The 56,939-nt window shown below is 43.9% G+C and carries 61 protein-coding genes and 1 tRNA gene (1 of these 62 running past the window's edge); 37 read left to right on the top strand and 25 right to left on the bottom strand.

Annotated features, from left to right (window positions below; all coding sequences use genetic code 11):
* The 3 genes in view from CUN85_RS04850 to CUN85_RS04840 are tightly spaced (at most 15 nt apart) and all read right to left on the bottom strand, a layout consistent with a single transcriptional unit that may run on beyond the window.
* Positions 1-394 carry the 5' portion of an ABC transporter ATP-binding protein gene (locus tag CUN85_RS04850; protein ID WP_135389209.1) on the bottom strand. The gene continues 293 nt to the left of window position 1, outside the view, so the window shows 394 of its 687 coding nt (coding positions 1-394); the start codon lies at positions 392-394; its stop codon lies off the left edge, out of view.
* A 15-nt stretch (positions 395-409) separates the two neighbouring features.
* Positions 410-1,672: a COG1361 S-layer family protein gene (locus tag CUN85_RS04845; protein WP_135389208.1), complete on the bottom strand. Its 1,263-nt coding sequence runs from the start codon at positions 1,670-1,672 to the stop codon at positions 410-412.
* Entirely contained in the window at positions 1,669-2,304 is a 636-nt protein-coding gene (locus CUN85_RS04840; protein ID WP_235856200.1) for a YIP1 family protein, read from the bottom strand. Before CUN85_RS04840 ends, CUN85_RS04845 begins: the two co-directional genes overlap by 4 nt.
* A 210-nt stretch (positions 2,305-2,514) precedes the next feature.
* Here CUN85_RS04840 and CUN85_RS04835 point away from each other — a divergent pair, with 210 nt between their 5' ends.
* The 9 genes from CUN85_RS04835 to CUN85_RS04795 all read left to right on the top strand — a co-directional run bounded on the left by CUN85_RS04835 (position 2,515) and on the right by CUN85_RS04795 (position 11,255).
* Positions 2,515-3,216, top strand: coding sequence for an ABC transporter ATP-binding protein (locus CUN85_RS04835; RefSeq protein WP_135389206.1), 702 nt, complete (start codon positions 2,515-2,517; stop codon positions 3,214-3,216).
* A 10-nt stretch (positions 3,217-3,226) separates the two neighbouring features.
* Positions 3,227-4,468 carry a COG1361 S-layer family protein gene (locus CUN85_RS04830; protein WP_135389205.1) on the top strand — a complete coding sequence of 414 codons (1,242 nt, stop codon included), beginning with the start codon at positions 3,227-3,229 and terminating at the stop codon, positions 4,466-4,468.
* A 12-nt stretch (positions 4,469-4,480) separates the two neighbouring features.
* Positions 4,481-5,695: an ABC transporter permease gene (locus CUN85_RS04825; protein WP_135389204.1), complete on the top strand. Its 1,215-nt coding sequence runs from the start codon at positions 4,481-4,483 to the stop codon at positions 5,693-5,695.
* Between the two features lie 8 nt (positions 5,696-5,703).
* The gene (locus CUN85_RS04820) at positions 5,704-6,918 is read left to right on the top strand and encodes an ABC transporter permease (protein WP_135389203.1); all 1,215 of its coding nucleotides are present in this window, start codon (positions 5,704-5,706) and stop codon (positions 6,916-6,918) included.
* 135 nt (positions 6,919-7,053) lie between these two features.
* Complete coding sequence (locus tag CUN85_RS04815) at positions 7,054-7,764, top strand: ABC transporter ATP-binding protein (protein ID WP_135389202.1); 711 nt, start codon at positions 7,054-7,056, stop codon at positions 7,762-7,764.
* A 10-nt stretch (positions 7,765-7,774) separates the two neighbouring features.
* A complete protein-coding gene (locus tag CUN85_RS04810) occupies positions 7,775-9,010 on the top strand; it encodes a COG1361 S-layer family protein (RefSeq protein ID WP_135389201.1) in 1,236 nt (411 codons plus the stop codon).
* Positions 9,011-9,027: 17 nt separating this feature from the next.
* Positions 9,028-10,242 carry an ABC transporter permease gene (locus tag CUN85_RS04805; protein ID WP_135389200.1) on the top strand — a complete coding sequence of 405 codons (1,215 nt, stop codon included), beginning with the start codon at positions 9,028-9,030 and terminating at the stop codon, positions 10,240-10,242.
* Positions 10,243-10,269: 27 nt separating this feature from the next.
* Positions 10,270-10,506, top strand: a complete 237-nt coding sequence (locus CUN85_RS04800; RefSeq protein WP_135389199.1) for a PLDc N-terminal domain-containing protein — start codon at positions 10,270-10,272, stop codon at positions 10,504-10,506.
* 95 nt (positions 10,507-10,601) lie between these two features.
* Complete coding sequence (locus CUN85_RS04795) at positions 10,602-11,255, top strand: sensor domain-containing protein (protein WP_167848793.1); 654 nt, start codon at positions 10,602-10,604, stop codon at positions 11,253-11,255.
* 42 nt (positions 11,256-11,297) lie between these two features.
* Here CUN85_RS04795 and CUN85_RS04790 read toward each other — a convergent pair whose 3' ends face one another.
* Complete coding sequence (locus CUN85_RS04790; protein WP_135389370.1) at positions 11,298-11,585, bottom strand: MarR family transcriptional regulator; 288 nt, start codon at positions 11,583-11,585, stop codon at positions 11,298-11,300.
* A 152-nt stretch (positions 11,586-11,737) separates the two neighbouring features.
* Between CUN85_RS04790 and CUN85_RS04785 the strand changes: the two genes are divergently transcribed.
* The 3 genes from CUN85_RS04785 to CUN85_RS04775 are packed head-to-tail and all read left to right on the top strand — an operon-like array spanning position 11,738 to position 14,420.
* Complete coding sequence (locus tag CUN85_RS04785; protein ID WP_135389197.1) at positions 11,738-12,250, top strand: response regulator transcription factor; 513 nt, start codon at positions 11,738-11,740, stop codon at positions 12,248-12,250.
* A gap of 37 nt (positions 12,251-12,287) precedes the next feature.
* On the top strand, positions 12,288-14,057 hold the full coding sequence (locus CUN85_RS04780) for a sensor histidine kinase (protein ID WP_135389196.1): 1,770 nt from the start codon (positions 12,288-12,290) through the stop codon (positions 14,055-14,057).
* Positions 14,058-14,084: 27 nt separating this feature from the next.
* On the top strand, positions 14,085-14,420 hold the full coding sequence (locus CUN85_RS04775; RefSeq protein WP_135389195.1) for a YbjQ family protein: 336 nt from the start codon (positions 14,085-14,087) through the stop codon (positions 14,418-14,420).
* Here CUN85_RS04775 and CUN85_RS04770 read toward each other — a convergent pair.
* The 11 genes from CUN85_RS04770 to priS all read right to left on the bottom strand — a co-directional run bounded on the left by CUN85_RS04770 (position 14,417) and on the right by priS (position 23,616).
* Positions 14,417-16,021 carry a PAS domain-containing sensor histidine kinase gene (locus tag CUN85_RS04770; protein ID WP_135389194.1) on the bottom strand — a complete coding sequence of 535 codons (1,605 nt, stop codon included), beginning with the start codon at positions 16,019-16,021 and terminating at the stop codon, positions 14,417-14,419. The two genes, CUN85_RS04775 and CUN85_RS04770, sit on opposite strands and share 4 nt — an antisense overlap.
* A gap of 1,558 nt (positions 16,022-17,579) precedes the next feature.
* Positions 17,580-17,840, bottom strand: coding sequence for a hypothetical protein (locus tag CUN85_RS04760; RefSeq protein ID WP_135389193.1), 261 nt, complete (start codon positions 17,838-17,840; stop codon positions 17,580-17,582).
* 217 nt (positions 17,841-18,057) lie between these two features.
* Positions 18,058-18,175 (bottom strand) — tRNA-Ser (locus CUN85_RS12945).
* Positions 18,176-18,219: 44 nt separating this feature from the next.
* Entirely contained in the window at positions 18,220-19,443 is a 1,224-nt protein-coding gene (locus CUN85_RS04755; RefSeq protein WP_135389192.1) for a TIGR00375 family protein, read from the bottom strand.
* 13 nt (positions 19,444-19,456) lie between these two features.
* Positions 19,457-20,227, bottom strand: a complete 771-nt coding sequence (locus CUN85_RS04750) for a proteasome assembly chaperone family protein (RefSeq protein WP_135389191.1) — start codon at positions 20,225-20,227, stop codon at positions 19,457-19,459.
* Between the two features lie 3 nt (positions 20,228-20,230).
* Entirely contained in the window at positions 20,231-20,389 is a 159-nt protein-coding gene (locus tag CUN85_RS04745; protein WP_135389190.1) for an RNA-protein complex protein Nop10, read from the bottom strand.
* Between the two features lie 7 nt (positions 20,390-20,396).
* Positions 20,397-21,194, bottom strand: coding sequence for a translation initiation factor IF-2 subunit alpha (locus tag CUN85_RS04740; RefSeq protein ID WP_135389189.1), 798 nt, complete (start codon positions 21,192-21,194; stop codon positions 20,397-20,399).
* Between the two features lie 11 nt (positions 21,195-21,205).
* Positions 21,206-21,382, bottom strand: a complete 177-nt coding sequence (locus CUN85_RS04735) for a 30S ribosomal protein S27e (protein WP_135389188.1) — start codon at positions 21,380-21,382, stop codon at positions 21,206-21,208.
* Between the two features lie 5 nt (positions 21,383-21,387).
* Positions 21,388-21,666, bottom strand: coding sequence for a 50S ribosomal protein L44e (locus CUN85_RS04730; protein WP_135389187.1), 279 nt, complete (start codon positions 21,664-21,666; stop codon positions 21,388-21,390).
* A 26-nt stretch (positions 21,667-21,692) separates the two neighbouring features.
* Positions 21,693-22,400, bottom strand: coding sequence for a hypothetical protein (locus tag CUN85_RS04725; RefSeq protein ID WP_135389186.1), 708 nt, complete (start codon positions 22,398-22,400; stop codon positions 21,693-21,695).
* On the bottom strand, positions 22,387-23,616 hold the full coding sequence (priS, locus tag CUN85_RS04720) for a DNA primase catalytic subunit PriS (protein WP_135389185.1): 1,230 nt from the start codon (positions 23,614-23,616) through the stop codon (positions 22,387-22,389). Before priS ends, CUN85_RS04725 begins: the two co-directional genes overlap by 14 nt.
* 98 nt (positions 23,617-23,714) lie before the next feature.
* On the opposite strand from priS, the gene rqcH reads away from it, so the two are divergent.
* From rqcH to CUN85_RS04705, 3 genes are all read left to right on the top strand, one after another.
* On the top strand, positions 23,715-25,706 hold the full coding sequence (gene rqcH / locus CUN85_RS04715; RefSeq protein ID WP_135389184.1) for a ribosome rescue protein RqcH: 1,992 nt from the start codon (positions 23,715-23,717) through the stop codon (positions 25,704-25,706).
* Positions 25,707-25,813: 107 nt separating this feature from the next.
* Positions 25,814-26,854, top strand: coding sequence for an mRNA surveillance protein pelota (locus CUN85_RS04710; protein ID WP_135389183.1), 1,041 nt, complete (start codon positions 25,814-25,816; stop codon positions 26,852-26,854).
* A gap of 595 nt (positions 26,855-27,449) precedes the next feature.
* On the top strand, positions 27,450-28,010 hold the full coding sequence (locus CUN85_RS04705; RefSeq protein WP_135389182.1) for an acetate uptake transporter: 561 nt from the start codon (positions 27,450-27,452) through the stop codon (positions 28,008-28,010).
* Between the two features lie 54 nt (positions 28,011-28,064).
* Here CUN85_RS04705 and CUN85_RS04700 read toward each other — a convergent pair whose 3' ends face one another.
* Positions 28,065-28,964 (bottom strand): DNA integrity scanning protein DisA nucleotide-binding domain protein, encoded by a 900-nt coding sequence (locus tag CUN85_RS04700; protein ID WP_135389181.1) that lies wholly within the window; start codon positions 28,962-28,964, stop codon positions 28,065-28,067.
* 124 nt (positions 28,965-29,088) lie between these two features.
* Between CUN85_RS04700 and thpR the strand changes: the two genes are divergently transcribed.
* Entirely contained in the window at positions 29,089-29,631 is a 543-nt protein-coding gene (gene thpR, locus CUN85_RS04695; RefSeq protein ID WP_135389180.1) for an RNA 2',3'-cyclic phosphodiesterase, read from the top strand.
* 43 nt (positions 29,632-29,674) lie between these two features.
* On the opposite strand, the gene CUN85_RS04690 is transcribed toward thpR, so the two are convergent.
* Positions 29,675-30,697: an FAD:protein FMN transferase gene (locus tag CUN85_RS04690; RefSeq protein ID WP_135389179.1), complete on the bottom strand. Its 1,023-nt coding sequence runs from the start codon at positions 30,695-30,697 to the stop codon at positions 29,675-29,677.
* Between the two features lie 104 nt (positions 30,698-30,801).
* Here CUN85_RS04690 and CUN85_RS04685 point away from each other — a divergent pair, with 104 nt between their 5' ends.
* The 11 genes from CUN85_RS04685 (at position 30,802) to CUN85_RS04635 (ending at position 39,603) form a co-directional block, all read left to right on the top strand.
* Entirely contained in the window at positions 30,802-31,221 is a 420-nt protein-coding gene (locus tag CUN85_RS04685; RefSeq protein ID WP_135389178.1) for a hypothetical protein, read from the top strand.
* A gap of 2 nt (positions 31,222-31,223) precedes the next feature.
* Positions 31,224-32,708, top strand: a complete 1,485-nt coding sequence (mmcA, locus tag CUN85_RS04680; protein ID WP_135389177.1) for a methanogenesis multiheme c-type cytochrome — start codon at positions 31,224-31,226, stop codon at positions 32,706-32,708.
* A 10-nt stretch (positions 32,709-32,718) separates the two neighbouring features.
* Positions 32,719-34,065 carry an Rnf electron transport complex subunit RnfC gene (gene rnfC, locus CUN85_RS04675; RefSeq protein ID WP_135389176.1) on the top strand — a complete coding sequence of 449 codons (1,347 nt, stop codon included), beginning with the start codon at positions 32,719-32,721 and terminating at the stop codon, positions 34,063-34,065.
* A 1-nt stretch (position 34,066) separates the two neighbouring features.
* On the top strand, positions 34,067-35,083 hold the full coding sequence (rnfD, locus tag CUN85_RS04670) for an Rnf electron transport complex subunit RnfD (protein ID WP_135389175.1): 1,017 nt from the start codon (positions 34,067-34,069) through the stop codon (positions 35,081-35,083).
* Complete coding sequence (gene rnfG, locus CUN85_RS04665; protein ID WP_135389174.1) at positions 35,076-35,648, top strand: Rnf electron transport complex subunit RnfG; 573 nt, start codon at positions 35,076-35,078, stop codon at positions 35,646-35,648. Before rnfD ends, rnfG begins: the two co-directional genes overlap by 8 nt.
* 9 nt (positions 35,649-35,657) lie before the next feature.
* Positions 35,658-36,272: an Rnf electron transport complex subunit RnfE gene (rnfE, locus tag CUN85_RS04660; protein ID WP_135389173.1), complete on the top strand. Its 615-nt coding sequence runs from the start codon at positions 35,658-35,660 to the stop codon at positions 36,270-36,272.
* A gap of 1 nt (position 36,273) precedes the next feature.
* On the top strand, positions 36,274-36,861 hold the full coding sequence (gene rnfA, locus CUN85_RS04655; RefSeq protein WP_135389172.1) for an Rnf electron transport complex subunit RnfA: 588 nt from the start codon (positions 36,274-36,276) through the stop codon (positions 36,859-36,861).
* Positions 36,858-37,658 (top strand): Rnf electron transport complex subunit RnfB, encoded by an 801-nt coding sequence (gene rnfB / locus CUN85_RS04650; RefSeq protein WP_135389171.1) that lies wholly within the window; start codon positions 36,858-36,860, stop codon positions 37,656-37,658. Before rnfA ends, rnfB begins: the two co-directional genes overlap by 4 nt.
* 4 nt (positions 37,659-37,662) lie before the next feature.
* Positions 37,663-37,995, top strand: a complete 333-nt coding sequence (locus CUN85_RS04645; protein ID WP_135389170.1) for a DUF4870 domain-containing protein — start codon at positions 37,663-37,665, stop codon at positions 37,993-37,995.
* 133 nt (positions 37,996-38,128) lie between these two features.
* Positions 38,129-39,088 carry a replication factor C small subunit gene (locus CUN85_RS04640; RefSeq protein WP_135389169.1) on the top strand — a complete coding sequence of 320 codons (960 nt, stop codon included), beginning with the start codon at positions 38,129-38,131 and terminating at the stop codon, positions 39,086-39,088.
* Positions 39,088-39,603, top strand: a complete 516-nt coding sequence (locus tag CUN85_RS04635) for a COG2426 family protein (RefSeq protein WP_135389168.1) — start codon at positions 39,088-39,090, stop codon at positions 39,601-39,603. The genes CUN85_RS04640 and CUN85_RS04635 overlap by 1 nt, the downstream gene beginning before the upstream one ends.
* A 190-nt stretch (positions 39,604-39,793) precedes the next feature.
* On the opposite strand, the gene CUN85_RS04630 is transcribed toward CUN85_RS04635, so the two are convergent.
* Both CUN85_RS04630 and CUN85_RS04625 read right to left on the bottom strand, forming a co-directional pair.
* The gene (locus CUN85_RS04630) at positions 39,794-40,006 is read right to left on the bottom strand and encodes a histone family protein (RefSeq protein ID WP_135389167.1); all 213 of its coding nucleotides are present in this window, start codon (positions 40,004-40,006) and stop codon (positions 39,794-39,796) included.
* Between the two features lie 205 nt (positions 40,007-40,211).
* Positions 40,212-40,646: a flavodoxin domain-containing protein gene (locus CUN85_RS04625; RefSeq protein WP_135389166.1), complete on the bottom strand. Its 435-nt coding sequence runs from the start codon at positions 40,644-40,646 to the stop codon at positions 40,212-40,214.
* 196 nt (positions 40,647-40,842) lie between these two features.
* Between CUN85_RS04625 and CUN85_RS04620 the strand changes: the two genes are divergently transcribed.
* The 3 genes from CUN85_RS04620 (at position 40,843) to CUN85_RS04610 (ending at position 43,733) form a co-directional block, all read left to right on the top strand.
* The gene (locus CUN85_RS04620) at positions 40,843-42,156 is read left to right on the top strand and encodes a Single-stranded DNA binding protein (protein ID WP_135389165.1); all 1,314 of its coding nucleotides are present in this window, start codon (positions 40,843-40,845) and stop codon (positions 42,154-42,156) included.
* Positions 42,146-43,030: an RPA family protein gene (locus CUN85_RS04615; protein ID WP_135389164.1), complete on the top strand. Its 885-nt coding sequence runs from the start codon at positions 42,146-42,148 to the stop codon at positions 43,028-43,030. Before CUN85_RS04620 ends, CUN85_RS04615 begins: the two co-directional genes overlap by 11 nt.
* Positions 43,031-43,145: 115 nt before the next feature.
* Positions 43,146-43,733, top strand: a complete 588-nt coding sequence (locus tag CUN85_RS04610; protein WP_135389163.1) for a hypothetical protein — start codon at positions 43,146-43,148, stop codon at positions 43,731-43,733.
* A 186-nt stretch (positions 43,734-43,919) separates the two neighbouring features.
* Here CUN85_RS04610 and CUN85_RS04605 read toward each other — a convergent pair whose 3' ends face one another.
* Positions 43,920-44,843, bottom strand: a complete 924-nt coding sequence (locus tag CUN85_RS04605) for an aldolase (RefSeq protein WP_135389162.1) — start codon at positions 44,841-44,843, stop codon at positions 43,920-43,922.
* A 324-nt stretch (positions 44,844-45,167) separates the two neighbouring features.
* On the opposite strand from CUN85_RS04605, the gene CUN85_RS04600 reads away from it, so the two are divergent.
* From CUN85_RS04600 to CUN85_RS04585, 4 genes are all read left to right on the top strand, one after another.
* The gene (locus CUN85_RS04600) at positions 45,168-47,402 is read left to right on the top strand and encodes an amino acid permease (RefSeq protein ID WP_135389161.1); all 2,235 of its coding nucleotides are present in this window, start codon (positions 45,168-45,170) and stop codon (positions 47,400-47,402) included.
* A gap of 142 nt (positions 47,403-47,544) precedes the next feature.
* Positions 47,545-48,474, top strand: coding sequence for a replication factor A (locus CUN85_RS04595; protein ID WP_135389160.1), 930 nt, complete (start codon positions 47,545-47,547; stop codon positions 48,472-48,474).
* The gene (locus tag CUN85_RS04590; RefSeq protein WP_135389159.1) at positions 48,475-49,041 is read left to right on the top strand and encodes an RPA family protein; all 567 of its coding nucleotides are present in this window, start codon (positions 48,475-48,477) and stop codon (positions 49,039-49,041) included.
* Between the two features lie 117 nt (positions 49,042-49,158).
* Complete coding sequence (locus CUN85_RS04585) at positions 49,159-49,392, top strand: hypothetical protein (RefSeq protein WP_135389158.1); 234 nt, start codon at positions 49,159-49,161, stop codon at positions 49,390-49,392.
* A gap of 14 nt (positions 49,393-49,406) precedes the next feature.
* Here the strand turns inward: CUN85_RS04585 and CUN85_RS04580 are convergent, their stop codons facing one another.
* From CUN85_RS04580 to CUN85_RS04565, 4 genes are all read right to left on the bottom strand, one after another.
* On the bottom strand, positions 49,407-49,934 hold the full coding sequence (locus tag CUN85_RS04580; protein ID WP_135389157.1) for a YfcE family phosphodiesterase: 528 nt from the start codon (positions 49,932-49,934) through the stop codon (positions 49,407-49,409).
* A gap of 42 nt (positions 49,935-49,976) precedes the next feature.
* Positions 49,977-50,765, bottom strand: coding sequence for a DUF7839 domain-containing protein (locus CUN85_RS04575; protein WP_135389156.1), 789 nt, complete (start codon positions 50,763-50,765; stop codon positions 49,977-49,979).
* Complete coding sequence (locus CUN85_RS04570) at positions 50,762-51,274, bottom strand: ArsR family transcriptional regulator (RefSeq protein ID WP_135389155.1); 513 nt, start codon at positions 51,272-51,274, stop codon at positions 50,762-50,764. The genes CUN85_RS04575 and CUN85_RS04570 overlap by 4 nt, the downstream gene beginning before the upstream one ends.
* A gap of 152 nt (positions 51,275-51,426) precedes the next feature.
* Entirely contained in the window at positions 51,427-52,452 is a 1,026-nt protein-coding gene (locus CUN85_RS04565) for a deoxyhypusine synthase (protein WP_135389154.1), read from the bottom strand.
* Positions 52,453-52,779: 327 nt separating this feature from the next.
* Between CUN85_RS04565 and CUN85_RS04560 the strand changes: the two genes are divergently transcribed.
* Positions 52,780-53,397: a hypothetical protein gene (locus tag CUN85_RS04560; protein WP_135389153.1), complete on the top strand. Its 618-nt coding sequence runs from the start codon at positions 52,780-52,782 to the stop codon at positions 53,395-53,397.
* Positions 53,398-53,427: 30 nt separating this feature from the next.
* On the top strand, positions 53,428-54,219 hold the full coding sequence (locus CUN85_RS04555) for a nitrilase-related carbon-nitrogen hydrolase (protein ID WP_135389152.1): 792 nt from the start codon (positions 53,428-53,430) through the stop codon (positions 54,217-54,219).
* Positions 54,220-54,234: 15 nt separating this feature from the next.
* Here the strand turns inward: CUN85_RS04555 and CUN85_RS04550 are convergent, their stop codons facing one another.
* Complete coding sequence (locus CUN85_RS04550) at positions 54,235-55,923, bottom strand: sensor histidine kinase (RefSeq protein ID WP_167848791.1); 1,689 nt, start codon at positions 55,921-55,923, stop codon at positions 54,235-54,237.
* Positions 55,924-56,249: 326 nt separating this feature from the next.
* Between CUN85_RS04550 and CUN85_RS04545 the strand changes: the two genes are divergently transcribed.
* Positions 56,250-56,939, top strand: a 690-nt coding sequence (locus CUN85_RS04545; protein ID WP_235856216.1) for a transposase, incomplete at its 3' end; no start/stop codon positions are given.

Here is a 56,939-nt window from a genome sequence, read left to right as displayed (position 1 = left end):
TTCTGAAAAGCTCCAGCGCCTTCTTCCTGCGCATCTTGGGTGATGTGCCATTGAAGATCATGGGCATTTCTACATTTTCAAGGGCTGTCAGTGTCTGGATAAGGTTGAACTGCTGGAATATAAAACCGATGTTATTCCTTCTGATCAATGTCAGTCCGTTATCATCAAGTCTGGAGATATCTGTTCCGTTGATCATGACCTTTCCGCCTGTGGGCAGGTCAAGGCAGCCTATCATGTTGAGAAGTGTACTCTTTCCTGAACCTGAGGAGCCCATTATCGTGACAAAATCACCTTTTTCTATAGAGATATCCACTTTGTCCAGGGCATATATTCTGTTCTTCCCAAGGGTGTAGATCTTTGTCACGTCTCTGAGTTCTACGATAGGTTTTGGCATGTCAGCACCGACAATTTATTCAATGTAAGGTTCAACATCTTCTTCCTGCACGCCGTCTTCCTGTTGTTTACGTTTTTTCCATGAATACGTTATCAGTGCGACAATTGCGATTGCAAATACTCCGGCAACTGCTCCCGGGGCAACCGGGCTTTTGTTATCTGAATTGCTGCTGACAAAGCCTGAGCTATCTATTTCGATGTTCTCTACAATAGAAATATAGTCATTGTCCGGATCCCTGAACTCTATAAGAACGGGTATGCTGGAAATATTGCCGGATAACATCTGTGCGGAAAGTTCGAAACTGCTGAAGTCATCAGCTTCAAGCGTGCCTATGAAGTATTTTGCATAAGGCTGAACAGGTTTTATAAATTCAGACCCTCGGACAGATACGATAACATTCTTTGCGTCAGTGGTCCCGAAATTGTTTAGGTCGCCTGAGAATGTGTATGTGTTACCTGTTCTTTCAGTCTCAAGGGATGTGAGTATTAGGGAGTGCTGGTCTATAATCCTCACATCTCTAGTCGTTTCCCCTGCATTGTGAAAATTATCTCCGTTGAAATAGGACACTGCAAAGGATACGTTACTTCTTTCTAGGTCACACTGCATGGTATTCAGGGTAAAGGTTGCAGTTGATCTGTTGCCTGCCGGGATTGCACCGATGAAGAATTCAGATGGTGTGAATATCATTCCTTCCCCTGCCGGACTCACAATGACACTGGTTACATCGTTAGGCCTCCGGTTAATAACCTCAACCCCTACGGAAGATACCTCGTTCATCAGGGTGGATGGAAGGCTGGACACTATCAGTTTCAGGTCTCTGTCATCGACCTTCACAGGGATCCGGTAATTGAGGTCGTACATGTTACTCCCGCCGACAAGTTGCAGGTTCAGAAAATGTGTCCCAATGGAAGCACTATCTTTGGCCTTTACATTGAAAGACAGTTTAATTGTGTCCTGCGGCCCAAGCAAACCTATGTTATGGTAGCCATTGTCCAGTATTTCAAAATCATTGTTCCCGCCTATGGTTGCACTGGCAATGTATGCATTCATGCTCAGTGTTTCATCATCCTCTGTGATATATACACCGCCACTGGCCATGTTCTGCAGGACCACTGTAATTGTGCCAGTGTCACCGGGCATGAAGGCTTCCGGCTCGGTCTCATAGTTGAGTGTAACCGTTGGCCGTACTTCGCTGGTGGCGGCAAGGGTAAAAGAGGAACATGCAGCCAGGATCATACAGGCTGCGATGATTGTTCTTAAGATTGTTTTCAAGTTCATACACCAAATATTCTCAATTGGTATAAATTATAAAGAACATACAACAAGATAGGTATTCCCACGGTGATGGCCGCATCCTTTACCGAAAGGTTACGGGAATGAACGATTGCAAATATCCATATGTTGGCACTCCACAGTAAGAACAGTATCCCGATGATTCCTGCAATCTGCAAGGAAGGGTCTGATAACAGTGCTTCCTGAAGAACCTGCGGGTCTGCCGACCAATCAATATTGGAATATATTCTGCTGGTGTAGTATGTGCTTATTGCAGAGCTTATTATGGAAGGTATAAATCCGTAGGATACGAATTCAAGTACTCTTTTGAAACTCCCTTCTCCGTTAAATACCATGGATATCAGGTAGAAAATCCCACTATAAATCACCCACATGATGAAGGTCATAATAAAGGCTGCAATTGCTCCGAAAGCTGCCCCGATTCCGGCGAAAGCAGAGGCTTCCGGAGGTAAGGCTTCAATGACACTCTGTGATATTATAAAAGCACTGATCGCTCCAACGATTGCTAAAATAGTGACTATTATTAGCGGCGTTTTGAATTCTATATCTTCTTCACTCTTTCTTTTGAAAAACCCATTTGGGTCCGTAAGTACTTCCAGCATTCTTAACACATCCATTATCAGGTATAATATTTACATATTCAACCTTGTCGATTTATAGACGGAACTTTTCATCACTAATATATTTATAGTTTTGCATCTTGCTAATAATTTGAGCCGGATATAAATCAAATAAAGTATTTATAGTTTCAAACATTTCTTATTTTATCACAACAATAGCAAGTATAAGAGTGGCTTTAGTCTGCATCCGTTGGTCGGGGGTAAAATATGGATGAAGTGAATAACAGCTTTGAAAAGAACAAGCACGTGATCGAACTTATTAACATGTGTAAAAGCTATCAGGTAGGTGAGATGGAAGTTCCTATCCTTAAAAGCATAGATCTTTCCGTGAAGAAGGGCGAATTCGTCGCCATCATGGGTCCTTCCGGCTCAGGAAAGAGTACTCTGATGAACATGATAGGCTGTCTTGACAGGCCCACCTGTGGTCAGGTCATTGTGATGGGAAAGGATATCAATAGGCTTTCAGAGGTTGAACTTGCACGGCTGCGTGGATTTGAGATCGGTTTTGTGTTCCAGACCTTTAACCTGGTTCCGAGACTGAGTGCTCTCCAGAATGTTGAATTGCCGACATATGCCAATAAAAAGGAAGGTATTGGCAGTGCAAGGGCAAAGGAACTTATTGATCTGGTAGGCTTGCAGGACCGTGCCGGTTACAAGCCTACGGAATTATCGGGGGGGCAGCAGCAGAGGGTTGCAATTGCCAGGGCTTTGATAAACGACCCTTCTCTCATCCTTGCCGATGAGCCAACAGGAAATCTGGATTCAAAGACCGGCAATGAGATCATGAATATTTTTACAGATCTCCACAATAGAGGAAGGACTATAATAATGATCACTCATGACCCTGAGCTCACCGGGTATGCTGACCGGGTGGTCCATCTCAAAGACGGGGTTATCAGTGCAACATGAGGAGGGAAATATGCTGAATTTATCAAACCCCGGAATGATCAGGAAGTACGTTATCCATTTTGTGAGCATTCTTCTTTTAATGAGTATGCCAGCTATAGCTACAGAAGGGGCAGACCTGCAGGTAACGATACTACGTTATGAGCCCATACCTGCCGAGATCGGGGAATATGTAACGGTATGGGTCAAGCTCGAAAATCTCGGTTATGCAAGGGCTGACGATGTTAAAGTTCGTATGGTGCCTGACTATCCTTTTTCCCTCGACTCTCCCGCAAATGAAATAAAAAGCATAGGTATACTTACACCTGATAATGCAGCTGTTAGGGAGTATCGTCTTTTTGTGGACAACGATGCCATAGAAGGGATAGAGACCATAGAGGTGTGGTACCAGGAGGATACAGATAACACCTGGTACAAGAAAGAGTTCGACATCAGAGTAGGTTCCACGACCTTTGACAGCAGAGGCAATGTGCAGCTTCAGGGTAGTCCTGTTATAGAACCCGAGGTCTTTATGCCCGGAGACCGTGGAACCATGAGGATCACACTTGTAAACATGGCTACTACAAATTCAGTAACAGTCGATGAGGGGGAATATGATACAAATGCACGCGTGCAGTCCGCATCGCTTGAGGGGACCGATGGGATAGAAGTGACAACAGATACCTATTACGGTAACGGGGTAATAGGTCCGGGTGAATCTCTCAACCTTACATATAATATAGTGGTCGGTGATGAGGTGGAGGATGGTACATACTATCTGCAACTCTCGACTGTGGGAAGTTCCCATGTATATAATAACAACTGGCGGATACCTGTCAGGGTGGACTCATCTGCGATCAGGGTGATCCCTTCGACACCACTGAGAATAGAGGATGGTGAAGGGACCCTTGAGTTCGATGTGGCCAATATCCATCCCAATATGCTTTCATCGGTAAGTATACAGCTTGAGGCGGAAGGTTTTGATTTTTCCCCGGCCGAATACTTCGTAGGGACGATGGATCCGGACGAGCTCTTCACAATAGAATTCGATGTAAGTGCTGCAAATGCTACAGATGATTTTTCTACGGAATTTTTTATAAGCGCCGATTACAGGAATGGTCCGAATGACCATTCCAGCGTTGTAAGTGTCCGTGAATTAAGGCATGTCGCGGCTGAAGAGGGCAGCCGGACAAGTATTGTTATCGGTGTCATATTAGTTATTGCGATAGCAGTTGCGGGATACATGATGTATCGCCGCAGGAAGGAAAAAGAATAAGGTGCTGGCTTAATGCTGAGTCTGAAGCAGTCTCTGAGGATATCTCTGGGAAGTATCGGCAGTTCTAAGCTGAGGTCATCCCTCACTACACTGGGCATCGTTATCGGGGTGGCTGCAGTGATTGCTAACGTTTCTCTCGGTGCGAGTTTCAGTGAGTTCTTCAATGATGAGATTGGGGCAGTCGGTTCTAATTTTATAGTCATTACCAGTCAGAGTACGGATGTTCTCTTCGAGAACCAGCTTGAGCTTATCAGAAACACTCCCGGGGTCGCCGGTGTATCTCCGATAAACCAGCAAATGGCGCAGGTAAGGTATTTTTCCACTTCGCGGCAGATAGATATCCAGGGGGTCAATGCGGATTATGCTGAAGTTGCAAATTTCAGGATGGACTCAGGTACTTTCCTCGATGACAACGACCAGTATATGGCAGTACTTGGTGCGGAAGTTGCCTACGAGAAGTTCGACAGGAAGATATCCGTAAATAATCCCATCGATATCACCTTCAGGCGTGAGGATGGGGGTGTTGTTACCCGGAAGTTCACAGTCAAAGGTATAGTGCAGGATCCAAACACGACATTTGCCCAGACAGGCGTCGAACCGGAGATACGCATATTCATTCCTATCAACATAATGAATGAGATTCTTGGAGTTGATTACTACGGAGGTTTTTTTGTAAAAGCTGAAAGCTTTGAAGCTATTGGCCCGACAGGCGATGAGATCGACAAGCGGCTGGCACGCAGTCTGGGAGTACCTGCAAGGGATCTTGAAAACGATGATGCGAAACCCTACGTTCTTTTTGATCAGCTTGAGATACTCGAACAGACTAACCAGCTTTCGGCTGCATTGACAGCCCTGCTGACATCGGTAGCACTCATCTCATTGCTGGTAGGTTCCATTGGAATCATGAACATAATGCTGGTCACTGTTGCAGAAAGGACCCGGGAGATAGGCCTTCTCAAAGCTCTGGGTTACACAAAGAATGATATCCTTGCACTTTTTATCATCGAATCGATGGTGGTAGGTCTAATAGGCGGGATACTCGGAACAGCAGCAGGTATCGTGGCAGCACTTGTTGTCAATGATTATCTGGAACTGCCGAATATCTTTCCCGCAGGTCAGATAGTTCTCGGATTTACAGTTGCTGTTATTGTAGGTCTGGTTGCGGGTGTCTATCCTGCCAACAAGGCAGCGAACATGAATCCGGTAGATGCTTTGAGAAAGGAATAAGGTATTGTATGATAGATATCAGGCAGGCAATGAGGATTGCGATCGGGAGTATCAGGAGTGCAAAACTGCGCTCGGCCCTGACAACGCTGGGCATAATAATAGGCGTGGCTGCAGTTGTTGCGAATGTTTCGCTGGGTGCAAGCTTTAACCAGTACTTCAACGATGAGCTGGGTTCTCTTGGTTCTAATTTTATAATAATCTACAGCCAGGATGTCAATATCTTCTATGATGCTCAACTGGAGGTAATAAGAAACACACCTGGTGTGGTAGGAGCATCTGCCTTCAACCAGCAAACAGCAGCGGTAACCTATCTTTCGACTACACGGCAGATCGATGTCCAGGGGGTGGGGGAGGATACCCGGGACATATCCAACCTTGTTGTGGAAGAAGGTAATTTCCTGACAGATAAGGACAAATATGTAGCAGTTCTTGGAAATGAGGTTGCTGAGGAGAAATTCGATAAAAGGGTTTCCATAAAGAATTATATTGACATCACCTTACGCAGGCACGATGGCAGTACAGTTACACGTAAGTTCAGGGTCAAGGGAATACTGGAGGGTGGGGACAACACCTTCGTACAGGGTGGTCCTGACAGGGATGTAAGCATCTATATCCCTATAGATACGATGAACGAACTTCTCGGAGTGGAGGATTACAGTGGTTTTTCTGCCAAGACCGCAACAGCCGAATCCGTTCGGGAGGTTTCCGGGGAAGTGGACAGAAGACTTGCCAGAAACCTTGGAGTATCTGCACGTGATATGGATAATGAGGATGCAAAACCATACCGCATTTTCAACCAGGCGGATATCCTCGAGCAACTGGATATACTTTCGAACTCACTTACAATACTTATCACTGTAATCGCACTGGTCGCCCTGCTGGTAGGTTCGATCGGTATTATGAACATCATGCTTGTAACCGTAACCGAAAGGACAAAAGAGATCGGACTGTTCAAAGCGCTGGGCTTTACCAGGTCGGATGTCCTGACTCTCTTTATGCTGGAATCCGTAATTGTAGGTGTAATAGGGGGTATTGTTGGGACCCTGCTTGGTATGCTTGGCTCTTTCGTGGTCGAAACATATCTTGATATTCCCCGGGTATTTCCTCCGTACCTCATACTTCTGGGTTTTACCATATCTTTTATCGTAGGGCTTGTGGCAGGCGTGTATCCTGCCAGCAGGGCTTCCAGACTTAATCCGGTGGAAGCTCTGAGGCATGAATGATGTGTTCTGTGTTCTGTCTTTTTTTGGCGAACCTGTCGATTTATAGAAACCCTTAAGTATCTTGGGTTAATAGTCTAACCCGTCGAAAAATAGTCTGGTTTTGACTTCCAGATGTAAGGTACTAGAGGTATATTTATGGTTGGCAACAGTTCGAATAGTTACGTTTCAGATGTGTTGGATGTCATTGCGATCCATGGCCTGAAGAAGAGTTATAATCTCGGGGATATGGAAGTTCCCATTCTTCATGGAATTGACCTCAATGTCAAAAAGGGTGAATTCATTGCGATCATGGGTCCTTCCGGTTCAGGCAAGAGTACGCTGATGAACATGATAGGCTGTCTTGACAGGCCTACAAGTGGCAGTGTCCGGTTGATGGGAAAGGATACCAGCACCATATCTGACAATGAACTAGCAGAACTTCGTGGTTTTGAGATCGGTTTTGTTTTCCAGAATTTCAATCTGATATCCCGTTTGAGTGCCTATGAGAATGTTCTCTTTCCTACATATTCCAATTCAAAGAATAGTATGAATATACCTCAAAGAGCAAAGGACCTGCTGGGGCTCATAGGCCTTGATGACCGGCTGCACCACAAGCCAACCGAATTATCCGGGGGCCAGCGACAGAGGGTTGCAATAGCAAGGTCATTGATAAACGACCCCTCTCTCATCCTTGCCGACGAGCCTACCGGTAATCTTGATTCAAAGGCAAGTGAAGATATAATGAACATCTTCTCCGATCTTCACAAAAAAGGAAGGACCATTATTATGATCACTCACGATCCTGAGATGGAAAAGTACGTGGACAGAGTGGTCCTGATAAAAGACGGGAGAATTGACAATAATTGAGGCGGTTGAAATGGTTAAGATTAATTATACTATTCGAAAAGCCCTGGGCTCACTTATCTTCCTGGGGATGATATTTGCATTGTTAACGCCGGTATCCGCTAGCTCCGGTGCGACTCTGAAAGTAGATGTGCTGGACTACGACCCATATCCCGCCGAGATCGGCAAGTATGTGGACGTCCGGGTCAAAGTAGAGAACATAGGTTATGGGCGTGCAGATGCCGTTTCCCTTAAGATCGAACCGGAGTATCCGTTGTCTCTTGATTCGGAGGGGAATGCTGTTAGGTCTATTGGCATACTGGCTCCCGAAAAAGCAGTTGTGCACGAGTACCGGCTTTTCGTGGATGAGGATGCGAGAGTCGGGACCGGCAGCATAGATGTACTATATAAGGCAGATGACGGGGACGCATGGTTCAAGAAGACCGTAGACCTGAGGGTCGGCTCGAACACTTTCGATAGCAAAGGTACTATCCAGCTCGGCGAGATATCCAGTGATCCTGCTGTTCTCATGCCCGGTGACAGGGGTACTGTGACTCTCTCTCTCATGAATACCGCTGCAACCAGCACTGTTACGATCGACGGAAAGGAGTATGATACCAATGCGCGGGTCCAGTCAGCATCTCTCAGAGGAACTGACGGTATAAGTGTCACAAGTGATAATTATGAAGGCTCCGGTATCATCGGTTCGGGTGATTCTCTCTTTCTTAACTATAATATCGTAGTGGACGAGAATGTTGAAGATGGTACATACTATCTTGATCTCTCCATGGTCGGTAACTCCCACGCATACAATAGTAACTGGAGAATACCTGTAAGGGTCGATTCGTCACCTGTTAAGGTCATCCCGTCTAAACCGCTGACAATCACCAATGGTGAAGGTGTGTTCGAATTCGATGTAGCTAACAGTCATCCCAACACTCTTAATTCCGTGAGTGTGAGATTAATATCAGAGGATCTCGAGTTCTCTCCAGAGGAGTACTATATAGGTTCCATGGGGCCGGATGAGCTTTTCACGATCCAGATCAAAGCCAGGGGCACCAGCAGTGACTCATCTATCCCTATGTATATACAGATTGATTACCGAAATGGAATAAACAGCCACAGTAACCAGGAAGACATGCGTGAAGTTAACATGGTGCAGGAAGATAATGGTAACACCGGTACCCTTGCAGTGGCAGCTATCGGTATAGTTCTGTTTTTGGGACTTCCTGCTGTGGTACTCCACAGGCGTAAGAAGCAGAATAAGTAAATGACGGAGTTTACTCTATGCTGAGCCTGAAACAGTCAATAAAGATAGCCATTGGGAGCATCGGAAGCGCAAAAATGCGCTCGGCCCTGACAACACTCGGGATAGTGATAGGTATTGCTGCGGTCATAGCTAATGTCTCCCTTGGGGCGAGTTTTAGTCAGTACTTCACTGAAGAGATAGGTTCAGTGGGAAATAACTTCATAATAATCGAGGGCAAGACCTCGAATCTTCTTCATGATAACGAGCTGGAACTTGTGAAGACCACTCCCGGAATAACGGGTGTCTCTCCCATGAGCCAGCAGGTGGCCGAGGTAAAATACCTTTCCACGACCCGGCAGATATCAGTACAAGGTGTTTCAGCGGACTATGGGGAAGTGGCTAATATTCCTATGGAATCGGGCAGTTTCCTCAATGACAAGGATAAGTATGTGGCTGTACTGGGTAGTGATGTTGCATATGAGAAATTCGGCAGGCCGGTGTCTGAGAAGAACACCATTGAGATGACCTTTGTAAAGGCCAATGGCGAAACCGTGACACAGAATTTTAAGGTCAAGGGAATAATAGCCAGCCCTGAGACATCACTTATCCAGAGCGGTATAGAATCCGATGTCAGGATATTCATCCCGGTTTCCACTATGAATGAGATAATGGGGGAGGATTACTACTGGGGTTTTTTTGCATCTGCAGAGAGCATGGAATCTATTTCCGAGGTAACTGATGAAGTGGACCGCAGGCTTGCCAGGAATCTTGGAGTACCTTACAGGGATATCGGCAACGCGGATGCAAAGCCATATTCCCTTTTCAACCAGGAAGAAATACTGGAGCAGGTCGATCAGTTATCAGCGGCTATCGGATCACTTCTGACAGCTGTTGCGCTGATATCTTTGATAGTCGGCTCGATCGGTATCATGAATATCATGCTGGTGACAGTCACTGAGAGGACTAACGAGATCGGTATCATGAAATCTCTTGGATATAAGAACCATGAAGTGCTCTCGCTGTTTATTGTAGAGTCTATGATGGTGGGCCTTATTGGTGGTATCTTTGGCACTGTGCTCGGAGTTGTTGGTGCTTACATTGTGGTCGGTGTCATGGGTATGCCCCATGTGTTCCCGCTGGGTATGATCTTCATCGGAGTGGCAGTCTCTATTGTTGTAGGGCTGCTTGCGGGTGCATATCCTGCAAACAAGGCTGCGAAGATGAACCCGGTGGATGCATTAAGACATGAATAAAATGTATGAATGAATTAAGGAGGCAATATGTTAGATGCATTATTTATCGGAATTCCATTTTTGATGGTCTTTCTATTTTTCGGGGTAGGCATAATCGGGACCGTTTTCTGGGTATGGATGCTTATAGATTGTGCGATGAAGGAACCGTCCGAGGGCAACGATAAACTGATCTGGGTCATCATCATTCTGTTCACCCATCTTCTTGGAGCTTTGCTTTATTTCCTTGTTAGAAGGCCAAAAAGAATTCAGGAGTACGGGCGATAAAAGATCGGTCAGCTCTGCTTATGCTTGCGGGGTGGCCGATCAATTTAATATTTGTCTACAGAACATCGGTCATATTAGTATACAGGGACAATATAATGTTTGACAAAAAAAGTGCAATAGTTAACTTTGTGAATGTTGCTTTCAGGAAGCAGACCTATCTGAACATTCTGTATCTCCTGTTCACATTTCCACTTGGGACTGCTTATTTTGTATTCCTGGTAACCGGCCTGTCACTGGGATTCAGTCTGGTGGCCATATGGGTGGGATTTCCTATACTAATACTGATCTTTCTTGCCTGGTGGGAAATAGCATCCTTTGAACGCCAGCTTGCAATATGGCTTCTGGGTGTAGATATATCTCCAATGTCCCACGGCCCGGATCCTGATTCTGATCTTCTTGGCAAAGGCATCAATAGACTTAAGAACCCTGTAACCTGGAAATCACTGCTTTACCTGTTCCTGAAGTTTCCCACAGGGATCATGTCGCTTATCGTTACGGTGATCCTTATATCACTGTCAATGAGCATGGTCCTGTCTCCTCTGCTGTATCGTTTCCATACGATATCCCTTGGTACGTTCCAGGCAGATTCCTTAGGTGGGTCTCTGGTAATCGCTGTTCTTGGTATACCTGTGGGACTTATATCTTTGCATTTGATGAACCTCCTTGCAAGAATAGCCGGTCATCTTGCAGTACTGATGCTTGGAAATTCACAGAACAAGGATGCGGAAGTATCAGAAAAAGAAGTATGATCGTTAACTGTAATACCGGGATCGGCTATGTGGTGGTCTGTATTATTGATCTTTAGCCATTCTGTTGAGCCTGTTATAAAATTCCAGTATCAATTGTGTTCTTTCATCCTCAAGGTTGAGCCGGAATGTGCGTATTTGTTTCCCAAGGGGTTTTTCGATAACGATACCGCATTTTATAAGAGGAGAGATGACTCTTGCCACACTGGAATGTGAAAGGCCTGTTTCCTCTGCGATCCCCGAAAGATATGTTGACTCGTTCCGGTGCAGGATCAGGTTTTTCAGAACGGTCATCTGGGCGGTTTTTCCAAAAATCTCTTCCAGCGCATCCATTTGCATCTTATCTAAGATATTCGGTTATGGATTATAAGGCTTTCTTTTATTCGGACAGTCTGTCTTATGGAAGTACAAGCTCTTTGATTTTTGGAAAGGTTTTAATAGCATAATCAAGGTATTATTTATTGATAGTCCAGGTAGTATTAATCATGGATGCGGAAAACATTGACCCCCGGATTCTTGCGCTAATGGAAAAGAATCCTGAAATAACTACTGCTGAAATTGCCAGCTCACTTGCTCTGGATGAGGTCCTGATCAGGCAAAGGATAGAAGTTCTTGCCGATACCCGTGAGAAACTCCTTATAGTCGATGAGGAAATAGATGCCCTGACCGCACTGAAGGTAGCACTCGAGGCAGAAGGATATAATGTAATAGTCGCTCTGGATGGTTTTGAAGGTATCGAAAAGGCCCGGACTGAGAATCCCGACATAATCCTTCTTGATATAATGATGCCGGGGATGGACGGATTTGAAGTCTGCAAGCGTTTGAAATCTGATCCTTCCAGTGAGCATATACCTGTTATCATGTTAACTGCGAAAGGTGAAACTGCTGATAAGGTAGAGGGACTTGAACTTGGTGCGGATGACTATGTAACCAAACCTTTCAATCTGAAGGAGTTAAAAGCCCGTATAAAGACCGTGCTCAGAAGACGTAATTTCTGAATGTTTCATTTTTTCAATAACTATCATTTCCTGTCCTATGCCGGATAAAAAGAATAGATGGAACCTTATAATCTTTGCAGTGATAGTGCTGCTTCTGGTCGGATCTATATTTTTCTTATGGATGAGGGCCAATGATGAAGTAAGGTCTATTGTAGAGGACCAATATCAGAACCAGCAACTGATACTTACGCAGTATGTCTCTTCTTCCCTCGAGGAATTGCTTAATGAAAGGGTATTGCTCCTGGAGGTGATGGCCAGGAACGAACAGGGCGTTCCAGAAGATCTTTTCATTTCGGATTTCGAGAATATATACAAGGCGGCTGAGATATATCACGTACTGGAATTCATTGACGCCAATGGTACCGTTGTATCGGGATATCCATCGGAGAATGTGCCTCTGGGTTATAACCTTCACGAGAACGATAATGAATGGGCCTTTGAGAACGTAAGGAAGACGGGCGAGGTTTACATATCCGAACCTGCAATGACACAGGAGGGTATTTTTGGATCATTTGTATGGGTTCCTGTGTTTGAGGAAGGTGAATTCAAGGGCACGATATTCGGCATTGTTTCGGACGAGGATATAATTCGCCAGTTCGAAACAACTTCTAACAGTTCAAACTCTGTCTATCTTCTTAACAGTAGAGGGGAGATAATATACGATCAGTCAGGCATGTATGAGAAAGGCACAGTTTATCTTGACTATATAAAAGGCTATGAGGTTGAACGTCTGGATATCGTGAGGTCCCAGATGAATGGTCTGGAAGGCAACGGTAAATATCCGGATACGGTTTCAAACGGTCGCAGTCAGGATATTCTGGTCTCATATTCTCCGGTAACATGGTATAATAAGAACTGGTCCCTGGGTCTTTCAAGCCCGGGTAACACAGTTGATAAGATCATTGTTTCTGTCTATGTGAAGTTGTTTACGGTTGCCGGGCTTTCGGTGCTTTTCATACTGTTTTTAAGCTCGCAGGTCTATTTCATACTGCTTAACTGGAACAGAAGCCTTGAAAAAGAGGTGAAGAAAAAGACTCACGAACTTCAGCGGTCCAACGACTCCCTGATATCTGCAAATCTGAAACTCAGGGAACTGGACAGATTGAAAACAGAATTTCTGTCCATGGTTTCCCATGAGTTGAAAACTCCCCTTACGGCAATGAAGACTTCCAGCGAGTTCCTGCTTGAAGGAAAATGCAATCAGGATACAAGAACACAGATTCTTGCCCTTATAAACAGGAATGTTGACAGACAGGCCAGGATGGTTGACGACCTCCTTGATATATCCCGGATCGAATCCAACAGGATGAAGTTCGAGATGGAGAGTGTTGACCTTCGTGAAGTTCTGGACCATTCCATTGAGAACGTTCACAAGCTTTCTGAGGATAAAGGCATCGGGATTGAAGTGGATATGCCTGAAGAGGTATCGGGTGTCTATGCTGATAAGGACAAGCTTGTCCAGGTGTTTGTCAATCTGTTAAACAATTCTCTTAAATTCACTCAAGAGGGTGGGAAGATCACTGTATCGGCACAGGAGAAAGCCAAGGATGTAGAGGTATGTGTCATGGATGACGGGATTGGCATCGATCCTGAGTATCTGGAACATATATTCGATAAATTCTACCAGATCGACAGTACGTCCACGCGCAAAGTAGGCGGATGTGGGCTCGGACTTGCTATCACCAGAGGTATAGTCGAGGGTATGGGTGGTTCCATTAGAGCGGTAAGTGAACCTGGTAATGGTAGCACTTTTATCTTCACACTGGGGAAAGTGTCAGATAATCGGGAAAATAATGATTTTCATTAAATTATATCATAATAAAGAAGGTATTCTATGTTAGTAACAACAACAAATGATATAGAAGGTAAGGAGCTTGAGATACTCGGCGTGGTTTTTGGAAACACTGTTCGTGCAAAGCATATTGGAAGTGATATTGCTGCGGGCCTGAAGAATATTATTGGTGGAGAGCTTAAAGGTTATTCCGAAATGCTTACTCAGGCCAGGAAAGAAGCTCTTTTAAGGATGATCGAGGAAGCGAATAAAATGAATGCCGATGCAGTCGTGAACGTAAGGTTCACGACCTCGCAGACAATGGCAGGTGCTGCAGAATTACTTGCATACGGTACTGCAGTGAAGATAAAAACGCCTGAATCTTCCGTTTCTGATTAAGGCGTAACCGGGACAGTGAAACTGAAGGTACTACCTTTTCCGGGTTCACTTTCCACTTGTATTTTTCCTCCCATCATTTCCACAAGTTCTTTTGATAGGTAAAGACCCAGTCCGGTTCCGTTGAATTTGCGATTAAGGGACGGATCTGCCTGGCAGAATGGCTTGAATAGTTTACTCAGCTCTTCACCTGATATGCCAATGCCATTGTCAGTGATGGATATCTTTAAGATTTCTATATCGGGGGAATGTACTTTGACATCTACAGTTCCGCCAGAAGGTGTGAATTTTATTGCATTATGGATCAGATTGTAGAGGACCGTCCTGAATTTATCTTCATCAGCCCACATTTCTCTGGTACTGGTGCTGATTGTAAAGTTCAGGACAATGTCTTTCTTTTTTGCTATCGGCATCATGAAGCTCTCGATCTCGCAGATCATTGCAAAAAGCGACAATTCCCTCTTCTCAATTTCAAGTGTTCCTTTTTCTATCCTGCACAGGCTTATCATGGAGTTCACCATTTTATGTAACAGGTTCCCGCTTTCAGTAATAACTCCTGCGTATCTCTTTTGTTCTTTACTCAGTGAATTGTTTTCGTCTTCATGCAATAACTCAGAGTAACCTATGATGTGATTAAGGGGTGTTCTCAGCTCGTGACTGATGGTGGATATGAATTCTCTTTTTGTCCGGTCTGCATTTTCGGCTATCATTTTAGCCATTATCAGGGTCTTTTCAGCTTTTTTCCTTTCAGTTATGTCCTCACCAGATGTCAGGAGGCCTTTTATGTTGCCGTTCTCATCCTTTAGCAGGATGTTATGCCACTGGAAAGTTCTAATTCCTTTGTCTGCTATCTGGATAGACGATTCAAAATGTTCCGGGATCTCCAGTTTCTTATCCATTACTTTCCTGTAGTTTTCAATTTCTTCCTTCCTGGAATACTCCGGAGAGTAAATATCGAACCAGTTCTTTGAGAGAATATCATGTTCCTTAAATCCGAGGATATCACTTCCTTTCCGGTTAATAAGCGTGATATTCCCTTCTCTGTCAATGACAAGTATGATTACAGCTACAACATCCAGATATTTCTGGGCTATATTCCTCTCTTCTTTGAGGTTTGATTCGACCTGTTTGAGTTTCTCGATGTCCACCATCAATCCGTTTATGCCAACCACTTCTGAATCTTTTATGATTGGACGGGATGATGTGTGTATATATCCGATATCTCTGGATTTCTTGATAACACGGAACATGTAAGGCTCTTTTGCCCCGTTAATTGTCTTCCTGATCTCTTCCATCAGTTCGGGGAGGTCTTCAGGATGAACATAATCTGTAAATGGGGTCCCCAGGACATCTTTTTTTGTATATCCTGTCAGGCTTTCGACTGCAGAATTAAGATATGTGAATATGCCGTTGTTATCCACTGCAAAAAGAGCATCATTGAGATTCTCAAGTCTTTCTTCATAGAACTCCTGGGTTATCTCCAGTTCTGTCTTCTTCTTTTCCAGTTCATCTGTAAGACGGTCGATCCTCTCTTGATGGGAAGCTATTGTTTCTTTTGTATGCGGATTCTTTTTAAAGCTGGTGTATGAGCACTGAGATGCCATGTATTATCAAAAAACTCCAATTATATTATTATTCAATTTAAATTACAACTATTTATAATTTTGTCAGGTGCAAATATGATATTTACTCTATCACACAAAATATTTAATATTTTAAAAAAATTTTTACAGATATGTATTGATTATCACTGTAAGTAATTATATACATTATTATTTCTGCTTGCTTTAATAGTGGTGCCATCTATTATAATATGGAAGCAAAGCTATAGTTGTTTGATGAGAAGGATATGAATGAAGAAACCGTTGCTTGATGTAATATTTGCATCAGACAAGAGAAAGCGTGTACTCTTATTATTAAGGGATGGAGCCAAGGAATGGAAACAATCCTTGAATCATTAGACACTTTAAGACAAGCTTTGCTTCCACAAATAAAGATTCTGGAAGACCATTACCTTAATTAAGACTATGACGATACTTATGAACTAACATTGGCTGCTGGGAACCCGCAAGCTTGATTTCATTCCACATCGTCGTCTTTTTTTAAAAATAAATAAACCGGGGGAATGTAAGCAACAGTAAGTCAGATTCGATTTATGTAGTTACTAAATTATTTTTAGCAAAACATAATATCCTGTTTTATGAGTTAATTGATAATAAAGTAAATGTATATTGCATCATTTCAGCAGATATGCTTGAAAAACCGAAAGTTGAAGGCAATGATGATTTCAAAGAAATTTCTAAATATATGCAGGTCCATTTGTTTTTCTATAAAATAGAGAAATGGATTTCATATCTTTGCATTCATGACTATTGTGTAGTGATGCGTATTTTAACAATCGAAGAACAAAGTAATCATAAACTACTTCTGCGCCCTGACTACAGTCCACACTCAAGTGGACAAAAGACTTTTTTGAATGCTATCTGAATGAGTCAACACCAATTACAGAACTCTAATAATAATATTCTTGCTGTGAAAAATTATTAATTTACGAGACAGCTTTATACGAGAAAAACCATTTTGGACCAGATTAAGAAGGCAGGATTAGGCACCCGATAAACCACCACGCTTATTGTGCCTCTTTCCTTACGAATCCGGGATGTCCCCACATCCCTTCAACCCCCACTCACTCAACCCGCATAGTTGAGAAGGCAGGATGAGACGCCTGATAAACCACCACGCTTTAAGGCGTCTCTTTCCTTATATATCCGAGATATTCCCCAATATCTCTCTTTAACTCCACTCCCAATAGCTTGTGAGCGCCCCAATGCTCACAAGTCCTGATATGTTGTATTTGCATATAACCAGAACGCATTTTAATCTAAGGATTGCTACTATCTTTTGTTTGTAAACATTATTTCAATGCCATTGCAATTTCATGTGAGCCTTGAAATTAATACCGCCTGTTCAATCCTGACGCCCGGCCTACCAGGCCGGCGCCTTCACAGTTCACAGGCTGGAAAGATCCAGACAGGTTCACTCCATCACCTTCCTCTATATCTCACCTCCGGATCCTTCCCGACAAGCTCCATCAGGGCCATGGCAATATCTGAGCGCTTCTTCTCAACATCAACTACAACTTCGATACTAAGCTATACCCTCCTACGAACAGAAACAATAGGTCGAGCCATTGACATTCTTGCAACGCGGGTACTCCGGGGATGTAAGTTTGGACTTAAGTTCCTCTTCATCCGCAATCTCATGCATCTTCAAATGGCTTTGTCGATCTGCTTGCCTGAAAGATACACATGGATCCCCGCCATTCTGGAGCTCTGCTCCCATCCCGGGTGTTCTTTCATCTGGGACTTTGAACTCAAGATCAAAGATTTTAGCAATAGAATTTAGCTGGTTCAGGTACTTCAATACCCGGACCCTGGTCACCCCTTCAAGAAAAGGTATCTTTCAAACTTGAAAAATAGTCCTTGTCCGATCAACTGCATTCTGCAATACGTATAATATTATCTTGGAAAGTAATCTTTTAACTAATGTTGTAAAGTGGTATGCTCTTTCACTTCGCTTATTTATAAAATAGTTTTACCTTGGTGAAGTGAAAGTTTTAAGTATTGTACTGTGGATAAAACGCCGAGGTTGGGATTCGAACCCAAGCACTCCTCCCGGAGAAACCGGTCTCGAGCCGGTCGCGTTTAGACTCCGTGGCTACTTTTCACCATCGGATTAGTCCGCTCTGCCACCTCGGCACTGCTGCTTTTGATAGTTTTTATGTATTATATAGGTATCGAGATTAGAAATCAAAAAGAGAACTCTGGTTCTTCCTGTTTTCGGTGTATTTTCCATTTATTTCATTTGTTTCTGGTATTTCTATCCATCCGTACTTACCCCCTCCACCGGGATGAAGGGTCACCTTTTTTTCTCTGAAGGCTATTATGGCGTCAACAATCTTCCTGCCTGCAAAATCCATACTTTCGGGTTCGGCATGGAGGAGTACCTGCAGTTCATCTCCAAACTTTCCAATAAGGCTGTTCCAGGCATCCTGCACTCCTTTTGTATTGATGCTTGCATGTCCGAGTGCCATCATTATTATTTCCGAGAGCGGCATCAAGTGAAGATATGGAGGCCTGTGGTCCGGATGTTGTGGTTCGGGGAGGTCGGCCAGTTCGTTCACCCTGTCCACCACTCCTTTTTTGATACGTCCTCCGCACACGCTACATTTCCAGCTATTGGAAACACTCTCTTCCAGTGAGTAGTGAGTGAAACATTTAATGCAGGCAGATTCGTTGTATTTTCCTTCCTGTGGATAGAATCCGATATTCAGTGTGACCTTATAATTATTTTCACCAAATATCGCTTTTTTCAGGCCTTCAAATGAGATATCAGGAACTTCCATCTGGTTGTACTCGCGGGCAAGTTTGTTGGAATGGGGAGAATGCGCATCTGAGTTCGAGAGGAATGTCAGCCTGTGGAGCTCACTTATGCGGTCCGCGTAATCACTGTCTGCGCTCAGGCCCAGTTCCAGAAAAGAAATATAATCCGTCATATCACCATAACAGCTTTTAAGTGTATCGTGATATGCATACATCGCAGTCCAGGGAGTAAAGGCATGGCATGGGCCAATAAGTGCTTCAAGGTCCTTTGCAGCCTCTGCGATTTCAGTACCATCCAGGCGGACTGTGGGGCGGCCGTCTTTTGAGAGGGTACCATGTTTTCCCATAGTCTCGGCCAATTCCTCTGCCTTTGATATTGAAGGCAGGATCAATAGGTGATGTACACGGTTTTTATCCTCTATCTCAGTTGTGATTGTAAAATTAGTATTCCCAATAATGATGTTCTCATTATCAATAGCATTGTCTCTGATCTCCTTCATCCATTGAGGATGGGTGCAGTCTCCGGTGGCGACCAGATCAATGCCTTTTTTAGCTGCCTCTGCAGCTATTGTCGGCAGGTCCATTTTACCGGAACATGCCATTGAGTATTTTGAATGTATGTGCAGGTCAGCGTTGATCTTCATTCATCGGACACCTTCAGCCTATATATCTCAGGTCCTCATCCCTTATGGCTTCCGGTATTCCCTGTTGCTGCTGCTCTACCTCTTTTAGCCTGGCAACGATCTTTTCCATCTCCTTTGCACGTTCCTCAAGAGGGCCTTCGTCAATCTCTATGTCGAAAATACTGCATATGACCTTCAATAGTGACTGTGCACTTTTCGGATCAACTAGGTATCCTGAAGTAAGTCCCATCAGGCATGCTGCATCGATGTTCCTGAACTTGCTCAAACCCAGTATAAGGCCGGAAGCACCAACAATTCCTCCTCCGGGTTCGTTCTCTTTGAAAACGACACCTGCCTTTTTAAGTTCATCAGTAAGCTCCGGGTTGTTGACGGCTCCAAGTACCTCTTCTGAGTAGGTGAGTTGTCCGGTTGGAAAACCTCCCAGCGTATAGATTCGCTGTGCTCCGAATTCCTCTGCTATGTCCAGATACAGGTCACAAAGCTCATAATGCCCTTCTCCCGTAGAACTCTGATGGTCTCCGACAAGTATTACAATATCTGACTTACCAGTAGAGCAGACATATATTTCATTGTTGACCACATGAATCTCGCTGTTCTCATCTACAAGAACCTGCGGTGGAAAATGATGTGAGTATATCTCGATGATCTTTTCGGCATCAAGTTCTTCTATCAGATGTTCTGCAACCAGCTTCCCTACATGGCCTACGCCCGGGAGTCCTACCAGGAAGATCGGATCATTGACCTTTACTTCCTCTTGCAACCGAACTACTTTAGTCCCCTTCATTGATCATTCTTCCTTTATGGCCAGTCTCCGGTATTTCCCATATGGGTCCTTTGGAGAGTATTTTGCCGGTCGTGGATCCACTGTCAGGGAGCCACACACCGGGCATTTCTCTTCAAGTGTGTATCTGCCGCAGCTCTTACACCTGTGAATCTTCAACCCCAAAAATACATCACGCCTTTACAGCATCATTATGTCTGTGGAATTCGCCTTTTCCACCAAGTTCGTCAATAGTCTCAATGGCAATATCGGCAGACTTCTTCAGCACAGCTTCCGCTTTCTTATAATCCGGAGCGATAACCTTTATTCTGTATCTGGGTGCACCAGTGTAACTGATGTCAATACGTACTTCATCTTCCTTTACTTCGTTAGCTGCTTCAAGGGCAGTCTTTATCGCATCAATGCCTTCGGGAAGACTGCATGTAAGGTCGACATAACCTGCGATATCTACAAATGGCAGTTTGATGTTATTCTGGGCGATCTGGGCGATGCTGTCGGCAATTTTCTGGTTCAGCTTGACCTCGTTGAAGGCATTGATGCCGACCATGGCAGCTTCTTCAAAAGCTGCATACTGGCTGCCGAAGTGTTCCACAAGTTGCCGGCTGATGGCCTGCATCTCTTCGGTGTCGGTATTTGTTTCTTCTGCAACGAACTGGAGCCATTTGGAAGCTTTCTGCTCGTTTTTCCATTCCTGGATCTTAGCACGCCTTTGATGCTCGTTCACATCTTTAAGTGACAGGTCTATATGTCTTCTGGATGAATCCACGTTCAGGACTTTACAGACGATCTTTTGTCCTTCGCGTACGTAGTCCCTGACATACTTGACCCATCCGGCCTTAATCTCGGAGATATGGATGAACCCTTCCTTTCCATCATACTCCTCGAGCGTCGTGTATGCACCAAAGTCCGTTACGTCCTTAACGGTACATACAACGAAATCTCCGCTTTCGGGCCAATTGTTTCTATCCATTATGAATCACTTTAATCAAGAACTTCAAGGATGTGTGTTGTTATTGTTGATTTGCCGCCGGTAGGCTCTGCAAGTGTCCTTCCGCACACAAGGCATGTGACCTTTCGGCTTGCACTTCCGAAAATGACCTGCTCGTTCTCGCAGTCATTGCATTTTACACGCAGGAATCTGCTCTTTGGTTTGTTCATTCATATCACTCCGCGAATTCGAACTTCTTTGCTCTGAAACATGGTCTCTGGTGGGACTTGTTGCATTCTGTGCATTTATATCTAAGCCATATTCTCTTGGTGGGTTTATCTCCTCCGGGCACCTTTGAGAATTTCCCACTGTTACCGAGTCCTGTCTGGCGTTTCTTTTGCCTTTCGATATGTGTTAATGACGATGCTTTTCCCTTCTTCACTCTTTCTGCAACGACTTCCGTGTGCTTCTTACATGAAGGGCAATATGTTTTAAATCTCTTCGGGATCTTCATTATCTACACCTTGAATAAGTTTTAAGTTAATTAGTTGTGATTATCTGTGCCACATTGCGTTTGACAAGCCCTTTTGCGTTCAGGGCAGGTAAAACAACGACGTCTTCTGCACGTAGTGTGTAATTTCGATTATCCATAGCCTTGAAAGTGGGCAGGTTATCTAGTATTCGCACAACAACGAATTCTTCATTTATATTACTTTTGCCTATCGCTTCTTTTTCCCGCACATCCATGCCAGTTTCTGTTTTGATATTTACTCCTTTATTTCCCTTCTCCGGTCCTTCAGGCCTGTCGATATTGTCCGTGCTATCCCGAGCTGAACTTTCTTCCTTGCTCTTTCTGAGCCTGCTGACGGCCTGCGGATCAAGTATGGGTTCAAGTAACTCCTGGCGGGCGGTATTTATTGTTGACAGCACAGCATCGTATACTCTTCTTTCTTCGGGAAGGAGTTTGTTAATGTCCTGTGAGGCCCGATTGGAAAAGGCGGTTGTGGTGGCGCTGACTATTGTCTTTTTCAGGCGGCGGATGAATATGACTTCGACATCCGTCATCGCACTCTGCAATTCATCCTCCAGCATCTTTGATTCCACTGACCTGGGGTTCTCGATATGGACTATTTCTTCCTCAAGCTCCTTTACATATTCCGCAACTTCCTGAAAGAAGTCCGAGTGGATTGCTTTTATTGAAGAACTGCTTTCTTCACGGAGTGTATTCTTAAGTTCAGTGCGATCCATACTCTGCTACACCTCTGCACATAAAGTAGACTGCGGCATATTCAGGGACTTCCTGAATGCCTTCCTCCAGTACAAAGTCTTTTCCTTTCATCTGAACTGCAAATGGTTTTATAACTTTTATCTTTACCGATTTTTCACTGAAGATGACTGCATCGTTCAGGGGCTCGAAGGCTTCAAGCTCATCTATTCCCAGTGCTGTAACTTTCATTCCGGATTTCCCGTGAAGGGACCCCGGCAGGCGTATGAGGCGCTTAATATCTGCAGTGACAGGTTCGTCAACCTGCGTACTGCCAAAATTGACTTTTGATCTTTCCACTGCCTGATTGATTAGCAGGCTGACAACATCCTGGAAATCATCGATGTGACCAAAATCCAGTCTTCCGTGATCAACTATGTTCCTGAGCACCTCCGGCTTTTCCGATATTTTCTTAAGTTCCTGGAACCTTTTGGAAGTGCTTTTCCCGAACCCTTTGAGCTCCCTTAGCTCCCGGAACATGTTCTTGTTCTCTTTTACGGACTCAGCTATCAGATACTGCACTATATAATGTGCGATTCTTTTACCCCAGCCTGTATCATAGTTTTTCAAAATGTACTTGTAAGGAACCGTTGTCTTTCCCTTGAATGTATCTGTGCCGCTCCCATGTTCTCCGACAAGCCATTCTTTATTGTAGTGCATCTCCGGACTGAGCTTTCCGCTGATATAATCTACTATCTCGCGCCTTTCCGGGCTTTTTAGCGGGAGTACCGAAGGATCACTGATGTGGAAATGGTACCCTCTTCCTCCGGAAAACACGGCATGCACATCATTCTCACTGAAGCCGAAGTCGTCTATGAGGAAATCCAGCAGCTTTAATGTCTCTCTTTTTCCTTTTTCCAGCATATCCCCATATGAGTTGATCTTTCCCGGCAGGTGGTCGGAGTCTATATCGAATATCAGGTCTGCCTTGAGCCAGTTCTTCTCTTTCATCTTCGGGGCACCGGGGTACTCGTAGTAAGCCACGGAATAATACGCATGGGCAGGACCAATTCCTCTGAGGTAGTCGTGCAGTTCCCCGGTCGACCCGAACTCTTTGTGTCTTCTCATGAAAGTATCCCCGGTAGTGAACTCCAGGAATCCCCATTCCCTTGATGTGAACTCCGGCGGCAGCTTCAGCTCGGCTTGCGAATAGTAGTCCTGGAATCTTGATACAAGAAATGACCGTGTTCTCTCATTCATAAGTGCATGTTCTCCGGTTGGCCGACTCTGGGCGCGTAGTCCTAATTGGTCTTATGCGACATAAAACTTATAGTCTCTGTTTACGTTATACTCCTCGCATGAAGAAGGAAATGACAAGTGCCGATGTGGCTGCACTAGTGCTTGAACTCAGTTCAGGTGAGAATTCTATCATAGATGCAAAGATCGGTAAAATATACCAGCCTGCAGCGGAGGAGCTGCGTATCAGTATATTCGTTTTCAACAAGGGAAGAGATAATTTTATAATTGAGGCCGGTAAACGTGCACATCTGAGTGAACACATACGCCCGAGTCCCAAACTGCCCCAGTCCTTCCCAATGCTGCTCAGAAAGCATATCATGGCGGGACGTATAACTTATATCAAACAGTATGATTTTGACAGGATTATCGAGATAGGCCTGGTGCGTGGCGGAATAAATACCATACTGATTGCAGAACTGTTCTCCCCTGGCAACATAGTCCTGCTTGATGCGGAGAGGAAAATAATCCTTCCCATGAAGCCTGTGACCTTCAGGGGAAGGAGGATCCGCAGTGGTGAGGTATACCAATACCCGGAAGCTCAGATCAGCCCGGTGGATGCAGGAGTGGATGATCTCAGGGAGGAATTTGCCTCGTCTGACTCGGATGTTGTAAGAACTATCGCTAAAGGGTTCAATCTTGGAGGGATACTGGCTGAGGAAGTATGCCTAAGGTCAGGGGTCGGAAAGAACATTGCTGCTAAAGAACTGGGCGATGATGAGATATCGGCTCTTGCCGGGTCGTTCAAAGGCCTGTTCACACCTCTTCTGGAAGGGGAGCTGAGCCCTTGTGTCGTGAAGAAGGATGTAAAGGGTGAGATTCAGCCCATCGATGTTGTACCCTTTGAACTCAGTGTGTACTCAGACCTGGAAAAAGATTCCTTCCCGTCCTTCAACAAGGCTCTCGATGAGTTCTTTGGTAAAAAGGCTGCTGAAGAGGTCAGGGGCGTAGTAGAGTCGGTAAAGAAGGAGAAGACCGATGTTTTTGAGAGACGTTTAAAGAAACAACAGGAAGCAATAGAGAATTTCGGAAAGGATGCTGAAAAGCAGGTCCAAATAGCTGAGAAAATATATGCTCATTATGTTGATATCGAAGAAGTTCTCGCCGTACTCGATAAGGCCCGGCAAAAAGGCTATACATGGGATGAGATCAGGAAGATACTGAAAGAGGCAAAAGGTACTTTACCTGCTGCAAAAAATATAGTCAGCATTGATTCGGCTTCCGGGAAGGTAGTACTCGACCTTGATGGTACCAATGCTACTATCGACATGAGGCTGACTATCCCTCAGAATGCCCAGTTCCATTATGACAAGGCCAAAAAACTGAACCGGAAGAAGGAAGGTGCCTTGAAGGCCATAGAAGATACAAAACTTGCTATGCAAAAAAGGGAAAAGAAGCCCTCGAATAAACAGAAGGCTCGGCTTAAGAAACACTGGTATGATCGCTTCAGGTGGTTCTTCTCTTCCGAAGGTTTTCTGGTTGTTGGTGGAAGGGATGCCGAAACCAATGAAGAGATCGTTAAGAAGTATATGGACAAGAATGACATAGTTTTCCATACTCAGGCTCCCGGAGCACCCATGACCGTTATCAAGGTTCAGGGCGGGGAAGTATCAGAACAGACTCTTCAGGAAGCTGCAGAGTTTGTGGTATCATACTCAAGCATCTGGAAATCTGGGCAGTTCAGCGGAGACTGTTACTGGGTCAGGCCTGAACAGGTTTCAAAGACCCCGGAGTCCGGTGAATATCTGAAGAAAGGTTCTTTTGCTATAAGGGGAGAACGCAATTATTATCGTGATGTGCAGGTTGGTGCGGCTGTAGCCCTGGAACTTGGCGCTGAGACCCGGGTGATAGGCGGTCCTCTGTCAGCGGTCAGTGAGCATGGCAGGCATGTGGTGGAACTTGTTCCGGGGAAGTTCAACCAGAACGATATAGCGAAAAAGATATACAAAATATATGTGGATAAGTTAAAGGAAGTCAACTTCGTCAAACAAATAGCATCTCCTGATAAGATCGCGATGATGATTCCTCCGGGAGAATCTGACATAAAGATCTGATGTGTCAGTTATGGTGGATCGGTAGATTAAATGCCGGATGTAATCGTTAAGCCGTCCGTATTTATTTATTTATTTATTTATTTATTTATTTATTTACAGGTAATCCTATGCGCGTTACAAAAAGAAGTCTGAAAGGAAGGGAAGGTGAGATTGCCGTCACACCCGAAACCCTGGATGATCTGTGGCATCTTAAGTATATTATTGAGAAAGGTGACCTTGTTTTTGCTCTGACAAAGAGAAAAGCTGATTCGGCAAGCGATAAGATAAGGCCTGAAAAAGTGGAGAAGAAAAATGTCAGGCTTGGTATATTAGTAGAGGATCTGGAATTCCACAGATTCTCCAACAGATTGAGGATACATGGTGTCATTGAGCATGGAATGGATGCAGGTTCCTATCACACTCTTAATATAGAAGATGGTACCAACGTCTCTATTATCAAAAAATGGAAGAAGGACCAGATTGAACGTATCGATGAAGCTGAAGCTTCCTCCAGGCATCCTAAGGTTGTCATTGTTGCCGTTGAGGAAGGGGATGCGGATATCGGTCTTGTGCGCCATTACGGTATAGAATTATACTCTCATATTACCCAGTCTTCGGGAAAAGGAGAGGGTACCCTGAGGGAAGTATTCTTCAACGAGATAACTGACCAGTTGGTCCATGCAGCTTCCGGTTCGGAAGCTATAGTGGTTGCAGGCCCCGGATTCACAAAGGAAGATTTCCTGAAATATCTTACTGCCAAAGAACAGGAGCTGGCTTCAAGGGCTATAGTCGAAGATACAGCATCCGTAGGTATGTCGGGTTTTCAGGAAGTATTGAAAAGGGGGGCTGTTGACAGGATAATGGAGGAGTCCAGAATTGCCCGGGAATCCCGGCTTATGGATGAGTTGCTCAGGGAGATATCTACTGATGGAAAAGCCGCATACGGATTTGATGAAGTAAAGTCCGCTCAGAATTTCGGAGCAATTGAAACCTTGCTCGTTGCCGACGAATTCCTTCGTACGGAAAGGGAAAAAGGGGATATCGATAATTTTCTTCAGTCGGTTGAACGTTCCAGGGGGAATCTTGTGATCTTTAGTACAATATTTGAACCTGGGCATAAGTTACTTTCACTTGGCGGCATTGCTGCACTATTGAGGTTTAAAATATAAGGTTTAAAATAAGATCGGGCTTTAGAACTACCTGTCTGATATTTTTGAGCATGCCTCAATGTAATTCATTTGGATTTGGATTTAAAAAGTATGCTTGAATATGCTTTTCTTATCTGGTGTCTGAGTCTTAATAAAAAAATCTGTATTTATTTCTACTTAATAAACATTTCGGAGTGGTTGTGCATAAACAATTCACAAATGTTGTTAAAAGACACTTTTCAGTTTTTATTTTTATAATGTGATATTAATCTTTTGGTAAAAGTCTGTATTTTCTGTTTATTTCACAAAAAAAGCATTATATCAACTTTAAAATCATATTATACCGTTTAAATTCTTTTTATTCTCAAAAAAAGCTTTATTATCCTTTTTCATATTTATTCATAATCAAAAATGATATATACCTCTTTGCCAAAGTCATTATCAGGAGGTGAAAACGGTAGCATTGGTAAAACCTGATAATATATATTTGAAAAAGTTACAATCATGAATTATTTGGCTATTAGATTTTGGAGCCTTAAATGTCAGTTATATTGACTAATTAAAATATTGAATTGGTTTACAATTATTAAAATCTATGTTAGGGAAGTGATTAACTATGGATGGAGAAGTAATTATAAAAGATACGACCGCAAGTCCGGCACCACTGGGCTTCTTTGGTCTTGGATTTGCAGCAACATTCCTTGGATTATTGATCATGGGAGTATTTGCTGATGCTGTAATGGTAGTTTCAACAGCTATATTCCTGGGTGGTTTTGCTCAGCTGTTTGCCAGTATCGAACTCTGGAGAAAAGGTGACACATTTGGTGCATCTGCTTTCGGTGCGTTCGCATTGTTCTGGTTCTCATGGGCATTTATCCAGATAGCCACAACAATAGGCATATTTGGCGGTGTAATGGATCCAATTAGCGTCGCTGCTAATTTCTGGTACCTGATAATCTGGGGTATCATAGCAACCCTGCTGACAATCGTGACCTTTAAGATCGGTGTAAAGGCAATAATAGTGACCTTCATATTGCTGGATCTTACTTTCTTCAGCATTGCTCTTGTCGGTGGAATGGTAGCGGGAATAATAACCCTTCTGCTTGGTCTTGCTTCACTCTACACAGCAATTGCATTGATCATGGATGAAGTGGGTAAGATAAAGATTCCCTACTAAAACAGAACGGATATAGATATAAAGTTCCGGCTCCTTGCCGGCACAACTTTTTTTTTAGTGGTTTTGACATCCTTTTTTGACATTATTGCAGCACATTGCCCTTTCAGTGGACTCTATGGACATCAGCTCTTTTCCATCCATGTACACGTGAATAAGTCCGCCAGATTCCGAAACTGTTATTGCTATGGCTACGGTGTCCCTTGTAATAGCAGCAGCCGATACATGTCGACCGCCAAGTCCCTTGTCCAGTCGGATATCTCTTGCATCAATATCCAGATATCTTCCTGCAGCTTCCATTTTCCCTTCATCGGATACTATGAAGACACCGTCAAGCTGCGCAAATTCTTTAACTGATTCCCAGTTTTTCTTATTCAGAATGTCCCGGTCCTCATCCTTATGGCCGACGTACGGATTGAGAATGATCTGGTGAGAGCGTACCATCACTTCTTCAACATCTCCCAGAATAAAAGCCGTGCCTATTGGTTTACCTTCGCGCCCGGTGCTTGATATATCAAAAGCTATTCTCAGGACCGAGCGCATTAACTCCGAAGGCAGTCTTTCCTCGCATGTTTTCAACGACTTCACTAGCTGGTTATCTTCAAGATTATGAACAATTACGGCAATGGAATCGGTCGTTTCAATAATACCTATCACCAATCCCTCCTCCAGTTCTCCCAGCATGTACTCGGTAGCGGATATATCTTCTATGTGATTGATCTTTCCAGTGGCTTGCTGTGTAACCCTGTCAGCAATTCCTTTGATTTTTTCTTCTTTGTGCTTAGTGGTGGATACTAAATGGTCAATTATGCTTTTTGACCTTCTTGAACTGAAAAAGACGGGCATGTCTGTGCTGATACCCTCAAGACTGATATTCCCGGATACTATTATAGCAGTTGACTCCAGATCTTCTGCAAGTTTTACTGCAGTTTTCAGAATTGTCTTGGTACTGTCCATTATGTCCCCTCTTGCATGCCATTATTCAAGATAGTAATTATAATAACCTTCATTATAAATAAAAACTTGCCTGTAGCGTCAACAATTTAAATTCCTAGATTAAATGATATTTGGTGATCGTTTGGTGAGAGTTTTTGTAGCAGTGGATCTGCCGGAGGAGTTGCACTCTAATATCGCAGATATTCAATCGAAATTTACTGATTTCAAGTTTAAATTCGTAAAACCGGATATTGTACATATTACAATAAAATTTCTCGGTGAAGTTCCTGAAGAGAAGATCGAAAGTATATCAAAGGCACTTGATTCCATATCATGTGAACCGTTCAAAACATCGATTAAAGGGGTGGGTGTTTTCCCAAAACCTCGCTTTGCAAAAGTTATCTGGCTTGGTTGCGAGGGTGACTTTGAACAATTACATAGATCAATAGAAGAATCACTCTCGCCTTTCCAGTTTACTAAAGATCTTCATCCTTTCAATGCGCATGCAACTCTTGCAAGAGTTAAATATCTTCCAAAAAAGAAAAAAGAGGATTTTATGCAGCTGCTTGATGAACTGAAAGATGTTGATGTGGGTACCATGCAGGTGAACTCTATCAAGCTCAAAAAAAGTACTCTTACGCCCGAAGGGCCAGTTTATGAAGTATTACATGAAGTAAGGCTGGGATGACCTGTGCATGTCATCCCTGGTGACCGCAGTCGATACTGTTGTGTCAGATGCTTTCGTATTCCGCAAATCCGCCGGAGCGAATCAGTCTTTTGTCGGATGTTATTATCAGACATTCGACTCCGTCCAGTCTCTCTACCATCTCCAGCCCGTCATCTTCTCCCATTACGAACACTGCTGTGGCAAAGGCATCAGCATCCATTGCACTTTCTGTTATGACAGTTACACTGATCAGATCCTGTGAGGGGTATCCTGTGCGCGGGTCCGAGATGTGCGAAACTTTGGCAGCATCATTGAAATAACGCTCATAGTTCCCGCTTGTGGCAACTGCCATATCTTCCATCTCCATTACTACGATTGCTTCTTCTGTCCTGTCTGGGTTCTGCAGGCCTACCTTCCAGGGCACTCCTACCTGTTTATGTCCTATATATTTTCCGTCACCACCGGCATTGACAAATCCCGCTTCAACGCCGTCATCGCGCAAAGACCTGATTGCCAGGTCAACTGCATAACCCTTGGCAACTCCTCCGAGTGTAAGCATCATACCTTCTTTATCAAGAGTGATATTGCTGTCCTCTATTCGGATGGATGAATAATCGACGAGTTCAAGTGTTTCGTTGATCTCTTCTTCAGTTGGGGCTTCGTATGTGCCGCCCGGGCTGAACTTGCTTTTCCATAGTTCAAGTATCGGGAATATTGAAATATCAAATGCTCCCTGGCTGCTTTCTGAATAATACTTCGACTTGTTAATTACATATATAAGATCAGGGTTGGTGTTGTTGAGAGTCCCCTGCTCATTCAGCAAACTGAGTTCACTGCTGTTTTCGTAGTTATTCATCAGATTGTCTACATACTGTATCTTTTCAAAGGCCTTTTCTATTGATGCCCGGGCCTCGTCCTCCCCGGAACTTAAGACGCTTATTGTCACAGTTGTATCCATCAGGATTCTGGTTGTCGAATATAAGTGTCCGGTCTCCTCCTCATCTTCTGCTGTCCCGGGTGCATAATTTATCATTAATAATACTGTGAAAACCGCTATCAGGACAACGGCAACAGTTTTATACATCATGTCGTATGAAAGGAGATAATTGATATTTATGTACAGCGGTACAACAGAAGGAAAGATGTTTCCGGTATATTTCATTATCTTATTTGTTTGAAGGAAGTAATATTATGAGCAACCCCACTATAAAAAAAGACACGGGAGGTGGTTCTAGTAAGGACAAGTACCTGATAGTCGCCCTTCATCAGTTAATGGAAGAGTATGGCTGGAGGGGTATAGAGAAGCATTTTGGTTTTGTGAAGCATCATATCATTTATGTCAAGCCGGACTCGCTTCTTGATAAGATCGAACTTAAGGCAAATGTTCTTGGCAATCACATGGACGTGGACTTTCTTGGCGAATCTCCGAAAAAAGGACTGCTTGACAGAGTCTTCGATTTTAATGTAAGAGTCGTCCGTAAGTCATTCGAGATCAGTAAATACGTATCAGATGACATGAGAATACTCCACGAGCAGAACCTGAGGAATATTATTGTAATCGTTATCAAGCAGCTCGAAGAAATCGAGAGCAAAAAAGAACAGGAACGTTAACTATGGATAAGTTAAATGTAATTCTTATAGGGGTCCTGGTTTTGATGTTTGCTGCAGCGGGTGTGAATGCTTATGCAGGTTATAGTGGTAATGAGGTTTTTGCAGAGCATTACATGACTCAGCAGGAGTGGTCTGATAGTTCTTGTGGTGGCTGTCATATCGGTATGTATGATGAGGTTTCCGAGTCGTATCATGTGCAACAAGACCTTGCTCCATGGACTTCTATTATGGAACATGGCGTTGATGCCGGCAGCCTTGAAGGAGAGGATCTGGCAACAACATATGGTCAGGTGCACCCGGGCGGTGGATACATGGCAGATTATGGTCTTGACATAGACTGTATGATATGTCATGAGCAGAACGGTCTTTATGATTATCATGAACGTTCAGAAGTCATAAGTGCAGGTAACTTTGGAATGGCCACTAACGCTGCACTTGATGATGCAAGGACACACGCACAGCAGGATTCCATTTATGTCTTGAGCTATATGCTCGATGTGTTGACACCGCTTCCCATAGTTACGGAGATACATGATGATGTGAACGGTGCTCCGCGGCAGGAGTTGTGCGCTAACTGTCATATAAGCGAGGTTTCCACAACAGCTGTCACATGGACTTCTCCTGAACATGGTCAGTATGATGTCCATGCAGATGTCAACTGTTATGAATGTCATGTTACTGAAGACCACCAGATTGGGCGTAAATATCTGCTTAATGCTCCTGATAATATGCATGATGCGTTTGAAGGGGAAATAAGAAGTTGTGATTCTTCTGGCTGCCATGAGGGTATATCTCATGGTGCAATGGTCGATGGGCACCTTGAAACAGTAAGCTGTGAATCCTGTCACATACCTGCTCTTCCGGGTGGCGAGATATCCGACGAGACACCTATAAGTGGATTTAGCTGGGCCAACGGCATAATGGAAACGGTGACCCATGATTCGCAGTTCACACCTGTTCTTGCATGGTACAATGGTACTTATTACGATCAGCTACCCCGTAATGACAGTATGGATTCTGAAAACGCGATATTGAGGCCCTACAATGTAATAACCGGAATCTGGTGGGATGAAGGTACGGACCCGGCAGTATTTGCAGATCCAAATGCCAGTTCTGCAGTCGGCGACCCGATCCTGCCTGCACATGTGCAGAGAGCAGATGAGGACAATGATGGTTCTGTCACGGTAGAAGAGATGCGTTCGTTCGATGCAGATGGCGACGGTGAGGCAGATTATCCGAATGCAGTGCTCAGACATGTGGAAATGTACTTCCCTGTAAGCCATAATGTTGCAGGCTCGACCGTAGGACTGGCAGAACCACTTGCGTGTGCAGACTGTCACGGCATCACAGCCACTGAGATCGACTGGCAAGCACTGGGATATCAAACCGATCCCGCCGGAGCGGACGGCGACTTTACCGGGAATGAAATAAGTGTGTCGATACCCGATCAGAGACCCACTGAGGTAGAAAGGGAGCCGGCATTCTGAGGTGATCATCGTGGAAAGTAAAAGATTGAAGAAAATCCCCCAAAAAGTTATAATCCCATTAAAGCAACATCTGGGTACGATTTGCGAACCTCTTGTAAAGAAAGGTGATCAGGTGCTCATAGGCCAGAAGATCGGCAGATCCGTCTCTTATTATTCTTCCGATGTCCACTCAAGTGTCTGCGGAGAGGTTCTGGCGATAGAGAATGCACCACATCCCAATGGTAACAAAGTTCTAAGTGTGATCATACAGACCACGGAATCCATGGAGACTGTGGATTTCGTTCCAACGGAGAACACCTCACAGGAAAAACTGATCAGTCTGATGCAGGAGGCCGGCATTGTTGAGCATTATGGTGCACCAACACATACAGTCCTCATGCCAGAGGACAAAAAAATAGATATTGTCCTTATAAACTCCACCGCGTCCGAATGGATTGGTGGCAAATACAAGACTCCCAAGGAGTATGCTTCCCAGATGATGGATGCCCTCAAACTCCTGATGAAGGCTGCAGGGGCATCAAAGGGTGCGATAATAGTCCGAAAGGATGATAAGGAGTCCATCGAGGCTTTTGAGGATGTTGAAGTCAATGGGAAGGCTCTGAAAGTGGCACCTCTCGTAGGAAAACGCCGTTTAGGTTATTACTTCAGAGATCAGGATTCTAATATTATAGTAGCTTCTCAGAAACGTATCTATGGAAAAAAGATCCTTAACTTTTTTACATATAATGTGACAGGCCGCAAGGTCGGGATCGGCTGTGATCCTACGGATGTGGGTGTTGCGGTATGCAGTATCAAATCAGCGAAAGCATTATATGATGCAGTATACGAAGGAAGGCCATACTATGAAACAGTTATCACTGTTGAAGGTACGGTGGACTGCCCTGAATATATGCTCATAAGAATAGGCACTCCTTTTAAAGATATTATAGAATCCTGCAACTCTGAGGGAGAGGTCGCAAAGATCGTTGCGAATGGCGTGATTACAGGTGTTGCACAATATACTGATGAAGTGCCTGTGACCAAGGGCACTACAAGGATAACCCTTCTTACAAAGGAAGAGGTCCTCCGGGATGAGTCCCTTGCATGTATACACTGTGCGCGCTGCGTGGATATATGTCCGGTATCCCTTGTACCCAGCAGACTTACTGTTCTGGCCGACCAGGGTCGTTTTGACGAATGTCGGCAGATGCACATAGAGAACTGTATTGAGTGTGGTAGGTGTGCTGTGGTCTGCCCCTCTAAGATACATGTACTGCAGCTTATCAGGTATGCAAAGAATGCGATAGAAGGAGCTTATGCTGATGCTGCACCCAAGGAATCGTCAAATCTCAAACTTGGTTGTTGCGGAGGTGAGTGATATGGCTTATACGATTTCAGCTCCTCCTCATAAAAAAGAAAGGATCACTTTCAGTTCGATGAACTGGAGTAAAATTGTGGCTCTGGTCCCCGTTAGTCTTATAGCGATATATTTCTTCGGAATACCGGCCCTGGAGATCATACTGGCAGCAGTGATCGCAGCAGTTCTAACAGAGTACGGCATACAGATGATATTCAAACAGAATGTCACAGTAAAAGATGGCCATGCTGCGATGATCGGGCTTATGTTCGCTCTGTTGACTCCGCCGGAAGCTCCCATATGGCTGCCTGTGGTAGGCGGGTTCTTTGCCATTGCCATTGGCAAGCACGCTTTTGGAGGTATCGGTTCCTACATTTTCAACCCTGTACTGGTCTCATGGGTATTTGTCAGGAGTGCCTGGTCAGGTTTCATGACGCCTGCATCCATACCGCATATCGGTCCGGTTTCAGACATTCTGCTGGAGAGCGGTGCTGGCCTGCTTGTGGGTGTATCCCCAATTGCTCTGATAGGCGGAGTATATCTTATCTATAAAAGATACGTAGAATGGAGAGTACCACTGACGTTTTTCCTGACAGTGTTCTTTTTCAACCAGGCCATAGCCTTTGTTACCGAGATCGTGCAACTTGTGCAGGAAGGTGTGTTGAACCCACTGCTATACCTGGCGACAATGTTTACTTTCCTGGAATTAACAGAAGAGTTATCTTATGCGATGATAGGTGTGGTTATCTTTGGTATTCTGTTCCTTTCCACGGATTCGCCAACAACCCCGATCACAAAAGCAGGCCGTCTGATCTACGGTGTAGGTTGTGGTGTGCTTGTTTCTATTTACGGTTACTTCGGCAATTATGTGGATGGAACTCTATACGGTATTTTCCTTGCTAACGGTATAGCCTCATTCCTTGAATCAAGGACCATTCCCGGAAGTTTTGGTCAGGAGTCATTACTTGAGCGTTCCTATAAACGTGTAGTAGCCAGACTTCCTCCTGGCCTGAGGTCAGAGGTGGTGTCAGATGACTGACTCAAATAGGACGACTGCTATCGTCATTGGAAAACTCGTGATCATATCTGTAATTGCAGCCCTTTTACTCGGGATAACCTATATTCCTACCCAGGAGCAGCTGGAAAAGAACATTCAGGCTGCCCAGGAAGAGATTCTGCAAGAGCTCATACCCGACGCCCAGGAATTCGAGCCGGTCGAAGGAACACAAGCCGTCGGTGAGGATGGTCAGAGGGATATCCTCTATTACCGGGCGCTGGACGAATCAGGTAATGTGGTAGCATATGCCTTTTTCCATGAGCAGACGGGCTATGGAGGGCCTATCATGGTTGCAGGGGCAGTCGATTCTTCCTTCTCGAACGTATTGGGAATGGATATTATAAGGCATGAGGAAACTCCCGGTCTGGGAGCAAAGATAACCACAAATGATTTCAGAAGTCAGTTCCAGGGTGTTCCTGTGTCGGAACTTGATCTGTCCCGGGATGGAGGGTCCATAGATGCCATTACCGGTGCCACTGTCTCTTCAAGGGCGGTTGTTAATGCAATGGACTCAAAGATCGAAGAAATAGAGGATACAGAGGCTTAGGTGATACATATGGATCCGTTAAGTGAATATATTCGTGGAATTACAAGGGATAATCCTATCTTTGGGCTGGTGTTAGGCCTCTGTCCGGCACTGGCTGTGACGACATCAGTTGAGAATGCAATTGGAATGTCTGCAGGGACGGCTTTTGTACTTGTTTGTGCAAACATCTTCATTTCAAGTCTGAGAAAACAGATACCTGCGGCTGTAAGACTTCCGATCTTCATTATAGTCATAGCGACATTTGTGTCTATTGTAGATATGATCATGGAAGCCTATTTCCCGCCCATGTATGCGGCACTGGGTGTTTTTATTCCCCTTATAGTCGTCAACTGTGTAATCATAGGGCGTGCCGAAGCATTCGCCAACAAGAACAATGTCTTTTACTCTTTCATAGATGCGCTTGGTATCTCCACAGGTTTCCTGCTGGTACTGATGCTCATAGGCGGGATAAGGGAAATTCTGGGAACCGGGCAGATAGTAACATTTGGTTACACACTTCTGTCACTTCCGGTAAACCCTTCCGTGACCACCATGATCCTGCCGCCGGGTGCGTTCCTTACAATAGGTGTTCTGATGGCTATAGTGAATTACCAGAGGGCAAAAAAAAGAGCAAAAGGTGGTTAAAATGGTAGAAAAGGCTTTATTTGCAATATTCATGGAAGGAGTGTTCATTAAGAACTTCCTGATCATTCAGTTCCTTGGACTGTGTTCCTTTGTAGGAGTGACCAAGGATTTCAAAAGTGCTGCAGGAATGTCAGGGGCAGTAATTTTTGTCATGACGATGGCTGCGACTGCTTCGTATATGATTTACACTTACATTCTTGTGCCACGTAGTATGGAATTCCTTAACCTGATAAGTTTCATCGTGGTCATTGCTGCGCTTGTACAGTTAGTGGAATTCGTTGTCAGGAAGAATATTCCAAGCTTATATCGCTCACTAGGTATCTTTCTGCCGCTTATCACAACAAATTGTGCGGTGCTGGGTGTAGTGTTGCTCAATGTTCTATCTGAATATAATTTCATACAGAGCGTTGTATTCGGTGTTGCTGCAGGTATAGGATATACGATTGTCATGCTCATGATGGCTTCTATCAGGGAGCGCTCGACCTTCGTTCACGTTCCTTCATCTATAAGGGGTCTGCCACAGGCATTCTTCGTAGCAACGATGCTGTCACTTGCCTTTGTCAATTATTTCTGGGTGATACCTATATGAGTACTCTTAGCACTTTCCTTATAGAATCAATGGCCATACTGGGAGGTCTTGGTCTTGCAGTCGGCATAATGCTTATAGTTGCATCCAGGAAGTTCAAGGTAGAAACTAACCCTCTTGTAGAGGAGATAATTGACGTTCTTCCGGGTGCCAATTGTGGAGCATGTGGCTTTGCCGGGTGTGCTGACTTTGCAGAACGTGTTGTCAATGAAGATGCTCCGATCACCGGTTGTCCTGTAGGGGGCTTCGATGTTGCAAAAGAGATCGGTGGTATTGTTGGACAAGAGGTCGGTGAGGGTGAGGTTGAATATCCTCTCATCAGGTGCAACGGTGGCCTAAACTGTGTCGATCGTTTTGAGTACGTCGGCTTTGAGGATTGCAAGGCAGTTATGATGCTCTCTGACGGTGAGAAAGGTTGTAATTACGGTTGTATGGGCCGCGGTACCTGCGTACGGGCCTGTCCATTCGATGCTATCACTATAGGTGAAGACCGTCTGCCGCATGTGAATAAGAACCTGTGTACCAGCTGTGGACTCTGTATAGCTTCATGTCCGAACGATATAATCGTTTTTGCAAAGGAATCCGAAAAGGTACATGTACGTTGTATGTCCAGGGATAAAGGAAAAGCTGTAAAGGCAGTCTGTGCCGTGGGATGCATAGGCTGTAAGATATGTGAGAAGAACTGTCCTGAAGATGCTATCAAGGTCACGGACTTCATCGCTGTCATTGACCAGGATAAATGTACGGCCTGCGGGATATGTGTGGAGAAATGTCCTCAGAATACCATAGAGGCGAGGTGATATAATGGCATATGATACAAAACTGGGTCTTGATGAGAATATAGTTGCAGCTTTGTGCTATGTGGGATTCTGGATAACCGGCATTCTTATTTTGCTGATCGAGCAGGATAACAAGTTCGTCAGGTTCCATGCAATGCAGTCTGTCATGGTGTTTCTTCCATTGTCCCTGATAGTCCTCCTGGTGGCATGGATTCCTTATGTAGGATGGATCATAGCCGATTTCATGGGATTCCCATCTATGTTCCTTGTACTTCTGCTTGCCTTCCTGGCATACAGGGGTATGAAGTTCAAGCTTCCTTTGATAGGTACTTATGCCTACAGACTGATATATAAATAAACACATTTTGAGGCAGGTGTCACAAGGGCACCTGCCAAAAAACATGTTACTTTTATTGTATACGAAAAGTTAAAAAATAACGCTTACCTATTTATTCCACCAAATACTATTTTTTCCAGCCGGAGGGTTAGAAATTAAAGAAGAGATATGGATTGAGAAGTACAGGCCTTTTAAACTTGATGATGTGGTAGGTCAGAGTGAGACCGTTGAAAGGTTAAGATCCTATATTAAAACAAGGAATCTGCCTCATCTTTTGTTCTCCGGTCCTCCTGGTGTGGGAAAGACTGCTACTGCTGTGTCGATTGCACGTGAGCTCTTTGCTGAATCGTGGCGGGAGAATTTCACAGAGCTGAATGCTTCTGATGAGCGTGGAATAGATATTGTAAGGACCAAGATCAAGAATTTCGCGAAGACCTCTCCTATCGGTGGGGCTGATTTCAAGATAATCTTCCTGGATGAGGCCGATGCGCTGACGTCGGATGCCCAGTCGGCCCTCAGGCGAACCATGGAGCGTTATACCAATAATTGTCGTTTTATTCTTTCATGTAACTATTCGTCAAAGATAATAGAACCTATACAGTCAAGGTGCGCTGTATACAGGTTCCGCCCCCTTTCCGACGAAGCCGTTGCTGGACGTGTGCGTTTTGTGGCTGCCAATGAGGGGCTGGATATTGCCGAGGACGGTGTGGATGCCATCAAATACGTGGCTCAGGGGGATATGAGAAAAGCCATTAATGCTCTTCAGGCTGCTGCATTGATTGTCGATACGATCCACAAGGACGCCATTTATAAGATCACGGCGACAGCACGTCCGGAGCAGGTCCGTGAACTGATCGAAACAGCCCTTTCAGGCAATTTCACAGCTGCAAGAAAGCATCTGGACAGCTTTCTACTAATACAGGGACTTTCAGGCGAGGATGTGGTCGGTCAGATATACAGGGCTATGTTCGATATGGGCATACCTGAGAGGAAAATGGTCGAGCTTGTGGATATCATCGCCGAGGTTGATTTCAGGCTGACCGAAGGTGCCAATGAGAGAATCCAGCTTGAATCGCTCCTTGCTCACTTTGCACTATCCGGGACGGAGCAGTAATGCCCTTTGAACATCAGCTTCTTGAATTGCTGAGTTCTGTTCCCGACTGGCTGGCAACGATAATCATCAGCACCTTGCCGGTCGCCGAGCTAAGAGGTGCAATTCCGGTTGCTATAGGAGTATACGGGATGAGCCCTGCATCTGCATATTTACTTGCCGTGCTGGGGAATATGCTGCCTGTCATCCCTCTGCTCCTTTTCCTTGAGCCTGTTTCCACTTATCTTAGGAAGTACCGGTTATTCGACATGTTTTTCTCATGGCTGTTCGAACGTACCCGTCGCAATCATACTGAAAGATTTGAGAAGTATGGTATTCTTGCACTGACACTTTTCGTAGCAATTCCCCTTCCGGTAACAGGTGCATGGACTGGTTGCGCAGCAGCCTTTGTTTTCGGGATACGATTCAAGCATGCTTTTCCTGCAGTACTTGCAGGTGTTATGGTAGCGGGTCTGATAGTCAGCTTTGTTACAGTGACGGGTATAAGTGTAATTGACCTTTTATCAGGCAATATATAAATTCAGAAAAAAGAGCTCTGTAAAAAACCTATCAAACCGCCATATATGAGACAAAAATAGCAAATATATCCAATATCTGACAATATCTCTCTCAATTATTGCTAACTCTAATTATCGCCCGGATATCTAGGATTTACAGGCAAAAAAGGTGTGCCTGATTCCAGAACCATATAAAGCAAGAGTTGAGCACTTATTTGTCAAGCATCTCTTTTGCGAGTTTGATATCTTCTGACTTTACGGTTTTCCTTCCGGCGTGGTCTGCCAGTTTGATCGCTTCTCTTGATATCTCTAGCCCGTATGACTCAAGTATCTCTGTAAGGGCTATAGCGGCTGATTCGCTCACTCTCTGAGCACCAGCATTCCTTATTACCCTTTCAATGGGTGCAAATGGTATTATTGTCATAAATATCCCTCTATTAAACTTACTTCATCTAATGGAGCATTGTATATAAGTTAATTGGTAAATAAGATATATAAATATGTTTAATCTTATATCAGTGTTCAATATATGCATTTAATACATATTTATCCCATGCTAAATATAATCGGCTATCATGTTGGTTATTTTCTCATAACCTGGTTTCAGGGATCGGGCATCAGGGGGGGGATCACCTGTGTTTCATCTTCTCAGCAAGGTCCTTTCCAAGGCGGTTGCACTCAAAGAGGTCTTTTTCTGTCGGCCTGTGCTGGATCCTCAGCACCGGGTCGATCACTTCCATCCCTCCCTGACGCAGTTTCTCGGCAATCTTTACAGGCGCTTCTCCGCTCCATCCATAGGATCCGAAAGCTGCCCCTAACTTACCTTTGACTCCGGCCTCAACAAGTTTGTCAATGAACTTCGCTATAGGCTCAAGCATTGTATAATAAAAAGTTGAAGAACCAATCGCAATGGCGTCATATTGCGCCGCATCCCTGGGGTCCCATTCGTAGAAATTCTCTGTCTTCACATCCACGTGACGTTCCGTTGCACCTTCTGCGATGGCCTCGGCCATCATCTTTGTATTCCCCTGGGTACTTAAGTATACTATTGCAAGTTTTGGCATTGATCTTACCTCCATTCATGAAGGTAGTGTCTGCACACTCTCTCCAAACACCACTCCACAGAACAAGTGCTGTTTGATACTTGATATATTTTTCTTCCAGGGATTATTTGGTGTACTTCAAGTGTTTGGTTATGTTTATTGCTGATAACCGGATATTCTAAAGCATACTAACCTTCTTTCTGAAACGGAGATCATTATGGATGAGAGAACTGCGCTCCATGTAGAGGAATTAAGCAGGGCGCTTGGGAATGAATATAAGGAAGAGATAAGGGCGGAACTGGAAAAACTGCTGAGTTTTAAGGTTCCCCTGGAAGAAGCAAAAAGGACCGTAATCAACAAATTCATGCTGAGATCCCCGTCAGCTATTCATGTAAGGGATCTGGTCGCAGGAATGAGCGGATTTGAGATAATCGGTCGCATCATAAACATCGAAGAGAAAAAGGTTGTTGTCAAAGATGAGCACCGGACCATTTTCTCCGGTTCTTTTGGTGACACTACGGGAATATGTTCTTTTACCTGCTGGGATGATATGTCTCTCAAAGCAGGAAATATTGTAAGGATCAAGAACGCATATGTAAGGATGTGGAACAACCGGACAGAACTTTATTTTGGTAAACGCTCGGTAGTAGAGAAGTTACCGGACGACTACATGGAAGAAATCGATATGTCATCTCTATCAGGTCCTAAGAAACTCCGGGATGTATCTTCTGTTGATGTGCTTGCGAGTTCCTTTGTAGTTATAATTGAGATGTATCACAGGGATGTCTCTCTGAAAGGCAGGGTGCAAACTATAATCGAAGGTGTGTTAGCAGACGAGACTGGCAAACTCCCGTTTACTTCATGGATACCACTCAAAGGTATTGATATAGGCAGTTTTATCAGGTTTGAAAATGCAGCAGTCAGGGTCTTCAGGGGAGTTCCGTCGATCAATTTCAATGAGGGTACGACTATAGAACTGGTCGAACAGCCATATGATGTCCCTTTCACTCTGGAAACAGCAAGTAAAGTGCCTGAACCATTGTCTGTTGCAAGGGTCCTTGAAAATAACGGTTTGTTCGACATAATAGTTATTGGTGATATACTTTCTGTAAGGCCCGGTTCAGGGATGATAGAGCGTTGTCCTGTATGTAACCGGGTAACACAAAAGTCAAATTGCCGGGCTCATGGCCAGGTGGATTGTGTTACGGATATGCGTATGAAATTAATTCTTGATGATGGTACAGGTTCGGTACATGTGATGCTGAATAGTGGGTTATCGGAGGCCATATATGGTAAAAGCATGTATGAGGCCGAAAAGATGGTCCTTGACTCGATCTCCCGGGATGTGGTATTCGAGGATATGAGGCACAAACTTACCGGGAAATATATTGCAGTGAGGGGTAACTCCTCACGGAACGAGTTTGGTGCGACTCTTGTAGCAAAGTCTGCATGGTATCCTGATTATGACCTGAAGCAAAAGGTCGGATCATTAATTGAAGGGATCGATGAGAAGGTGATCAATGATGGCTGAAAGAGAGATGGCTCACAGATTATTTGCCAGGGAATTCAATGATGCACGCTTCCAGGTCAGCCCGGGTGATGACCGATCGAGTGAACATGACCTGCATTCCCCCAATTTCCTTGTCACTAAAGCAGGCGCTAAAGTTAACCGTCTTTTCATAGCAGGAGTTGTAACTGAGGTAGAGGATATAGGTAACCAGAAAGGTGTGGAAAAGGAACTGTGGAAAGCACGTATCTCCGATCCCACTGGCACATTTACAGTATATTCGGGAAGCTATCAACCGGAAGCATCTGTGTTCCTGTCAACTGTTGAGGTCCCATCATATGTGACGATAGTCGGAAAGGTCCGTTCGTATGAGCCCGGGGATGGTTCGGTTTTTGTCTCCATCCGTCCAGAGGAGATCAACCATGCTAATGAAGATATCCGTAATCGATGGGTTGTTGAGACCGCAAGGCTGACGCTTGACCGTCTGGATGTCTTTGAGGATATTCTTTCATCGGATATGAAAGAGACCGAGATCGTTGAATTCCTGTCTGGCGGAGATGTTTCTTCTAATATCAGAGAGGGGATCTGCCTTGCATTGGATTACTATCATACGGACCTGGCTTATCTGAAGGATCTGAAAGAGAATGTCCGGAATGCTCTGGTGACGATTGAAAAAGGATTTTCTTCCCGGACAGGGTCCCAGTCAGATGCAGAAGATCTGATACTGCACATTCTAGAGGGAATGAATGAAGGCAAAGGTTTGGAGTATTCAGTACTGGTCAGGGAAGCTAATTCAAAGGATATGCCTGTAGATGCTGTGGATTCGGCTGTGCGTTCCCTTCTTTCAAGAGGTCATATCTATGAACCGAAAGTAGGTTTTCTGAGGCTGGTCCTTTGATATAGGCCGGATGCTTATCTATTTTGGCAAGCGCCCGCCATACTTAAATATACATAAATATTAATTCAGGAATCATTAAATTTTGTCAACTATGCTTAAGGTACGAGGGTTGATCATGCAGCGCGATGATATAATTGAACAGGTAAGTTCTTGTATGGAAAAAATACAAGGTGTGGGTGATGCCCTTATTCTGACAGAAGAGGACCGTGAGACTATAAGGGAACTTGAAAAGAAGGCTGATGAGATGACTCTCATGGGTCTTGGGAGAGGAGACAATAAAGGTGTTAAACAGGTCCTGAATAACGATGTCATATTTGCCTTCACTACAAATATGGATTTCAAATGGCCTGCCGGACCAAACGTTATCCTGATGCATGAGGGTTGCGTTGTCGGTGAGGATATAGAGGACGAGGCAAAGCTTGAAGAGTTCAAAACCTGCAAAACCAACCTTGTAATAGGTAATATTGTTATTTACGATATAAGTGTACTGAAACGTGTGGATGGCAAAATGAATCCTCTTATAGTTGTTCTCCCTCCAAAAACATGTTCGGAGGTTGAAGAGCTTCCCGAGGTTTGTAACGCAACACTTGCTTCACCTTCTCCGCCCAGTGATGAATATATCAAGGAAAGGCTGGGACTTCAGAACATACACGGCACTGGTACATTCCTGCTTGGTTTTGATTTTGAGTGTGGCTGTAACTAATTCTTTATTTTTTACAGGCTGGCAGGGCCCGGTCATTCGTACTGCTTCTTTATGTATTTTCAACCCGGGCATTGCCACGGTGGGTTGCATACAACCGTCTGAAAATAAGGAAACAAACGGTTCTCATTTACTGAAAACCGTGATTTAAAATCCTGTGAAAAAGGATATGGATGTATCCTGAAGCGATTACTTATTTCTGTATATGTTCAATGCTTCTTCTACGGATGCATCCTCGATGGTGATGGCATAGATCGCATTACACATGCTGACGGCTTCATCAAGTGTTTTCTGGTGTATGTTCCTTCCGGTTGCATTACCATGGGCGCCGCTTATGTGTATCTGTTTGTGCAGTTTATTCAGGAACGATTCACATTCGTCACTGGAGCCTCCGGCACAGACAACCTTTGTCCTTCCGGCAGCCAGTACTGCTTCCTTGAAGACCTCTTCGGATCTCTCGCCCTCTTTTCGGGGGTAATTGACCTTTACGAAATCAGAATTGAGAGTTGCACCAACACCAGTGGCCCCTGCTATAAGATGCGGGTCCTTCTCATCCATTACTGCAGCTCCTCTCGGGTATATCCAGAGTACTGTTATCAGGCCGTATTTGTGTGCATTGTATATGAGTTGTGCTGCCTGGTTAAGCATGTCCGCTTCAAATTCGCTTCCAAGGTAGATCGTATATCCAATTCCCAATATCTTAAGCCCGCTATTCTTGCGGAATTCAGCTACCTGCTCGATGTCATACCACTCATTGCTGAAGGGGTCCATCTGTTTTGTTTTTACCAGGTGTGATTTTGAATTCATCTTTACAAGGTAAGGTACATCAGCATAGTCCATGCCATATCTTGCAATAAGGCCAAGCTGCGTGGCAAAAACACCTATCTTGCCCTTAGAGGCGATCCTGAAAAGGTGTTCTGGTTCATTATCGTCCGCAGGTATACCCTCCCCGAAAAAATCATCATTCAGGTGCTCAACTTTCTGATCACCGGCGAAAAGCATCATTCTCCCTGTTCCCTTTGTGATTTCCATATAATTCTGAAGGTATGTTTCACGAACTGCCAGGGGAACGTCTAAAGGTATCTTTACATCTTCTTCCCTAATTGAGACCATTTGTATCACTCAAATTATAGTTACATTACATTAAGATATGCTTTTTATTGCGTAAGTATCATTAATCATGTTTTTCTATTTTAAACATTGTGCGAGAGGGCAGGAATCTGAATAATTTAGGTGTGAGTACGAAGAATCATCATGGGAAATGATCATTGGGAAATGAAATGGAATATAGTGACTTTTTTATACTAATTTGACCACTTACATATTAACATAATTGCTATTTACCATCCGAATATCAATCGAATTAAATCCTAACTATACTATGTTACTCTTTACAGGTTATCATGATGCATATTTCGACTCAATATGGGGTATCTAATGGGAACAATCAGAACTAAAGAAAGTCTCGGACGCAGTCTGGGTTTCTTTCAGACCTTCGCCATCGGAACAGGCACCATGATAGGCGCGGGCATATTCATATTGCCCGGACTGGCAATATCTGCAGCAGGCCCCGCAGCTATACTTTCTTTCCTGCTGGGGGGTATTATCTCGATGGCAACCGCTATAAGCATGTCTGAACTTGCCACCGGCATGCCGAAAGCAGGCGGGAGCTACTATTTCATTAGCAGGGCCATGGGTGCAGCTTTTGGTGCAGTCATCGGATTTGGTGCATGGCTTGCACTGGTGTTCAAAGGTTCTTTTGCACTTATAGGTCTGGCTGATTACCTCTTTGTACTGATTCCCATACCTGTCATGGTAACTGCTATAGGTGCCGGTTTGTTTCTGCTCTTCATAAATTACCGGGGAGCACGAAGCAGCGGTTCGTTCCAGAATATCATTGTTATTTTCCTGCTTCTGATCCTTACTGCGTTTATCATAAAAGGTCTCTTTATGTTCGATTATGACCGATTCACCCCTTTCATGCCCTTTGGACATGAATCAGTATTTGCTACTACCGGACTTATTTTCATCTCTTTCCTTGGAATAACGCAGCTTGCAGCTATATCGGAGGAGGTGAAGGAACCATCCAAGAATCTTCCACGTGCTTTGATTGCATCAGTGGGTGTTGTGACTCTCATTTATGTAGGGGTTATGATCGTTGTAAGCGGTACTTTAACGCTGGAGCAATCTCTCAATACCTATACTCCCCTGGTAGATGTTTCACAGATGATGGCAGGAGATGCCGGGAAAGTGCTCATCGTGATTGCTGGTTTACTTGCCACGCTGTCTACAGCTAACGCTGCTATCCTCTCTTCTTCCAGGTTTCCTTTTGCCATGGGGAGGGATGACCTGATACCCAGATGGTTTGTCGAAATACATGAAAAGTATGATACTCCTTATCGTGCTATCCTGGTCACGGGATTTATAATGCTGTTATTATTGATATTATTCAATGTGGAACAACTGGCAAAGCTCGGGAGTACTTTCAATATACTGATATTTGTTCTGATCAATTCCTCTGTGATCATACTGAGGAAACGATCAATTGAAGGATACAAACCTTCCTTCAAAGATCCATTTTATCCTTATACCCAGATCATAGGCATTGTCTTCAGTGTATCTCTGTTACCTACGATGGGTATTTTGCCTATGGTGTTCGCAGTGCTTGTGATAATTGCGGGGTTGGTATGGTATGATTCTTATTGCAAAGGAAAGGCTTTTCCTAAATACAACATTTTCGATGTTCTGGAAAACAATATCCACCCCGCTCCCCTTAAAGACAGCTCTAAGATCAAGATACTTGTGCCTCTGGCAAATCCAAGGCATGAAATTGATCTATTGTACCTTGCGGACCATCTGGGTGACGCGATAATAGGGCTCAATGTGATAAAAGTTCCTCAGCAGACCAGTCTTACGGCGGCAAAGGATGCATTCCATGCAAAAAAGCTTGCTGTGGATAGTGTGCTCCGGGAGAAATTCGAGAAGTTTCCCGTAATAGTTGGTCATGAAAGAGAATATATAATATCCTTTGATCACAGTATCACGAATTCCATTGTTGAGCAGGCCGATGCCGAGAATGTCGATTTCATTATAATAGGGTGGCATGAGGTCAATCGTTTCCATCCTTCTCCGGGGACTGTTGCAAACCAGGTGTTATCATCCGCAAACAACAATATTCTTGTACTAAGCGGATATCTCCCAAATAATATAAATCGAATAGTTGTTGCGTATAATGGAAAGGAGAACTCTCTTTACGGTATGCATCTTGCAAAAAGGTTGTCAAAGAATACAGGTGCACCACTTCATGTTATAAGGGTGATAAAGCCGAATACGGATGAAGATACGAAAGCTGACTATCTTAGTGATCTTGAGGAGATCACCAAAGACCGTTCGCTCTTAAGTGTTAACTCGTATCTGAAGGAAAATCCATCAGCTGAAGCTGCAATTCTTGATTTCCTTGATGACGGTGATCTGCTGATAATGGGTGATTCGAGCAGGAGGTTCAGTTTCTCTTTAATAGGTGATATTCCTTATGTGCTTGCCAGAAGATATGAAGGTCCCGCATTAATTATCAAGAAATATAAACCGTTCTCTTCAGAAGGTGTGAGTAGTATAGTTCAGAAAAAAGCAAGGAAACTTAAACTCTCTTTAAGAAAGCTAATCAGGGAATGATTTCATGTTTAAATATGAAAACCCGTATTCTGTAAAGCATAAATACTTTCACCCCGCTTACTATTTACATATATACCAGTACTACATACAGTATATTTGCCTCTCTAAAAAGACGAACAAACAAGAGGCCTGAGGTTTGAAAATGAAAGAGATTTCACAAGAGATTAACGCAAAGTTTTCGGAATTAGGAGTAGAGATCCCTCTCGAGGATATTGAAGAAAGACTGGACAAGATGGTCAATAAGTTCAAGGTCCCGAAAGAGGAAGCAAGAAGAAGTGTTGTTAACTACTTTTTGAAAGAATACAATATTCCCCGTAATAATTTCTATACAGGTCCGTCAAAATCTCCCCTAAAAAAAGTTTCCGAGCTGAACGTTGATGGTAAATGGGTCAATGTAAAAGGCAAAGTTGTGCAGCTCTGGGAGAACGCCCACGAATCTATATCGCAGGTAGGTCTTATCGGAGATGAGACCGGGGCAATCAAATTCACAAAATGGGAAAGTGCCGAACTCCCGGATATTGAAGAAGGCAAGAGTTATCTTTTCAAGAATGTTGTGATCAATGAATGGAATGGTAAGTTCCAGGTCAATCTCAATAAGAGCAGTTCTATTGAAGACATCGATGAGGATCTGGAAGTCGGAACATCGACAGCCACGTTCACAGGTGCCATGGTGGATATCCAGTCTGGCTCCGGACTTATAAAAAGGTGTCCTGAGTGCAACAGGGCCCTCACAAAGGGCGCCTGCATGGAGCATGGAAAGGTTGACGGTATCTATGATCTCAGAATTAAGGCTGTGCTGGATGACGGTGAAACGACCCAGGATGCCATTATTAAAAGAGACCTTGCAGAGGAGATAACCGGTATAACGCTTGAGAGCGCAATTTCTCTTGCGGCAGATGCTCTCGACCAGGGTGTTGTGCTTGAGGAAATGAAAAAGACCCTTGTTGGTAAATACTACACTGTCAGCGGTTCCCGGATAGAGAGATACCTTCTGGTGGACTCGATCGATGAAATGTCAGTTCTCGATCAGGCAAAACTGGATGAACTTATCGATGCTGCAGAGGTGGTATAAATGGCAGGTTATACAAGGGAAGTTGCACGGAGGGTCTTCGCCCAGGAGTTCAGGGAATCTGATCTGACCTATAAGGACGGGGATGACCAGTATGCACCACAGTATCTACTTACACCGACCGGTGCCAGGGTAAACCGCATTTTCATAATCGGTACACTGGTTGAGAAAGAAGATATAGGGAGTGATTCTGAGTACTGGCGTGGCAGGGTGATAGACCCTACCGGTTCCTTCATGATATATGCAGGACAATACCAGCCGGAGGCCGCTCAGATCCTTGCAGAGTGTGAAACTCCTGCCTTTGTTGCAATTGTCGGCAAACCAAGCACCTATACCACTGGGGAAGGGGATGTTCTTACTTCAGTACGTCCGGAATCTATCTTTGTGGTCGACGGGCAGACAAGGGATCTCTGGGTAGTTGACGCTGCTAAAAATACCCTGGCGCGTCTGAAAGAGCTTGATGGCGATTCTCCGGACGCTGTTAAGACGAAGGAATACTACAATCCGGATGTAAAACATTATTATGCGATGGTCTCACAGGCCCTTAAGTCGCTGAAAGAGACACTTTGATAAGATTGGAATCTATCGGTGCATTAAATATGCACTTTTTTCCATTTTTCCTGTTATCAAAACAATGACCAAAAGGGTCATAAGTTTCTGCATCATCTATCATTTGAAGGTGATTAAATGAAAACCTATCTCCTACTCTGGTATAGTAGTGAAGGTGCCATGCCTTCGGAAGTACACAGGAGTCTTATGTCCCTGGGCTTCAAACCGATCCAGGGTGCCTATGACTATGTATATGACTGGAGCGACAATGTAGAACTGGATGAGATTGTCCATTTTAGTGACAAGGTTCTGATCACTCTGAAAGGCATGAGCGTAATGTTCAAAACAGAAACTGTAAATGGAAAGGAATAGATCAAGATACTTTTTTATTTTTCCCCGAGTTTCCTCGAGAAATCAACGTAGCTGCACGATTGTCCTTCAATCTCTATCAGCTTCGCGTTTATTGAACCATTCTCTATCACGAGTTCCACTGCACAGGGGTCTGACATCCTTGGCTTGCTTGGTGAGCCGGGACAGATCAGAAGTACATCACTCTTTTCTATAATGGGCCTGTGCAGATGACCAAAAACAAGTACATCCACGCCCATTTCAAGTGCCTTGTACTTCATGGGTGTCATATCAACAACAGAAAGAGCCCCCTGGTGAACTACTCCTATTTTTACTCCTTCGATCTCAAAGACCAGCTCTTCCGGCAGTAATCCTTTCAGTTCATCCTGATCCGCATTTCCGTGTACTGCTCTTAGCTTTCCGGTGGAATCAAGGGCTTTGTAAAAATCAAGGGAGGTAAAATCCCCGGCGTGCACTATAAGATCATAATCCTCTATGATTGCAGACAGATACTGCGGAATGCTTCCTTCTTCAATATGTGTGTCAGAAATAAGAATACATCTCAATGTTATCGTAATCCCTTCTACTAATCCTTTATAATACGTCCTTTACTGTATACTCAGATCAACAAGCTCATATTCCAGATTCTCTGCTTCAAGTCGGCTCAGGATGATGGGTACTTCCTCATCGATGGCCAGCACCAGGGAAGACAATCCATGGTATGCTGCTTCGATAACAGATTCCTTGGCACCGAACATCACATCTGGCTCAAGACCTATTTTTTTCAAAGCAACAAGGGATTCTACACCAACAGTAGCAATATAGGCTTTTGACCTGGCCAGGGATCTCAGACGCTCAAGATCAACATTCTTAGACCCTCCACGTTCCACTCTGGGCACCCTGCAGATGGTTATACTTGCATTCTCAAGGTCAATAAGTCCCATAAGGTCTGTTACTCCAACGTCCTCCTCATTCTCGGCATCAGAGATCGTAGTACCTGAAGCGCTTGTCACCTCTTGCGTTCCTACGTACAGGAGTCCTTCCCTCATTTTAAGGTAAACCTTCGTGCCTTTCTCAAGGTCTTCTTCAGCTATGGCAGTCCAGGTTGAGACGTGGCTTATGATGTCGCTCATCACATAGCGGGCATAACGTTTCATGTCATTGGCGTTCTCAAGTACCCATTCCACTCCCTGTTTAGTAATGCGATAGCGGACCCTTCCTTCCGAATAGATGTGCCCTTCGGCCACAAGTTCTTTGATGTACTCGGAAACTGCCTGGGGGGTGACGCCTATCTTTTCAGCTATCTCCTTCTGCCTTACATTCGGCTGGTGCGCAGCCACTTCTATCAGTATCTGGAACTTGGTTATGCCACTTTTGCTATGAAGGAGCTCTATCATTCCTTTTCCTCATCCATTAACTTTAGCCTCTGTCCCATCACTGACAGTTTGTCGGAACGTCTGGCAACAGCACGTATGTACAAAGGACTCTTGTTCAATGCCCTTGTAAGGCTGCTCATCGAGTTGTTTCCCTGCTCTACAAGATTTTCAAGTTCTTCTATGATGTCTTTTACTTCTTCATATGGCATGAAAGTCAACATGATTATATCACTCATATCCTCAAAGGTACATTGAAAATTTGTCTGCACCTTTGAGTATGAAGTACGATATTCCTTCTCAGGCGTTTTTCCCGGTTCCGGCATATGCCACTGACTTTCTATAAGTCCGCTCTTTTTGAGTATATTGATGCTGGGTGTGACATCAGCGCCTAATACCTCTTCCAGATCGCCCTTGGTCATCCATAGATTAAGTAACTCATCAAAAACTTTTTTATGTCTCTTTGATCCAAAAACTTGAAGCAGAGGTACGAGTTCAGAGGGGTCATTAATAATTCTTGTTCGTTTACTCATTTAATTACCTCATATTATGGACCTGTAATGACCACATTTGGAACACGCCGTATGTTGTTCTATGTGGGAGATGTCGCTTGCCCAAATAAATGTAATTTAGTACCTATAATATTGGCTTTTGATAAATAAATGTGTTTTGTTTTCATACTTTTTCAAAAATGTAAATCTATCCCGCCCTCAGTCCACTCAAAGCAAGGAATGTTTCGTTTGTGGGCGTTTGTTTTCTCATGAAGTGCATGGATCACTATCGGAAGCGCAATGGTCGCATCTACGAATACCTGCACCTTCTTAGCTTCCTTTGCAATCTTCCCCCATGAAACCGCTTCATCAAAAGTGCATCCGGAAAGTCCTCCCCAGTGAGGGGAATCCGCAGTGAACTGTATCGCATACTCATGTCCTGCAACGTCATGTCCCATAATAGATGCAACGACTTCTGTTTGCTGGATGAAATTCTTCGGAACGCCGCCTCCGACATATATAACACCTGTCTTAGCAGATGCTTCAACCATCCGGGTGATCTCATCAACATCCTTTATCTGATCGATATTGATGTTTATGCCGTTTCTTCTTGCAATGGTCAGTCCGATTCCGATGGAACTGTCACAAAGAGCGGGTATGAATACAGGGATATTGTTCAGGTAAGCACTTGCAATTATCGAATCCGTGTTACCTTTTTCAGATATTTCCTTACCCAGGAGACGTATGAACTCGCGGGATGAATAACTCTTACCATTATGTTGCTTTGCAAAATTGGCAATGAAATGATCGGTATCTCTGAACTCGCCCTCATACGCGAACACATCATATATTCTGTCGATTCCATGTCCAAAGAGCTCTTCATCGTTTGCAAGATGTGAACCCACATAATGTTTCAGGCCCAGGGCTTCGTGGCAGTCATGGAAGATGTTTGCGCCGGTGCTCACAAGACAGTCTATCATGTGATTCTCGATGAGGTATTTTACTACATTACGCATTCCTGCAGGCACCATGGCTCCGCTCAGTCCCATGAAAATGGTAGTTCCGTCATCTTTTAACATATTCTCCCATACCTTCACGGATTCTGCGAGTTTCCTCCCCTGGAATCCGGTGTATTGCATGGCATCGGTTAATTCACTTATGGATCTGTCAATAACTTCCACGGGCTTGGTGGGCGTTTTGGTGAAATTGTGTACGTGCATCTGGTTTTCTCCAATGATCTCCGTATCTGATTCATCTGATGGTTCAGCAATATCAAATCTGCCGACAGGTATGTATATATGAATTGATTTGTATCCTCATACTTAAATGAGTCAGTTCCAGATAACTTCCAGATGCCTCTATGGACCAAATCATAAAAAAACATCACCAGTAAGATTATCATTTCCTGTTTTTCTTAGCTAAATAAGCCAACAGGATTTGTCTTTAATGTAAGTTATTGTTCTTATAATTACCTCATCTTCAGTTTTGAAAAAAATTTAACCGATAGGTTTATCCAAGTTTGTTATCAATACTGGTGCTAGAAAAACATGCCCGAAAATCTCCATTCTAGTATAAATCAAATTCTGGAAGGTAAACAGCTTTCTATAAGCGCCATTACCCGAGAGTTGAAAGAGATCGGTGTAAATGAACATCGACTGGTAATGACCGGTTATCTGCGTGCTCTCAGGGATATGAAGATACTTGATGAAGTTAACATCCCGCCATCCAAAGTGTATAAAATGATCGATGGAAAAGAGGATCATCCACAGGCCGATGTATATGCATTGATTGCCAGGGAAATAAAACATTTTGACCAGAATGTCGGTTTACCTCTTACCGTATATGTTATTACCAGCATACTTGACAGGCCTGTTTTCAAAGAGGAACTTCTCAAAATGGGTTTTACCTCCAAGAATATAAGTGATTATCTTTCCCGTCCCGGACATATGATAAGAGAATCACGTAATGAAAACATCAGGGAATATATCTCAGGCATAACAAAGATAATTATACCCCCTGCTGATCCTGCATATGAGGCAGATCTGATGAGCAGTGATATTATCAAAGATGCCAACTGTTTACTGGTAAAGATGCTCAGGTTGTCCCTGGACATGAGTGGTCTTACTCCCAGAACTAAGAGGACAACTATTGCCGACTTCGGATAAAGCTGAGAACCAAAAGACGGAACATTGCCTATGACCAAAGTGCGAATTGCCTGCATCCAGACCGATATCTGTCTCTGCCGGAAAGAGAAGAATATCGAAAAAGCCCTTTCCATGATCGGGCGGGCAGTCTCAGAGGGTGCTGAGATAATAGTATTACCAGAAGTATTCTCCACAGGTTTTTGCTATGAACATATGTCTGATTCATCTGAGGCCAGGGACGGCCCGACATTAGAATTGCTTTCGGACCTTAGCAGGACAAATGGATGTATCATTGTATCTTCTGTCATTGAGAGCGAATCATCAGAAGAAGGAACGAAATATTTCAATCTGGGTTTTTGCATAGAGGCCGGAGTCATCACAGGTACCTACCGGAAAACTCACCCTTTCAACAAGGAAAAGCAATATTTCACTCCGGGTAATGTTATTTCTCCTATAAAGCTGCAAAGTAAAGACATTACTATCGGTCTTCAGATATGCTATGAACTAAGGTTTCCTGAGGTGGCAAGGAAACTTTCCCTGATGGGTGCTGACATTCTTGTAACCATTGCCGAATTCCCCAAACCCCGGCGGGAACTGTGGCAGACACTTGTCAGGGCAAGGGCAATAGAGAACCAGATGCCACATGTTGCCTGCAACCGCACAGGCAGTGATCCTGACACTTCCTTTTTCGGAACTTCCATGATAGTTGATGCTTCGGGTGAAATAAAAGTGAAAGCAGGAGAAGAGGAGTCTATCCTGATATATGATGTGGATACGGCAGAAACATCAGGTGTCAGGGAAGTGATAACTGTTCTAAAGGACAGAAGGGCCGATCTCTACTGAAATATATGCTGGATCTCACTGATGAAATGTGACCCAGAAAACACTTCCTTTTCCTGAAGGCTTGTCTTTTACACCGACATCGCCCTCATGCAGTTCCACGATACGCTTTACGATAGCCAGCCCTAATCCTGATCCTTTAATATTCAGTTTCCCTGCACGTTCGAAGCGATTGAATATCAGGGGCTTGTCATGATCTGAAATGCCCTCACCCTCGTCTATAATTGATACTTTCCATCCATTGTTGTTCCACCTGGACACGACTACTTCGATGATGGTTCCTTCGGATGAGTACTTTATACTGTTTGCAATGAGATTGGAGAATACTTCTTCTATTATTTTATTTACCTTTGCAGGATAATCTCCTCCCGGCCTGAACTCTATCTTAATTTGTTTCTCATCAGCCCTGGGCTGAAGGTTCTGCACAACTTCCTCTATGATATTGCCTATATCCATCTCTTCAAAACTCAGTTCTTCAACACTTTCCAACTTGGCAAGATTTGCTGCATTCTCGATCATTTCTATAAGTTTCAGGTTATTCCTCTCGATCGCCTTCAGAGCTGTGGTCCTCTGTACATTTTCTTCATCCTCGAGAAGGTATTCCACGTATCCTTTTATCACGGTGGCAGGATTTATCAGATCATGCCTGAGAATATCTGTAAAAAGGTCCTTTAACTCGTTGGAATGTTTGAGCTGGGCAAAGTATAATTTCAGTTTCTTCTCAGCAGCCAGCCTTTCTCTTACTTGTACCTCCAGCTCCTGATTCTTTGAGTTAAGTTCCGATGTCTTTGTCTCTACTTTATTTTTCAGAACAAAACTCAGAATTATGAAAAGTAGAAGGAGGCCACCACCTATGCCTACTGTGAGTGTGAGCCAGGTGGGACTTTCCCAGGTATTGATGTGTGTGAGCTGGCTGTTTTGAGGAAAATAGGAAATATATCCAGCATCCTCTTTTAATTCTTTGACACTTAAGTCGATGGTTTCGACCATTTGTATGCTTGCGTTCTTAGGCAGAGCAAAGACCATTTCAGTAGGAGCTATTACTAAGGACATTCTGGATATGGCATATTCATCCTCAAAAGTATCCCCATATAAGTTTGAAACGATTCCCACATCAGCCTGCTTCTGGTCTACCAGCTCAAGTACTTCCCTGTAACTGTCTACTTCCACAAACTGATAATTTGTATTTGTACTGGTAAGACTGGCATTCAGGTCCGTGTAGAACATATCCGAACCATCAACAGCTATCCTCTTTCCCCTGAGGTCCTTTATGGAACTTATGCCGGAACCCTTATGTGTATAGGCAATGCCCCATATTGTGGTAATGCCTTCGCTTGTGAGGGTATACCTTTCATCCGATACCGGTGAATAGGGGACAGCTATCAGGATGTCAATTTCATTGTTCTCCAGTCTTTCAAGGTTCTCTTCCCATGAACCCTGAATGTAGTTTAATTCCCATTCTTCATTCTCTGCAATTGTTTCCAGTATGTATGCATAGGGCCCTGTCACTTCTCCTCTTTGTTCAATAATGACAAGGGGCTCACTCTGGAAAACACCTACTTTTATAATAGTACCGGGGTTGTCTGCAAGGGCGGTGGGCACCAGCAGTAACAGGATAGATGCCAATACAAGACATCTGAGGATTGCATTAAAGTTGGCACTTCTGTTTATCAGGTTAGGATTTTCCCTTACGCAGGAACAATGCATTATGTAAAATACATACAAGTTTAATATATATTTATGCATTTATTTCAATGTTCGTGTATCTTTCAGCAATCTGTCACTGATATATATCAGCGTACTGTTCTAAATTACCCGATTAAAATAAGCAAATGTGGCAATTTTGACGTAACTTTGCCACAAAAAGTTCATCTGAACTAGAGCAGGAGACCACCGTTTTTAAACGGTGGAGGAATGCGTCAATTCTTAACAAAAATATATATGGTATAGATGCATATGTTCTATGTATGCTTCTAACTATGAAAGTGAAATTATATCCTGATCAATATCAGCATAGGTCCTTATTGGAAACTATGGAACGCTTCAATGAAGCATGTAACTATATTTCTAACATTGCATGGACTAATCACACTTTCGGAAAAGTAGCAATCCACAAAGTCGCATACTACGAAATAAGGGATAAATTCAACCTTTCTTCTCAAATGGTAGTTAGAGCAGTGGGTAAAGTAGCAGAATCCTACAAAATAGATAAAACTTGTCAACATGGATTCAAAAAACATGGTGCAGTAGTCTATGACCAGAGAATATTAACCTTCAAGTCAACCGATGAAATCTCAATCCTGACACTTGGAGGTAGAGAACGTATTACTATAAAATACGGAGAATATCGTCAACTCAACATGCAAAGAGTAAGAGGACAGGCAGACCTCATCTACCATAACAATATCTTCTATCTCATGGTGGTTGTGGATGTTCCTGATGCAAACCCGATAGACCCTCAAGGAGTCATAGGAGTTGACATGGGAATAGTTAACATAGCCACAACCTCAGATGGTGAAATATTTTCCGGGAAGAAATGCACGGAAGTAAGACAACGTTACTCAAATCTCAAAGCAAAACTTCAAAGTGTAGGAACCCGCTCTGCTAAAAGGCATCTCAAGAAAATAAGTGGTAACGAAAGACGCTTTAAAAAAGATATCAACCACTGCATAACTAAATCGATCGTTCAAACTGCAAAAGACACAAACAGGGCTATTGCCATT

Source organism: Methanolobus halotolerans (assembly GCF_004745425.1).
Lineage (GTDB): Archaea > Halobacteriota > Methanosarcinia > Methanosarcinales > Methanosarcinaceae > Methanolobus > Methanolobus halotolerans.
This window is presented reverse-complemented; position numbering and strand designations above follow the sequence as displayed.

What these genes read in the sequence shown, in the direction of transcription:
- CUN85_RS04755 (WP_135389192.1), bottom strand. Translation starts at nt 19,443, where the DNA reads ATGAAGATCAACGCTGACCTGCACATACATTCAAAATACTCAATGGCA.
- CUN85_RS04690 (WP_135389179.1), bottom strand. Translation starts at nt 30,697, where the DNA reads ATGATGTATAAAACTGTTGCCGTTGTCCTGATAGCGGTTTTCACAGTA.
- CUN85_RS04815 (WP_135389202.1), top strand. Translation starts at nt 7,054, where the DNA reads ATGGTTGGCAACAGTTCGAATAGTTACGTTTCAGATGTGTTGGATGTC.
- rnfG (WP_135389174.1), top strand. Translation starts at nt 35,076, where the DNA reads ATGACTGACTCAAATAGGACGACTGCTATCGTCATTGGAAAACTCGTG.
- CUN85_RS04620 (WP_135389165.1), top strand. Translation starts at nt 40,843, where the DNA reads ATGGATGAGAGAACTGCGCTCCATGTAGAGGAATTAAGCAGGGCGCTT.
- CUN85_RS04635 (WP_135389168.1), top strand. Translation starts at nt 39,088, where the DNA reads ATGCCCTTTGAACATCAGCTTCTTGAATTGCTGAGTTCTGTTCCCGAC.
- CUN85_RS04740 (WP_135389189.1), bottom strand. Translation starts at nt 21,194, where the DNA reads ATGGATAGAAACAATTGGCCCGAAAGCGGAGATTTCGTTGTATGTACC.
- CUN85_RS04570 (WP_135389155.1), bottom strand. Translation starts at nt 51,274, where the DNA reads ATGAGTAAACGAACAAGAATTATTAATGACCCCTCTGAACTCGTACCT.
- mmcA (WP_135389177.1), top strand. Translation starts at nt 31,224, where the DNA reads ATGGATAAGTTAAATGTAATTCTTATAGGGGTCCTGGTTTTGATGTTT.
- CUN85_RS04790 (WP_135389370.1), bottom strand. Translation starts at nt 11,585, where the DNA reads ATGGATGCGCTGGAAGAGATTTTTGGAAAAACCGCCCAGATGACCGTT.
- CUN85_RS04780 (WP_135389196.1), top strand. Translation starts at nt 12,288, where the DNA reads ATGCCGGATAAAAAGAATAGATGGAACCTTATAATCTTTGCAGTGATA.
- CUN85_RS04630 (WP_135389167.1), bottom strand. Translation starts at nt 40,006, where the DNA reads ATGACAATAATACCATTTGCACCCATTGAAAGGGTAATAAGGAATGCT.
- rnfB (WP_135389171.1), top strand. Translation starts at nt 36,858, where the DNA reads ATGAGTACTCTTAGCACTTTCCTTATAGAATCAATGGCCATACTGGGA.
- CUN85_RS04710 (WP_135389183.1), top strand. Translation starts at nt 25,814, where the DNA reads ATGCGCGTTACAAAAAGAAGTCTGAAAGGAAGGGAAGGTGAGATTGCC.
- CUN85_RS04800 (WP_135389199.1), top strand. Translation starts at nt 10,270, where the DNA reads ATGTTAGATGCATTATTTATCGGAATTCCATTTTTGATGGTCTTTCTA.
- CUN85_RS04585 (WP_135389158.1), top strand. Translation starts at nt 49,159, where the DNA reads ATGAAAACCTATCTCCTACTCTGGTATAGTAGTGAAGGTGCCATGCCT.
- CUN85_RS04810 (WP_135389201.1), top strand. Translation starts at nt 7,775, where the DNA reads ATGGTTAAGATTAATTATACTATTCGAAAAGCCCTGGGCTCACTTATC.
- CUN85_RS04595 (WP_135389160.1), top strand. Translation starts at nt 47,545, where the DNA reads ATGAAAGAGATTTCACAAGAGATTAACGCAAAGTTTTCGGAATTAGGA.
- CUN85_RS04555 (WP_135389152.1), top strand. Translation starts at nt 53,428, where the DNA reads ATGACCAAAGTGCGAATTGCCTGCATCCAGACCGATATCTGTCTCTGC.
- rqcH (WP_135389184.1), top strand. Translation starts at nt 23,715, where the DNA reads ATGAAGAAGGAAATGACAAGTGCCGATGTGGCTGCACTAGTGCTTGAA.
- CUN85_RS04775 (WP_135389195.1), top strand. Translation starts at nt 14,085, where the DNA reads ATGTTAGTAACAACAACAAATGATATAGAAGGTAAGGAGCTTGAGATA.
- CUN85_RS04820 (WP_135389203.1), top strand. Translation starts at nt 5,704, where the DNA reads ATGATAGATATCAGGCAGGCAATGAGGATTGCGATCGGGAGTATCAGG.
- CUN85_RS04785 (WP_135389197.1), top strand. Translation starts at nt 11,738, where the DNA reads ATGGATGCGGAAAACATTGACCCCCGGATTCTTGCGCTAATGGAAAAG.
- CUN85_RS04560 (WP_135389153.1), top strand. Translation starts at nt 52,780, where the DNA reads ATGCCCGAAAATCTCCATTCTAGTATAAATCAAATTCTGGAAGGTAAA.
- CUN85_RS04730 (WP_135389187.1), bottom strand. Translation starts at nt 21,666, where the DNA reads ATGAAGATCCCGAAGAGATTTAAAACATATTGCCCTTCATGTAAGAAG.
- CUN85_RS04615 (WP_135389164.1), top strand. Translation starts at nt 42,146, where the DNA reads ATGATGGCTGAAAGAGAGATGGCTCACAGATTATTTGCCAGGGAATTC.
- CUN85_RS04575 (WP_135389156.1), bottom strand. Translation starts at nt 50,765, where the DNA reads ATGATAGAGCTCCTTCATAGCAAAAGTGGCATAACCAAGTTCCAGATA.
- CUN85_RS04845 (WP_135389208.1), bottom strand. Translation starts at nt 1,672, where the DNA reads ATGAACTTGAAAACAATCTTAAGAACAATCATCGCAGCCTGTATGATC.
- CUN85_RS04830 (WP_135389205.1), top strand. Translation starts at nt 3,227, where the DNA reads ATGCTGAATTTATCAAACCCCGGAATGATCAGGAAGTACGTTATCCAT.
- CUN85_RS04645 (WP_135389170.1), top strand. Translation starts at nt 37,663, where the DNA reads ATGGCATATGATACAAAACTGGGTCTTGATGAGAATATAGTTGCAGCT.
- CUN85_RS04835 (WP_135389206.1), top strand. Translation starts at nt 2,515, where the DNA reads ATGGATGAAGTGAATAACAGCTTTGAAAAGAACAAGCACGTGATCGAA.
- CUN85_RS04700 (WP_135389181.1), bottom strand. Translation starts at nt 28,964, where the DNA reads ATGGACAGTACCAAGACAATTCTGAAAACTGCAGTAAAACTTGCAGAA.
- CUN85_RS04625 (WP_135389166.1), bottom strand. Translation starts at nt 40,646, where the DNA reads ATGCCAAAACTTGCAATAGTATACTTAAGTACCCAGGGGAATACAAAG.
- CUN85_RS04565 (WP_135389154.1), bottom strand. Translation starts at nt 52,452, where the DNA reads ATGCACGTACACAATTTCACCAAAACGCCCACCAAGCCCGTGGAAGTT.
- CUN85_RS04590 (WP_135389159.1), top strand. Translation starts at nt 48,475, where the DNA reads ATGGCAGGTTATACAAGGGAAGTTGCACGGAGGGTCTTCGCCCAGGAG.
- CUN85_RS04840 (WP_235856200.1), bottom strand. Translation starts at nt 2,304, where the DNA reads ATGGATGTGTTAAGAATGCTGGAAGTACTTACGGACCCAAATGGGTTT.
- priS (WP_135389185.1), bottom strand. Translation starts at nt 23,616, where the DNA reads ATGAATGAGAGAACACGGTCATTTCTTGTATCAAGATTCCAGGACTAC.
- rnfA (WP_135389172.1), top strand. Translation starts at nt 36,274, where the DNA reads ATGGTAGAAAAGGCTTTATTTGCAATATTCATGGAAGGAGTGTTCATT.
- CUN85_RS04825 (WP_135389204.1), top strand. Translation starts at nt 4,481, where the DNA reads ATGCTGAGTCTGAAGCAGTCTCTGAGGATATCTCTGGGAAGTATCGGC.
- CUN85_RS04725 (WP_135389186.1), bottom strand. Translation starts at nt 22,400, where the DNA reads ATGGATCGCACTGAACTTAAGAATACACTCCGTGAAGAAAGCAGTTCT.
- CUN85_RS04600 (WP_135389161.1), top strand. Translation starts at nt 45,168, where the DNA reads ATGGGAACAATCAGAACTAAAGAAAGTCTCGGACGCAGTCTGGGTTTC.
- CUN85_RS04795 (WP_167848793.1), top strand. Translation starts at nt 10,602, where the DNA reads ATGTTTGACAAAAAAAGTGCAATAGTTAACTTTGTGAATGTTGCTTTC.
- CUN85_RS04805 (WP_135389200.1), top strand. Translation starts at nt 9,028, where the DNA reads ATGCTGAGCCTGAAACAGTCAATAAAGATAGCCATTGGGAGCATCGGA.
- CUN85_RS04750 (WP_135389191.1), bottom strand. Translation starts at nt 20,227, where the DNA reads ATGAAGGGGACTAAAGTAGTTCGGTTGCAAGAGGAAGTAAAGGTCAAT.
- rnfE (WP_135389173.1), top strand. Translation starts at nt 35,658, where the DNA reads ATGGATCCGTTAAGTGAATATATTCGTGGAATTACAAGGGATAATCCT.
- CUN85_RS04550 (WP_167848791.1), bottom strand. Translation starts at nt 55,923, where the DNA reads ATGCATTGTTCCTGCGTAAGGGAAAATCCTAACCTGATAAACAGAAGT.
- rnfD (WP_135389175.1), top strand. Translation starts at nt 34,067, where the DNA reads ATGGCTTATACGATTTCAGCTCCTCCTCATAAAAAAGAAAGGATCACT.
- CUN85_RS04685 (WP_135389178.1), top strand. Translation starts at nt 30,802, where the DNA reads ATGAGCAACCCCACTATAAAAAAAGACACGGGAGGTGGTTCTAGTAAG.
- CUN85_RS04610 (WP_135389163.1), top strand. Translation starts at nt 43,146, where the DNA reads ATGCAGCGCGATGATATAATTGAACAGGTAAGTTCTTGTATGGAAAAA.
- CUN85_RS04605 (WP_135389162.1), bottom strand. Translation starts at nt 44,843, where the DNA reads ATGGTCTCAATTAGGGAAGAAGATGTAAAGATACCTTTAGACGTTCCC.
- CUN85_RS04705 (WP_135389182.1), top strand. Translation starts at nt 27,450, where the DNA reads ATGGATGGAGAAGTAATTATAAAAGATACGACCGCAAGTCCGGCACCA.
- CUN85_RS04770 (WP_135389194.1), bottom strand. Translation starts at nt 16,021, where the DNA reads ATGGCATCTCAGTGCTCATACACCAGCTTTAAAAAGAATCCGCATACA.
- CUN85_RS04735 (WP_135389188.1), bottom strand. Translation starts at nt 21,382, where the DNA reads ATGAACAAACCAAAGAGCAGATTCCTGCGTGTAAAATGCAATGACTGC.